57 protein-coding genes and 2 tRNA genes (2 of these 59 cut by a window edge) are annotated in these 56,018 nt (G+C 72.1%); 23 read left to right on the top strand and 36 right to left on the bottom strand.

Annotated features, from left to right (window positions below; translation table 11 throughout):
- A protein-coding gene (locus ACYVP9_RS11505) for a TldD/PmbA family protein (RefSeq protein ID WP_460604942.1) crosses the window boundary here: on the bottom strand, positions 1 to 499 show its beginning. Its footprint begins 1,022 nt before the window's first position; only the first 499 of its 1,521 coding nucleotides appear in the window; the start codon lies at positions 497 to 499; the stop codon falls past the left edge of the window.
- A gap of 77 nt (positions 500 to 576) precedes the next feature.
- Here ACYVP9_RS11505 and ACYVP9_RS11500 point away from each other — a divergent pair, with 77 nt between their 5' ends.
- Complete coding sequence (locus ACYVP9_RS11500; RefSeq protein WP_460604941.1) at positions 577 to 1,080, top strand: low molecular weight protein-tyrosine-phosphatase; 504 nt, start codon at positions 577 to 579, stop codon at positions 1,078 to 1,080.
- 6 nt (positions 1,081 to 1,086) lie between these two features.
- Here the strand turns inward: ACYVP9_RS11500 and ACYVP9_RS11495 are convergent, their stop codons facing one another.
- Positions 1,087 to 2,568: a neutral zinc metallopeptidase gene (locus ACYVP9_RS11495; protein WP_460604940.1), complete on the bottom strand. Its 1,482-nt coding sequence runs from the start codon at positions 2,566 to 2,568 to the stop codon at positions 1,087 to 1,089.
- Positions 2,569 to 2,673: 105 nt separating this feature from the next.
- Here ACYVP9_RS11495 and ACYVP9_RS11490 point away from each other — a divergent pair, with 105 nt between their 5' ends.
- A complete protein-coding gene (locus ACYVP9_RS11490) occupies positions 2,674 to 3,690 on the top strand; it encodes a hypothetical protein (RefSeq protein ID WP_460604939.1) in 1,017 nt (338 codons plus the stop codon).
- Between the two features lie 6 nt (positions 3,691 to 3,696).
- Here ACYVP9_RS11490 and ACYVP9_RS11485 read toward each other — a convergent pair whose 3' ends face one another.
- A complete protein-coding gene (locus ACYVP9_RS11485) occupies positions 3,697 to 4,641 on the bottom strand; it encodes a carbohydrate kinase family protein (protein WP_460604937.1) in 945 nt (314 codons plus the stop codon).
- Positions 4,642 to 4,716: 75 nt separating this feature from the next.
- On the opposite strand from ACYVP9_RS11485, the gene ACYVP9_RS11480 reads away from it, so the two are divergent.
- Positions 4,717 to 5,184: a hotdog family protein gene (locus ACYVP9_RS11480; protein ID WP_460604936.1), complete on the top strand. Its 468-nt coding sequence runs from the start codon at positions 4,717 to 4,719 to the stop codon at positions 5,182 to 5,184.
- Here ACYVP9_RS11480 and ACYVP9_RS11475 read toward each other — a convergent pair.
- The 8 genes from ACYVP9_RS11475 to ACYVP9_RS11440 all read right to left on the bottom strand — a co-directional run bounded on the left by ACYVP9_RS11475 (position 5,178) and on the right by ACYVP9_RS11440 (position 14,156).
- On the bottom strand, positions 5,178 to 7,145 hold the full coding sequence (locus tag ACYVP9_RS11475) for a DUF3556 domain-containing protein (RefSeq protein ID WP_460604935.1): 1,968 nt from the start codon (positions 7,143 to 7,145) through the stop codon (positions 5,178 to 5,180). The genes ACYVP9_RS11480 and ACYVP9_RS11475 overlap by 7 nt on opposite strands.
- Before the next feature lie 103 nt (positions 7,146 to 7,248).
- Complete coding sequence (locus tag ACYVP9_RS11470) at positions 7,249 to 8,187, bottom strand: hydroxymethylglutaryl-CoA lyase (protein ID WP_460604934.1); 939 nt, start codon at positions 8,185 to 8,187, stop codon at positions 7,249 to 7,251.
- A 17-nt stretch (positions 8,188 to 8,204) separates the two neighbouring features.
- Complete coding sequence (locus tag ACYVP9_RS11465; RefSeq protein WP_460604933.1) at positions 8,205 to 9,077, bottom strand: LamG domain-containing protein; 873 nt, start codon at positions 9,075 to 9,077, stop codon at positions 8,205 to 8,207.
- Positions 9,074 to 9,976 carry a S26 family signal peptidase gene (locus tag ACYVP9_RS11460; protein WP_460604932.1) on the bottom strand — a complete coding sequence of 301 codons (903 nt, stop codon included), beginning with the start codon at positions 9,974 to 9,976 and terminating at the stop codon, positions 9,074 to 9,076. The genes ACYVP9_RS11465 and ACYVP9_RS11460 overlap by 4 nt, the downstream gene beginning before the upstream one ends.
- A 53-nt stretch (positions 9,977 to 10,029) precedes the next feature.
- Positions 10,030 to 10,737: a hypothetical protein gene (locus ACYVP9_RS11455; RefSeq protein ID WP_460604931.1), complete on the bottom strand. Its 708-nt coding sequence runs from the start codon at positions 10,735 to 10,737 to the stop codon at positions 10,030 to 10,032.
- A gap of 234 nt (positions 10,738 to 10,971) precedes the next feature.
- A complete protein-coding gene (locus tag ACYVP9_RS11450) occupies positions 10,972 to 12,180 on the bottom strand; it encodes an MFS transporter (RefSeq protein ID WP_460604930.1) in 1,209 nt (402 codons plus the stop codon).
- A gap of 109 nt (positions 12,181 to 12,289) precedes the next feature.
- Positions 12,290 to 13,249: a hypothetical protein gene (locus ACYVP9_RS11445; protein WP_460604929.1), complete on the bottom strand. Its 960-nt coding sequence runs from the start codon at positions 13,247 to 13,249 to the stop codon at positions 12,290 to 12,292.
- A 76-nt stretch (positions 13,250 to 13,325) separates the two neighbouring features.
- Positions 13,326 to 14,156 carry a putative RNA methyltransferase gene (locus ACYVP9_RS11440; RefSeq protein ID WP_460604928.1) on the bottom strand — a complete coding sequence of 277 codons (831 nt, stop codon included), beginning with the start codon at positions 14,154 to 14,156 and terminating at the stop codon, positions 13,326 to 13,328.
- A 132-nt stretch (positions 14,157 to 14,288) separates the two neighbouring features.
- Here ACYVP9_RS11440 and ACYVP9_RS11435 point away from each other — a divergent pair, with 132 nt between their 5' ends.
- Positions 14,289 to 15,068, top strand: a complete 780-nt coding sequence (locus ACYVP9_RS11435; RefSeq protein WP_460604927.1) for a pentapeptide repeat-containing protein — start codon at positions 14,289 to 14,291, stop codon at positions 15,066 to 15,068.
- A 1-nt stretch (position 15,069) separates the two neighbouring features.
- On the opposite strand, the gene ACYVP9_RS11430 is transcribed toward ACYVP9_RS11435, so the two are convergent.
- The 3 genes from ACYVP9_RS11430 to ACYVP9_RS11420 all read right to left on the bottom strand — a co-directional run bounded on the left by ACYVP9_RS11430 (position 15,070) and on the right by ACYVP9_RS11420 (position 17,151).
- Positions 15,070 to 15,669, bottom strand: a complete 600-nt coding sequence (locus ACYVP9_RS11430; protein ID WP_460604926.1) for a hypothetical protein — start codon at positions 15,667 to 15,669, stop codon at positions 15,070 to 15,072.
- Positions 15,670 to 15,742: 73 nt separating this feature from the next.
- Positions 15,743 to 16,762: a YgfZ/GcvT domain-containing protein gene (gene ygfZ / locus ACYVP9_RS11425; RefSeq protein ID WP_460604924.1), complete on the bottom strand. Its 1,020-nt coding sequence runs from the start codon at positions 16,760 to 16,762 to the stop codon at positions 15,743 to 15,745.
- Positions 16,763 to 16,770: 8 nt separating this feature from the next.
- Positions 16,771 to 17,151, bottom strand: coding sequence for a Fur family transcriptional regulator (locus ACYVP9_RS11420; RefSeq protein ID WP_460605070.1), 381 nt, complete (start codon positions 17,149 to 17,151; stop codon positions 16,771 to 16,773).
- A gap of 147 nt (positions 17,152 to 17,298) precedes the next feature.
- Here ACYVP9_RS11420 and ACYVP9_RS11415 point away from each other — a divergent pair, with 147 nt between their 5' ends.
- Complete coding sequence (locus ACYVP9_RS11415; RefSeq protein WP_460604923.1) at positions 17,299 to 18,162, top strand: aminotransferase class IV; 864 nt, start codon at positions 17,299 to 17,301, stop codon at positions 18,160 to 18,162.
- A 278-nt stretch (positions 18,163 to 18,440) separates the two neighbouring features.
- Here ACYVP9_RS11415 and ACYVP9_RS11410 read toward each other — a convergent pair whose 3' ends face one another.
- Positions 18,441 to 19,376: an AurF N-oxygenase family protein gene (locus ACYVP9_RS11410; RefSeq protein WP_460604922.1), complete on the bottom strand. Its 936-nt coding sequence runs from the start codon at positions 19,374 to 19,376 to the stop codon at positions 18,441 to 18,443.
- Positions 19,377 to 19,517: 141 nt separating this feature from the next.
- Here ACYVP9_RS11410 and ACYVP9_RS11405 point away from each other — a divergent pair, with 141 nt between their 5' ends.
- On the top strand, positions 19,518 to 20,222 hold the full coding sequence (locus ACYVP9_RS11405) for a TetR/AcrR family transcriptional regulator (protein WP_460604921.1): 705 nt from the start codon (positions 19,518 to 19,520) through the stop codon (positions 20,220 to 20,222).
- Here ACYVP9_RS11405 and ACYVP9_RS11400 read toward each other — a convergent pair.
- Complete coding sequence (locus ACYVP9_RS11400; RefSeq protein WP_460604920.1) at positions 20,219 to 20,743, bottom strand: heme-binding beta-barrel domain-containing protein; 525 nt, start codon at positions 20,741 to 20,743, stop codon at positions 20,219 to 20,221. The two genes, ACYVP9_RS11405 and ACYVP9_RS11400, sit on opposite strands and share 4 nt — an antisense overlap.
- Positions 20,744 to 20,870: 127 nt before the next feature.
- Here ACYVP9_RS11400 and ACYVP9_RS11395 point away from each other — a divergent pair, with 127 nt between their 5' ends.
- On the top strand, positions 20,871 to 21,239 hold the full coding sequence (locus tag ACYVP9_RS11395) for a DsrE family protein (RefSeq protein ID WP_460604919.1): 369 nt from the start codon (positions 20,871 to 20,873) through the stop codon (positions 21,237 to 21,239).
- Between the two features lie 305 nt (positions 21,240 to 21,544).
- Here ACYVP9_RS11395 and ACYVP9_RS11390 read toward each other — a convergent pair whose 3' ends face one another.
- The 5 genes from ACYVP9_RS11390 to ACYVP9_RS11370 all read right to left on the bottom strand — a co-directional run bounded on the left by ACYVP9_RS11390 (position 21,545) and on the right by ACYVP9_RS11370 (position 25,382).
- On the bottom strand, positions 21,545 to 21,856 hold the full coding sequence (locus ACYVP9_RS11390; RefSeq protein ID WP_460604918.1) for a DUF1416 domain-containing protein: 312 nt from the start codon (positions 21,854 to 21,856) through the stop codon (positions 21,545 to 21,547).
- 2 nt (positions 21,857 to 21,858) lie between these two features.
- Entirely contained in the window at positions 21,859 to 22,692 is an 834-nt protein-coding gene (locus ACYVP9_RS11385; protein WP_460604917.1) for a sulfurtransferase, read from the bottom strand.
- A gap of 218 nt (positions 22,693 to 22,910) precedes the next feature.
- Entirely contained in the window at positions 22,911 to 23,684 is a 774-nt protein-coding gene (locus ACYVP9_RS11380; RefSeq protein WP_460604916.1) for an LmeA family phospholipid-binding protein, read from the bottom strand.
- Positions 23,685 to 23,688: 4 nt separating this feature from the next.
- Positions 23,689 to 24,606, bottom strand: coding sequence for a hypothetical protein (locus ACYVP9_RS11375; protein WP_460604915.1), 918 nt, complete (start codon positions 24,604 to 24,606; stop codon positions 23,689 to 23,691).
- 5 nt (positions 24,607 to 24,611) lie between these two features.
- The gene (locus ACYVP9_RS11370) at positions 24,612 to 25,382 is read right to left on the bottom strand and encodes an alpha/beta hydrolase family protein (protein ID WP_460604914.1); all 771 of its coding nucleotides are present in this window, start codon (positions 25,380 to 25,382) and stop codon (positions 24,612 to 24,614) included.
- A 204-nt stretch (positions 25,383 to 25,586) separates the two neighbouring features.
- Here ACYVP9_RS11370 and ACYVP9_RS11365 point away from each other — a divergent pair, with 204 nt between their 5' ends.
- The 11 genes from ACYVP9_RS11365 (at position 25,587) to ACYVP9_RS11315 (ending at position 36,923) form a co-directional block, all read left to right on the top strand.
- Positions 25,587 to 26,345, top strand: coding sequence for a response regulator transcription factor (locus tag ACYVP9_RS11365; RefSeq protein ID WP_460604913.1), 759 nt, complete (start codon positions 25,587 to 25,589; stop codon positions 26,343 to 26,345).
- Between the two features lie 24 nt (positions 26,346 to 26,369).
- Complete coding sequence (gene mshD / locus ACYVP9_RS11360) at positions 26,370 to 27,227, top strand: GNAT family N-acetyltransferase (protein ID WP_460604912.1); 858 nt, start codon at positions 26,370 to 26,372, stop codon at positions 27,225 to 27,227.
- A gap of 179 nt (positions 27,228 to 27,406) precedes the next feature.
- A complete protein-coding gene (pstS, locus tag ACYVP9_RS11355; RefSeq protein ID WP_460604911.1) occupies positions 27,407 to 28,546 on the top strand; it encodes a type 2 periplasmic-binding domain-containing protein in 1,140 nt (379 codons plus the stop codon).
- A 410-nt stretch (positions 28,547 to 28,956) separates the two neighbouring features.
- Complete coding sequence (gene pstC, locus ACYVP9_RS11350; RefSeq protein ID WP_460605069.1) at positions 28,957 to 29,859, top strand: phosphate ABC transporter permease subunit PstC; 903 nt, start codon at positions 28,957 to 28,959, stop codon at positions 29,857 to 29,859.
- Positions 29,859 to 30,827: a PstA family ABC transporter permease gene (pstA, locus tag ACYVP9_RS11345; protein WP_460604910.1), complete on the top strand. Its 969-nt coding sequence runs from the start codon at positions 29,859 to 29,861 to the stop codon at positions 30,825 to 30,827. The genes pstC and pstA overlap by 1 nt, the downstream gene beginning before the upstream one ends.
- 12 nt (positions 30,828 to 30,839) lie before the next feature.
- Entirely contained in the window at positions 30,840 to 31,619 is a 780-nt protein-coding gene (gene pstB / locus ACYVP9_RS11340) for a phosphate ABC transporter ATP-binding protein (protein WP_460604909.1), read from the top strand.
- A 100-nt stretch (positions 31,620 to 31,719) separates the two neighbouring features.
- Entirely contained in the window at positions 31,720 to 33,441 is a 1,722-nt protein-coding gene (locus ACYVP9_RS11335; RefSeq protein WP_460604908.1) for a GMC family oxidoreductase, read from the top strand.
- A gap of 131 nt (positions 33,442 to 33,572) precedes the next feature.
- Positions 33,573 to 35,357 carry a choice-of-anchor G family protein gene (locus ACYVP9_RS11330; RefSeq protein ID WP_460604907.1) on the top strand — a complete coding sequence of 595 codons (1,785 nt, stop codon included), beginning with the start codon at positions 33,573 to 33,575 and terminating at the stop codon, positions 35,355 to 35,357.
- 141 nt (positions 35,358 to 35,498) lie between these two features.
- Entirely contained in the window at positions 35,499 to 36,035 is a 537-nt protein-coding gene (locus ACYVP9_RS11325) for a hypothetical protein (RefSeq protein WP_460604906.1), read from the top strand.
- The gene (locus ACYVP9_RS11320; protein ID WP_460604905.1) at positions 36,036 to 36,419 is read left to right on the top strand and encodes a pyridoxamine 5'-phosphate oxidase family protein; all 384 of its coding nucleotides are present in this window, start codon (positions 36,036 to 36,038) and stop codon (positions 36,417 to 36,419) included. It abuts the gene before it with no gap.
- 45 nt (positions 36,420 to 36,464) lie between these two features.
- On the top strand, positions 36,465 to 36,923 hold the full coding sequence (locus tag ACYVP9_RS11315) for an SRPBCC family protein (RefSeq protein ID WP_460604904.1): 459 nt from the start codon (positions 36,465 to 36,467) through the stop codon (positions 36,921 to 36,923).
- A gap of 23 nt (positions 36,924 to 36,946) precedes the next feature.
- Here ACYVP9_RS11315 and ACYVP9_RS11310 read toward each other — a convergent pair whose 3' ends face one another.
- Positions 36,947 to 37,351, bottom strand: coding sequence for a PLD nuclease N-terminal domain-containing protein (locus tag ACYVP9_RS11310; protein ID WP_460604903.1), 405 nt, complete (start codon positions 37,349 to 37,351; stop codon positions 36,947 to 36,949).
- Positions 37,352 to 37,460: 109 nt separating this feature from the next.
- Here ACYVP9_RS11310 and ACYVP9_RS11305 point away from each other — a divergent pair, with 109 nt between their 5' ends.
- Positions 37,461 to 38,489, top strand: a complete 1,029-nt coding sequence (locus ACYVP9_RS11305; RefSeq protein WP_460604902.1) for a hypothetical protein — start codon at positions 37,461 to 37,463, stop codon at positions 38,487 to 38,489.
- Between the two features lie 54 nt (positions 38,490 to 38,543).
- Here the strand turns inward: ACYVP9_RS11305 and ACYVP9_RS11300 are convergent.
- From ACYVP9_RS11300 to ACYVP9_RS11285, 4 genes are all read right to left on the bottom strand, one after another.
- Positions 38,544 to 38,616 (bottom strand) — tRNA-Arg (locus tag ACYVP9_RS11300).
- Positions 38,617 to 38,656: 40 nt separating this feature from the next.
- A tRNA-Ser gene (locus tag ACYVP9_RS11295) sits at positions 38,657 to 38,746 on the bottom strand.
- 99 nt (positions 38,747 to 38,845) lie between these two features.
- Entirely contained in the window at positions 38,846 to 40,699 is a 1,854-nt protein-coding gene (locus ACYVP9_RS11290) for a bifunctional metallophosphatase/5'-nucleotidase (protein ID WP_460604901.1), read from the bottom strand.
- Between the two features lie 72 nt (positions 40,700 to 40,771).
- Entirely contained in the window at positions 40,772 to 41,380 is a 609-nt protein-coding gene (locus ACYVP9_RS11285) for a TetR/AcrR family transcriptional regulator (protein WP_460604900.1), read from the bottom strand.
- Positions 41,381 to 41,494: 114 nt separating this feature from the next.
- On the opposite strand from ACYVP9_RS11285, the gene ACYVP9_RS11280 reads away from it, so the two are divergent.
- Entirely contained in the window at positions 41,495 to 43,183 is a 1,689-nt protein-coding gene (locus tag ACYVP9_RS11280) for an MFS transporter (RefSeq protein WP_460604899.1), read from the top strand.
- A 69-nt stretch (positions 43,184 to 43,252) separates the two neighbouring features.
- Here ACYVP9_RS11280 and ACYVP9_RS11275 read toward each other — a convergent pair whose 3' ends face one another.
- On the bottom strand, positions 43,253 to 44,623 hold the full coding sequence (locus ACYVP9_RS11275) for an L-serine ammonia-lyase (protein WP_460604898.1): 1,371 nt from the start codon (positions 44,621 to 44,623) through the stop codon (positions 43,253 to 43,255).
- Positions 44,624 to 44,677: 54 nt separating this feature from the next.
- On the opposite strand from ACYVP9_RS11275, the gene ACYVP9_RS11270 reads away from it, so the two are divergent.
- Positions 44,678 to 45,382 carry a siderophore-interacting protein gene (locus ACYVP9_RS11270; RefSeq protein ID WP_460604897.1) on the top strand — a complete coding sequence of 235 codons (705 nt, stop codon included), beginning with the start codon at positions 44,678 to 44,680 and terminating at the stop codon, positions 45,380 to 45,382.
- 473 nt (positions 45,383 to 45,855) lie between these two features.
- Here the strand turns inward: ACYVP9_RS11270 and ACYVP9_RS11265 are convergent, their stop codons facing one another.
- The 7 genes from ACYVP9_RS11265 to ACYVP9_RS11235 form a co-directional block, all read right to left on the bottom strand.
- Entirely contained in the window at positions 45,856 to 46,104 is a 249-nt protein-coding gene (locus tag ACYVP9_RS11265; protein WP_460604896.1) for a hypothetical protein, read from the bottom strand.
- Between the two features lie 10 nt (positions 46,105 to 46,114).
- Positions 46,115 to 47,563, bottom strand: coding sequence for a lyase family protein (gene purB, locus ACYVP9_RS11260; RefSeq protein ID WP_460604895.1), 1,449 nt, complete (start codon positions 47,561 to 47,563; stop codon positions 46,115 to 46,117).
- Between the two features lie 16 nt (positions 47,564 to 47,579).
- Positions 47,580 to 48,203, bottom strand: a complete 624-nt coding sequence (locus tag ACYVP9_RS11255) for a hypothetical protein (RefSeq protein ID WP_460604894.1) — start codon at positions 48,201 to 48,203, stop codon at positions 47,580 to 47,582.
- Positions 48,203 to 48,913, bottom strand: coding sequence for a hypothetical protein (locus ACYVP9_RS11250; protein ID WP_460604892.1), 711 nt, complete (start codon positions 48,911 to 48,913; stop codon positions 48,203 to 48,205). The genes ACYVP9_RS11255 and ACYVP9_RS11250 overlap by 1 nt, the downstream gene beginning before the upstream one ends.
- A 78-nt stretch (positions 48,914 to 48,991) precedes the next feature.
- Positions 48,992 to 50,239, bottom strand: a complete 1,248-nt coding sequence (purD, locus tag ACYVP9_RS11245; RefSeq protein ID WP_460604891.1) for a phosphoribosylamine--glycine ligase — start codon at positions 50,237 to 50,239, stop codon at positions 48,992 to 48,994.
- 107 nt (positions 50,240 to 50,346) lie between these two features.
- Positions 50,347 to 50,982 (bottom strand): hypothetical protein, encoded by a 636-nt coding sequence (locus ACYVP9_RS11240; protein WP_460604890.1) that lies wholly within the window; start codon positions 50,980 to 50,982, stop codon positions 50,347 to 50,349.
- A 56-nt stretch (positions 50,983 to 51,038) separates the two neighbouring features.
- Positions 51,039 to 52,334: an adenylosuccinate synthetase gene (locus tag ACYVP9_RS11235; protein WP_460604889.1), complete on the bottom strand. Its 1,296-nt coding sequence runs from the start codon at positions 52,332 to 52,334 to the stop codon at positions 51,039 to 51,041.
- A gap of 113 nt (positions 52,335 to 52,447) precedes the next feature.
- On the opposite strand from ACYVP9_RS11235, the gene ACYVP9_RS11230 reads away from it, so the two are divergent.
- Complete coding sequence (locus tag ACYVP9_RS11230; RefSeq protein ID WP_460604888.1) at positions 52,448 to 53,803, top strand: AMP-binding protein; 1,356 nt, start codon at positions 52,448 to 52,450, stop codon at positions 53,801 to 53,803.
- A gap of 272 nt (positions 53,804 to 54,075) precedes the next feature.
- On the opposite strand, the gene ACYVP9_RS11225 is transcribed toward ACYVP9_RS11230, so the two are convergent.
- Positions 54,076 to 54,480 (bottom strand): DUF3151 domain-containing protein, encoded by a 405-nt coding sequence (locus ACYVP9_RS11225; RefSeq protein WP_460604887.1) that lies wholly within the window; start codon positions 54,478 to 54,480, stop codon positions 54,076 to 54,078.
- Complete coding sequence (gene fbaA / locus ACYVP9_RS11220; RefSeq protein ID WP_460604886.1) at positions 54,477 to 55,505, bottom strand: class II fructose-bisphosphate aldolase; 1,029 nt, start codon at positions 55,503 to 55,505, stop codon at positions 54,477 to 54,479. The genes ACYVP9_RS11225 and fbaA overlap by 4 nt, the downstream gene beginning before the upstream one ends.
- A gap of 146 nt (positions 55,506 to 55,651) precedes the next feature.
- Between fbaA and ACYVP9_RS11215 the strand changes: the two genes are divergently transcribed.
- On the top strand, positions 55,652 to 56,018 hold the beginning of the coding sequence (locus tag ACYVP9_RS11215) for a class I SAM-dependent methyltransferase (protein WP_460604885.1). The gene runs 368 nt beyond the window's last position; 367 of the gene's 735 nt are visible here — the first part of the coding sequence; it begins with the start codon at positions 55,652 to 55,654; its stop codon lies off the right edge, out of view.

Below are 56,018 nucleotides of genomic sequence, written 5' to 3'. Positions count from 1 at the left end.
TGTTCTCGAGCACGTAGCTGACGCTCGCGTCGACGTGGTCGACGCCGTCGCCGGCGAGCAGCCGCTCGGACAGGTCGCGCAACCGCTCGACGCGCTCGCGCTCGGGGACGGCGAACGGGTCCTGCTCGTACGCCGACACCCACGTGACGTCGTCGTAGACGGGTTCGGGAGCGAGCCGCACCGGCTCGCCGCGCAGCGGGCGACTGACCCGCGCCGTCGCGACCGCCTGCTCGACCAGCTCGCGGACGCCGGCGGCGGTGCGGGCCACGCCCGCGGCGAACCCCCACGTGCCGTCGTGCACGACGCGGACGGACAGGCCGACGTCCTCGCTGTCACCGACGCCGTCGAGCTTGCCGTCACGCAGCCGCACCGAACCCTGCCGGGCGCGCTCGAGGCGGAAGTCGGCGTGCTCGGCGCCCAGCTCGTCGGCCCGCGCGAGGGCGACGGCCGCCAGCCCGCGCGTCGGCAGCGCCTCGAAGGACGGGTCGATGCTCGGCATGCTGCGAACCTACCCGCGGTGCCCGACGGCACGGCCCGACAGCACGGCCCGACGGCACGACCGGCGATCATGGCGCGGTGACCGAACCCGTGCGCGTGTGCTTCGTCTGCTCCGGCAACATCTGCCGCTCCCCCACCGCCGAGGTGGTGTTCACCCGCCTCACCGAGCGGCGTGGGCTCGACGGCCGGGTGGTCGCGTCCAGCGCGGGGACGGGCGGCTGGCACGTCGGCGACGACATGGACGAGCGCTCCCGCGCGACGCTCGAGGCGGCGGGATACCGGTGGCCGCGGCACACGGCGAGGCAGTTCACCGCGGACGACTTCGACGAACTCGACGTCGTCATCGCCCTCGACGCCGGCCACCTCGCCGAGCTGCGCGAGCTGGCCGCCGGCACCGACGATCCGGCCGCCGCCCGCGCGAAGATCGCGATGCTGCGGCAGTGGGACCCGGCGGCCGACCCGTCCGATCTCGACGTCGCCGACCCGTACTACGGCGGCCGCCGCGGGTTCACCGACGTGCTCGAGCAGGTCGAGCGCAGCTGCGCCGGCCTGCTCGACGAGCTCGCCGCACGGACCGGCTGACGTCCGTCAGCAGACCGAGAGCGTGCCGCCGTATCCCTTGAAGAACGCCTGGATGCGTTCGAGGCCGGTCGTGCCGCGGGCGCCGAACGCGGAGTCCTGCGGCACCTCGTCCAGCAGCGCCGCGACGCTCTCGTCGAGGTCCTCCGGCGAGAGGAAGAACCGCTTGCCGGCGTCGGCGGCCACGTTGATGTCCTTCGCGTAGGCGCCGGTGTAGCAGATGCCGGCCTGCAGCGCGTCCGCGCCGGCGAGGCTGCGCTTGAACAGCTGGTGGCGCACTGCGAGCCCCCACCCGATCGAGTACATCGTGCCGAGCGCGAAGTCGGCGGGCTGGTTGAACAGCAACTCGACGTTGCGTTCCTTGCCGTCCTGCAGCTTCAGACCGGGCAGGCTGTTGTAGGCCTGCTCGGCGAACTTCTTGCTGAAGTAGACGGTGTTGTCGTCGGGGCAGTAGCCGAACTCGACCGTGCCGTCCGCATCGCACTTCGGGTGGTCGGCCTCGGCGATCTTCACGGGCTGGAACTGCTTGCCGATGCTGCGCGCCTTCTCGGTCCAGAACCGGTTGAGGTCCGTGACGATCGCGTTCGTCGAGGAGTTGGTGTCGATCACCTCGTCGAACGGCAGGTTGCCGCCGGACGCCTTGTCGTCGTCGCTCGAGTACGGCCGCTCGGTGAAGGTGCGCGACTGGAAGTACCCCGGGCTGTAGCAGTACTTGACGCCCTTGTCGTACCCGTCCGCCACGGCCGAGAGGCGGTCGAAGCCGTTGCCGTGGGAGATCTCGTCGATGTTCTCGGGGGTGCTGTCGCGGACGTTGAGGTAGCCCTCGAGCGCGGCGTCGATCTTGGCCGGGGTGACGTCGCGGAAGTGCGGCGCGCGCTGGTCGACGGCCGACTTCGCCCACGCGCCCGCGGCGCAGTCGGCCTGCGACTCGGTGTAGATCGTCTTCGGGTCGTTGTCGAAGACGCGCAGCCGCTGCTGGATGGCGTGGCCCATCTCGTGGGCGAAGACGAAGGCGAGGGTGAACTCGCCGTACTTCTTCGCGATGGCGCCGACGAGGTGGTCGGGCGAGCGGTCCCAGACGATGGTGTCGTCGAGGCGGCAGTAGGCAGCGTTGTTGACGAGGAACGAGACCGAGCGCTGCGCGCACGCCTCCTTCTCGACCGGCTGGCCGTCGGCACTGCCGCTCTCGGCGACCTTCACGCCGTCGACGGAGTAGTAGCCGCCCTTGATGTCGGGGAACGCCTTGCCACCGGACACCGACGGGAACTCCTGCTTCCAGAAGGACTCGATGTCGGCGAGCGAGTTCTGCGCGACGCGGTCGAAGTTGCTCGACGGGTCGACGCCCTTGACGCTCAGATCGGCGTTCGGCGCGTTCTCGATCGTGGCGGTTCCGTCGACGACGGCGGAACACGCCGACAGGGCGACCGCGGCCGCGGCCGCGACCGCGAGGGACCTGCTGAACCTGCCGAATCTGCCGAACCTCGCGCGCATGGGGTCTCCTTCACGGCGGCCCCGCATCCCGGCGCCGTCGGCGGCAGTGTAAACGGATCAGCGCGGCGTCAGCCCCGTGAATCGGCTATTTGAAACACTGTCCACGTGGGACGCCACTCGGCACCGGACGAAGACGACGAATCCTCCGTCGACTTCGCCGTCGACCGTGCCCTCGCGCCCTTGCAGCGATCACGTCCCAGACCCGCGCGCCACGGCGGTGCCGATGACGGTGCTGCCGACGGTGCTGCCGAGGATGCGTCCGGGCGCGCGACCGCCGAACCGTCCGCGGCACCGGCCGGCACGCGCACGGACGTCGCCGACGAATCGCCTCGGGCGGCTCGTCCCCGCGACCTGCAGGCCGCCGCCGAGGCCGAGGCGCTCGCCGAGGCGCGCGCCCGCGCCGCCGCCGAGCGCGGTGACGACGCGACGCCCGCTGCCGCCGAACGCGGCGCCGGTCGCGTCTACGAGGACGTCGACCCCGCCGGCGACGACGGACCCGTCACCGGCCCCATCGGCATCATCCAGGCCGCGCTCGCGCGCAGCCGTCCCCGGCCGGACCCCGACGAGCCCCCGACGGACGCCCCGACGGACGCCCCGGCGGCGACTGTGTCGGTCAGCCCCCCGGAGGCGGACGGCCACGGCGACCGCACCGAGCAGATCGCGGCGGTGCCCGACCCGGTGCTCGACCGGCCGCGCCCCGAGGCGGTCACCACCGAGCTGCGGGCGGTCGTGGCCGACGCGCCCTACCCGGCCACGGACGAGGACGAGGCGGGCACCGCGGCTGGCACCGCGGCTGGCACCGCGGCGGACGGCAGGACGCCGGATGCCCCCGTCGAGCTGCCGGTCGCACCCGATCGCGAGGCGCCGGCCGGCCAGGGCTCCCCGTCCGACTGGGCGTTGCTGAAGGCGCAGCCGGCCCTGCGGGCCCGGGTGGCGGCGGCCCTGGTCGTGCCGTTCGTGCTCTACGTCGTGGTGCTGCTGACCCTCGACGCGTGGGACGTGCGCACCGGGCTGATCTGGATCTGGATCCCGCTGGTCAGCGCCGGCGTCGTCGCCGGACTGCTGCTCGACCTGGCGCACCGCACCGCCGAACGCCGGTCCCGGGCGGCCGGCACCGACTGACGCCCGTCAGCGCCAGGCGTCGAGCTCGGCCCGCCGCGGCGGGTTCGCACCCGCCCGCGAGCAGGTGACGGCGGCGACGAGCGCGGCATGCTCGAGCACGCCGCCGAGCTCGTCCTCCCCCGCAGCCGCGAGCGCGGCCGGCTCCAGCAGGCCGGTGCCGGCGAGCGCGTCGAGCAACCCGCTCATGAAGGCGTCGCCGGCGCCGACCGTGTCGACGACCTCGACCGCGCGGGTCGGCCGGTGCACGGTGTGCCGGGCGGTCTGTGCGACGGCCCCGTCGCCGCCGCGGGTGAGCACGACCAGGGTGGGTCCGAGCTCGAGCCAGCCGCGGGCGATCGCGACCGGGTCGGCGCCCGGGTGCAGCCAGGCGATGTCCTCCTCGCTGGTCTTCACCACGTGGGCGAGGGCGATGCCCGCCTCGACCTTCGTGCGGGCCGCGTCCCGGTCGGACTGCAGCTGCGGACGGACGTTCGGGTCGTAGCTGACGAGCATGTGGTCGCGCAGTGCCCCGACGCGCGCGAGGACGGCGGCGTCGCCGGGCGCGGTCCACGCGGCGAGGGAGCCGAAGTGCAGCGCGGCCAGGTCGGTCGGCAGCGTCGCCAACTCGGTGTGCGTCCAGAGGAAGTTCGCCGTGCCCTCGACGCCGAAGCGGTACTCGGCGATGCCGTCCGACAGCTCGACGAGGGCGACGGTCGTCGTCTCGTGCGCGTCGACGGCGAGCGACAGGTCGACGTCCGAGCGTTCGGCGTGCCGACGCAGGATCGTGCCCAGCGGGTCGTGCGCGAGGCGACCGACGAACGCCGCGCGGCGACCGAGCCGGGCCAGACCGAGCGCGACGTTGTACGGCGCCCCGCCCGGACGGGCCTGGCGCGGGTCGTCGTCGCCCGTCTCGACCACGTCGATGAGCGCCTCACCCAGGGACGCGATCACGCCTTCGGACTGTGCTGCCACGTCGCGACCCTAACGACACGGCGGCGCCCCTCGACAGCTGCGGACGGCACGGCTGTCGCCGCTACCCTGACCGCCGTGACCGGAGCCGACACGTCCCCGTCCGCCGCCGACGAGCTGAACGCCGCGCTCGGCACGCTGATCCCGGTGGTGAAGGGCATCGGACTCGAGTTCGTCGACTGCCGTCCCGGGCACGTCGGCGCGAGGGTGCCGTTCGAGGGCAACGGCAACCACTTCGGCGCCGTCTACGCCGGAGTGATCTTCACGGTCGCCGAGGTGCTCGGCGGTGCCATCCACTACTCGACCTTCGACCCGGCCACGCACTTCCCGATCGTGCGCCGCCTCGAGGTCGATTTCCTCAGCCCCGGCACCGGGCCGCTGACAGCCGTCGCGGAACTCAGCGACGACGAGATTGCGCGCATCCGCGCAGAATCAGCGGGCGGCAACAAGAGCCGCTACGAGCTGACCGCGCAGGTGCTCGGCGAGGACGGCACCGTCGTGGCCACCACGCGCGGCGACTACCGGTTGCACCCCTTCGCTCAGTGAGTGACCGGCCGACCCGGTGACGGCGTGACGGTGGGCGTCCCCGTCGCGACGACGTCGATCGGCGGCGCCGGCGGTCGCGGCGTCGAGCGCTCGGGCGTGGGACGCGGCCTCGGCCTCGCCGCCGGCCCGGGCGTCGGGCGGTGGCCGGTGACGGCCGAGGTCACGGCGGCGCCCATCCCCGTCGGGACGGGTCGCATCGCCGCGCCTGTCGAGGCTCGCGCGGCCCGGGCGCCGTGCAGGAAGTCGAACTCCGCCGGCGAGTGGTAGCCGACGTCGCCCACCGCGCTGAACGACACCTCGACCGGGATCGCCGGCGCGTGCGGGTCGCGCCACGGCACCCGGTCGACGGCGTCGTCGACGTCGATCACGCCGGCCTCGAGCAGGCCGTCCGCGGCGTCGAGGATGCGGTAGCGCTGCTCGTGACGTCCGAGCGGACGCGCGTCGATACTCACCACCCGCAGCTCGCCGGGCGCGAAGCCGCAGCGCTCCTGGACGGCCGCGAGCAGCAGCCGGTCGGCGGACGGGCCCGTGCCGGGCGCCCAGCCGACGGCGGCACCGGCCACGAACTCGGCCGAGCGCACCCGGAACCGGGTGAGATCGTCGACCGCGCGCACGAGCAATCCGTCGAGGGCGCGCCCGTTCGGATGCAGCAGGCGGTGGGCATGGTCCCGGTGGTGCAGCACCTCGCCGGCCGTGGGCGCGACGTCGTGCACGGGCACGTCGAAGCGGGCGGCGACGTCGGCGCGGAACAGCCACGTCGACGTGGGTCCGTCGCCGGCGCGATGCCGCAGCGCCGACAGCAGCGAGGTGCGACGGGGTGCGATCGCCGAGGCCACCACGAGGGCGAGCGTGGCCGCCGCCATGACCGCCACGGGCCCGTCGAGGGCGTCGGCGGACGGGGGTGCCCACCGTCCGAACACGACGACGGTCGCGAACAGCAGGAAGGCGGTCGCCTCGGGCCGGCTGCCGCGAGCCAGGGCCGACGTGGGCAGCGCCAGCACGACGGCCGCGACGGCCAGCGCGACGGTCGTGACCACACCACCACGGCCGAGCACGAGAGCGACCGGCACGGCGCCGCCCGCGACCACGAGCGTTCGCGCGAGCACGCGCGGCAGGTCGCCCGGCACCACGTCCCGCTCGTCGCGCTGCCACGCGCGCGGTCGCAGCCGCAGCGCGCCCGACCAGGGGGCGTCCGTCAGCGCGGTCGCGACCGCGAACGGGAAGTGCCGCCCGGCGCGGACGGCCGCTGTGGTCCACCAGGTGCCGACGAGCGCCACCGTCACCGCGGCGGCGAGACGGGCGGGGTCGTCCGCCCCGATCGCGAAGGCGACCAGCAGCGGCAGGGTCAGCTCCGGGCACAGGGCGTGCAGCGGGGTGCGGTCGCGCAGGCCGAGCACCGCGAGGGCGGCGAGCAGCAGCACCACCCCGGCGCGGGGCAGCGTCGCGCGGTCGGCGTGCGGCACACCCAGCAGCCCGGCCGTGAGGGCCAGGACCGCGGCGTACAGCGCGACGTCGGCGACCGTGCGGCGAGTGCCGCCGGTGAGGGGCAGCCGTGGGAACGCGGGCAGTCGCATCGTGCCCGGGGTCAGCCAGTAGCTCAGGCCGGCGACGGGAGGCAGGGCCCCGATGCCGTGCGGGGCCAGGCCCCGTCCGAGCCCGAGCAGCTGCCACAGCAGCGTCCACACCGCGAGCTTCTGCAGCGTGACCGGCTCGTCCCACCAGGTGCCGAGGCGGGCTGCTGCGTCGAGTCCGCCGCCGAGCGAGACGACGACCAGCCCGCCGGCCGCGAACGCGGTCAGCCGGCCCAGCTGCGAGCGGACGGTGCCCGGCGGCCGCACCGCGCCCTCCCGCAGCCGCCGCTCGACGCTCGCGGCGAGGCGTGCGTGATGTCCGAGCGCGGACCAGTCGTCGCACGGTGGGGTCGTGTCGGGCCGGCTGACGGTGTGGTCGGTGGGCGACACGACGTCCATCTCGAGCCTCTCCTGTCGCGCGGCCCCCGTCTGCCACACAGGAGCTTAACGCGCTGACGCCCCCGAGCGCACCCCTTCGAACGGCGCCGTGCGGTCAGTCGGCGCGACGGTACGGGCCGAGCGGCACCGACCGTCCGCCGGCGCGGGCGAGCGAGCTGGGCAGGTCGTGGCCCAGGGCGCGCTCGGTGACCTTCGCGGCGGCGACGACGGCGTCGAGGTCGAGGCCGGTCGCCACGCCGGACGCCTCGGCCCAGTAGACGAGCTCCTCGGTGGCGATGTTGCCGCTGGCGCCGGGCGCGAACGGGCACCCGCCGAGGCCGCCGACGCTCGCGTCCAGCTGCCGCACGCCCGCGGCGAGCACGACGGCGAGCGCGTTGGCCTGCCCGGTGCCGCGGGTGTCGTGGAAGTGTGCGCCCACGTCGAGTCCCGGGGCGGCGGCGCGCACCTGCTCGACGAGCTCGACCGCGCGGCGGGGGGTGACGGTGCCGATGGTGTCGCCGAGGCAGAGCTGGTCGGCGCCCCCGGCGACGGCGGCGCGGACGACGTCGAGGGTGCGGGCGGGGTCGGTGGGGCCGTCGAACGGACAGTCCCAGGCGGTCGCGACGATGACCTCGAGCGAACCGCCCGCGTCGTGCGCGAGCGAGGCGATCTCGGCGACGGCGGCCGCGGCGTCGGCGGTGGGACGTCCGGCGTTGGCGAGGCTGTGCGAGTCGGCGGCCGACACGACGTACTCGAGGTCGGCGATGCCGGCGTCGATCGCCCGGACGGCGCCGCGGGTGTTCGCCACCAGCGCGGAGAAGTGGACGTCCGGCCACTGGTCCAGGTGCTTCGCGAGCTCGTCGGCGTCGGCGAGCGCGGGTACCGCCTTCGGCGACACGAAGCTGGTGACCTCGACGCGCCGCACGCCGGTCGCGACGATCGCCTCGAGCATGCGCAGCTTGTCGTCGAGCGGCAGGGGCTGCTCGAGCTGCAGGCCGTCACGCATGCCGACCTCGCGGACGTCGATGCTGTCGGGCAGCGCGAGCGGGCTCATCCGCCCATTCTGCGCGCTCAGTCGCCGGCGACGAAGTGGGTCTGCACCTGGGCGGCGGTCAGGGCGTACCCGTAGACCGCGGCGTACGCGAGGCTGCCGCGGAAGTACCCGGAGCCACCGCCGGGCCAGTTGGCGAGCGAGTCGTAGCCGACCCGCCAGTACCCGGAGAAGCTCTGGACGCCGGTGTTCGGGCTGGACGCGACCTGCTTGCCGTCGAGGTAGAGGAACATGCCCGCTCCCGACACCGTCCCCACGGCGTGGTGCCACGCGCCGTCGGTGACCTGGCCGGGGCTGGCGACCGTGACGACCGCGTTGGGGTACACGCCGAACACGAGGTTGCCGCTGGTGTTGACGTACAGGTGCCGGTCGTAGTTGCTCGACGTGCCGGTGCGGGAGCCGCTGAAGCCGATCAGCCGGCCCTGCGCGGACGTCGTCCGGAACCACACCTCGACGCTGAAGGCGGTCGGGCCGGCGGCCGCGGTGGCCGAGGTCGGGTACACGTAGCCGGTGCTGCCGTCGAAGGTGGCGACGGTGCGGTTGTCGCGGGGACACACCGCCGAGCTGCCGGTGTTCGCGACGCCGCGCGTCACGCCGAGCAGCGTGTAGGTGCCGCCGTAGTTGTTGCCGGAGACGTCCGCGGCCGTCAGGGCGAGCGCGCCGTCCGAGAACGGCCAGGCGAACTGCGCCTTCGTGCCCGACTCGCCCTGCGCCGCTGCGGTGCAGGTGAAGTAGGGCGCGGTCGCGGCATTGACGGTGTCGTTGGTGACCCTCGCGATGTACCCGCCGTAGGCCCCCGGCACGAGGACGGCGAGGGCCGCCGCCACCAGTCCGAGGACGAGGACGCGCACCGCTCCGGCGCGGGAGCGGTGCCGGGCGCGGTACCGGCTCATGCCGGCACCGGCTCGCGGCGGGCGCCGGCGGCGTGCGAGGCGCGGTGCGAGGTGCCGCGCTTCGGTGCCGGCGGGGCGAAGCCGATGAGCAGCGTCCAGAGCAGGGGCGACAGCGCGACGCCGATGGCGGCGACCCACTGCAGCGGTGAGAGGTGCAGGGAGGCCTGCAGGTGGTACTGCTTGCCCGGCTCGCCGTCGCGCAGCACGCTCACCCCGGCGGCGCCGGCGTGGTCGAGGTCGACGGGGGCGGCCTTGCCGGTGCCCTCGGACGGTTCGAGGCGGACGGGCAGCAGCCCGGTCGACACGACGTGGATGCGGCTGACGCCGTCGGGGTCGCTGACCGCCGACAGCTGGGCGACGCCGACGAACGGCTTGAGCATCAGCGCGGTGAGCAGGAAGACGACGGCGAGCCCGAACTGGCGGGCGGGTCCGCGCCGCCCGGCCGAGACGAACGAGCGGGTGAGCGCCCAGACGAGCAGGCCGCCGCCGATCAGGTAGGGCAGCGCGCGCACCAGCCAGCCGACCCCGGGCAGGACGACCGCGGCGCGTCCGACCAGGTCCTTCGAGGTGACCGTCCACGGGTCGGTCGCGCCGTTGATGTCGCCGCGGGTCTTCAGGCCTGCGGGCGTGACGGCGACGACGCGGTGCGTGTAGGTCTCGTCCGGCGTGGTCGGCGGATGGAAGGCGATGACGTCGCCCGTGCGGATCTCGTCGAACGCCACGGGACGCGTGGCGACGAACGTGCCGACGGGGGCGTAGCTGCCCATCGACGGGGTGCGGACGACGAAACCCCGACCTCCCAGGGCGTACCAGCCCGCGGCGAGCACGACCAGCACTCCGCTGGCGGCGACCGCGACGAGGATCAGCGGTCGGGGCCGGCGGAGCTGCCGATCGGCCATGGCGGGAGCCTCCGGGAGGTCGGGGTTCGGACGTCAGGGGTGAAGCGGCTCGGTCAGGAGGAGAACTGCCACACGAGCGGCTGGCTGGCCTTCAGGCCCTGGTAGGCGTTGTCGGCGGTCGGGGCCTGCGCGGTGTTCTGCGTCGGCAGGGTGACGGTGAAGACGAACGTCGAGCTCGCACCGGCGGCGACGGGGGCGAGGGTGACCGTCTTGCCCCCGATGCTCGTCAGCGTGCCGCTGGCGCCGGCGACGGCGGTGCCGTCCTGGGTGAGGGCGACGGTCATCTTGCTGCAGAGGTCGGTCGCGTTGCCGTTGGCCGCACCGTTGTTGCTCTGCGTGCAGGTGCCGGGGGCGATGGTGAAGGTGTTGGCGGCGACGGTGCCCGTGTTGGTGATCTTGACGGTGGTCGAGACCGGGGTGCCCGGGATCATCGCGGTGCTGCCGCCGTACTTGTTGATCGTCGAGCAGACGGCGACGTTGTTGCTGACGCCGCCGGTGCCGCCGTTGCTGGTGCAGGTCGTGGTCGCGGTGCCGTTCACGATCTGCTGCTCCTGCATGGACAGCGAGCCGGTGGCGGCGGTGTTGGTGTCGTTCGTGATCTGGGCGACGAAGCCGGCCAGCGCGCCGCTGGTCGACAGGGCGATGGCGGCCGAGGCGGCGACGCCGGTCGCGATGGCCAGCGGGGCGAAACGGACGCGCGAGGCGCCGTGCTTGGCCTTGGACGCGCGGTGGCGGCGGGACGGGTTCTGGGTGTCGGACATGTCGTTCGGCTCCTCGTCGGGCTGCGCGGCACCTCCGCGCGATGGATAAAGCATGTGTGAGGTAGAACGACGTGGTCAAAATTCGGTAACCCGTTTCGGAAAGGTTTTCGGCCCTGGTTTTCCGGGACTTTTTCCGCCGTCACCAAGCTTGCGGACGATCGTTACGTGTGAAACTCGCGTGATGCCTGGCCTGTCGCGATGTTTGGCGGAGGTGAAGCCGCGGCGGCCTCGGTGTCATCGCTCCGAATGCGACACCGGTGTCCGCGATGCGCGCACGACCTGCAGGAGGGTCAGTACAGAAAGCGAAGCCGCTCCGAGCAGCAGAACGGGGTAGCCGACCCACCGGTGCAGCGCGGCGAGGAGGAGCGGCGCCGCAAAACCCACGTAAGTGAGCGCGTAGTACACCGCGGTGAGGGCGGCGAGCTGGTCCGGAGGGGCGATGCGCTGCGTCTCGAGCAGGCCGCCGACGAGGCAGCAGCCGTACCCGCAGCCGAGCAGCAGCGCGGCGGCCAGCACGAGCGGGGCGAGTTCGGCCGCGGCGGCGAGCGCCTCGACCGCGAAACCGAGGGCACAGGCCGCGAGCCCGACCATCGCGGTGGCGGGACCCCCCGCACCGGCCCGTCCGTCGAGGCGTCGGGCCAGCGGTTGCACGGCGACCCCGGTGCCGAGGGTGAGGCCGGCGACGAGTCCCGCGAACGCGATCGGCAGCGACGCGACGTGGTCGGAGACCAGGGCCGGTCCGACCGCGAGCGACACCGACGCCGCGGTGAACACCCACGGCGCGAGCGGCGCCACGACGGCGACGAAGCGGCGCGAGCGGGCGGCCGGCACGGCCATCCGGCGCAGCACGTCCCCGCGCCGTTCGGTGACGGTCTCCGGGGTGCGCCACACCGCGACTCCCGCCGCGACGACGACCACGAGGTGGGCGAGGTACGGCACCACCAGCGGGTTCGGCGCCCATTGCGCGAGCACGCCGGCCACGAGCGGGCCGAGCCCGAAGCCGGCCGACAGCGCGATCGCGGCCCGGCGCGCCCCCGCGTCGGCGACCTCGGAGGTTCCGTACGGCGGCCCGGACAGTTCCTTGACCCACGCGCTCCCGGGCGCGAACACCGCGCCGGACGCGATGCCGGCGAGCAGCCGTCCGGCATAGAGCCACCCGACCCCCGTCGTGCCCGCGACGAGCACGAGCGTGGCGACGAGCGAGAGCACGACCGCGGCCCGGGCCATGGCCCGCCGCCCGACGCGGTCCGAGAGCGGCCCGCCGACCAGCAGGGTGGGGACGAGTCCGAGGGCGTACGCGCCGAACAGGGCGTCCGCGGTCGCGCCGGACAAGCCCTGCTCGTCGCGGTACGCGAGCAGCAGCGCGGCGAACTGGTTGGCGCCCCACCCGACGGCGAACATCGCCACCGCGGCGCGGGCCCAGCTGGTCGGGCGCCCCTGCACGTGGTCAGCCAACCGCACGGTCAGGGGCGGAGGTGTCCGCGGGTCGTCCGGACGTGACGACGCCCCGGCCGCGTGGGCGGCCGGGGCGTCGCAGCTGTCGCCGTGCCCGTCAGCGGCGCGGGTCGACCGGGGGCTGGTACGGCTGGCCCTGGACGGGCTGCTGGACCGGCTGGCCCTGGACCGGCTGGCCCTGGACGGGCTGCTGGACCGGCTGGCCCTGGACCGGCTGGCCCTGGACCGGCTGGCCCTGGACGGGCTGCTGGTAGGGCTGGCCCTGGACCGGCTCGGCCGGGACGTTGCCGTGACGACCCCGCTCGTCCTCGTGCCGGCCGTGGTCGCGGTGCCCGTGATCGTGGGTGCCGGCGTGGCCCTGCTCGGCGGCGGTCACGCGGTCCCGGCCCCGCTCGTGGTCGTCGGGAACCCCGTCGCCGTCCCGGTCCCGGGTCGTCTCACGATCGGCGTGCTGGCGGCGGCGCTCCTCCTCGGCGGCGGCCGCGGCGGTGGCCGCGCGGCGCTCGTCCTCGACGCGCTGCCGCTCGGCGGCGGCCTCGGTCTCGGCGCGCCGCTCGGCGGCCTTGACGTCGCGGACGCTGTGCACGCTGAGCCGACCCAGGGCCGTGCCGGCCACGAACAGGATGGCCCCGCCGATGGCCCAGTACTGCAGCAGCTCGACCGCGGCGCGTCCCTTCTCGCCGAGCGACGGGTCGGGCCCGCCGAGCGAGACGTTCAGCACCGGCGCGATCGACGGCGCGATGACGATCCACGCGCCGGCCGCGGCCGCGATCCACGAGAAGGTCACGGTCATCATGCGGCTGGCGCTCAGCAGCAGGATCAGCCCGGCGAGCGCGGCGACCGCACCCGGCAGCAGCTGGAACAGCCCGCGGCCGCTCGTCCAGTTCCAGGCGTCGTTCGGGGACGGGTTCGTGGCGAGGTTGAGATAGGGCCCGATGAACGGGATCAGCGCTGCCCAGGCGCCCAGGACGAGCAGCAGGATGCCGCTCAGGGCCCCGCGGCTGCGGGCGACCCGGCGCCGTCCGGCGCGCAGGTCGTGTTCGGTGTCGGTGGTCATGACGAGCTCCGATCGCTTGGTTGCCGAAGGCATTCCCGGTCGGACCGGACCGCAACCGACTGGAGGTGCGGATCGCTCAGCGCGCGTACCGGTCGACCCGGACGGCGAAGCCCACGTCGGTCCGCTCGGCCAGTGCGGCGACCCGCGCGGACAGGTCGGCGACGTGTGCGGCGGACGGGCCCATGGCGGCCAGCGCGGCCGCCTCGTCCCGGGTCAGGGAACGCCGGTAGGTGACGATTTCGCGGTCGTGCCGCGTCAGCGGGGCCAGGGCCGCGTCCTGCCGCTCGTCCTTGCGGGGGTCGACGCGCACGAGGCCGAGCGGCGCGACCAGCTCGGCGAGGTGATCGGGCGCCGGCGAGGCGACGACGACGGCCGCGCCGGGCGCGAGCACCCGGGCGAGTTCTGGTCCCCGCCGCGGCCCGAAGACCGACAGCGCCAGCGCGACGACGCCGTCGCGCAGCGGCAGCGGACCCCACGCGTCCGCACCGGCCGCGAACGCCCGCGGGTGGCAGCGAGCCGCACGGCGCAGGGCAGGGACCGACGTGTCGAGCACCAGCCCGGGCACGCCGCCCGTCCGGTCGAGCACGGCGGCGAGGTACTGCCCCGAGCCGCCGGCGAGATCGAGCACCAACCCGTCCGGGACGGCCGCGGCCGCCACGGCCGCCACCACCGGATCGAGCAGACCGGCGGCGTGCACCGCGTCGCGCGCCGCCACCATCTCCGCGGTGTCGCCGGTGCCGGGACCACCGCGTCCGGTCAGCAGGTTCACGTACCCCTGCCGCGCGAGGTCGAACGCGTGCCCGTCGGTGCAGCCGAGACGTCGGGCGTCGACGTGCACCTCGGACCGGCACACGGGACACCGCAGGGCGGGCGCCACCTCGTCCCACGCACCGCCCGTCCCGCCCACGCCCGCCATCCTCCCCTCCCGCTGACTGGCACGTTCTGGGCCTCACTGGTGACATGAACCCGTCCAGTCAGGCCTGAGCCGTGCCAGTCGATCGCGGAAGCCGCCATTCATCGATGCGGCACCATCGACGACGTGCGGACGGAACTCACGGCGGACTGCACGCGCTGCGCCGCACTGTGCTGTGTCGGACTGGCCTTCGCCTCGCCCGCCGAGTTCGCCGTCGCGAAGCCGGCGGGGGTGCCCTGCCCGAACCTGGCCCCGGACGACCGCTGCACCATCCACGACCGGTTGCCCGAGCGCGGCTTTCCCGGCTGCGCCGCGTTCGACTGCCTCGGGGCCGGCCAGCGGGTCACCGCCGCCGCCCCGATGCACTGGCGCGACGACCCCGCCGCGTCGGTGACCTTCGCGGCGTTGCCGGTGGTCGTGCGCCTGCACGAGCTGCTGTTCTTCCTCGCCGACGCCCGCGGCCGCAGCGCGTGCGCCGAACTGCACCCCGACCTGGACGCCGCCGCGCGGCGGGTCGACGACGCCGCCGCCCGCGCCGCCCGCAGCGAGCCCGGCCTGGACGACGAGGCCGTCCGCCGCGAGGTCGCCCCGCTGCTGGAGAAGTCCAGCCGCCTGGTGCGCGCGGACGACGGGGAGTGGTTGCGCCGCGCCGACCTGTCCGGACGCCGGATGCGCGGCGCCGACCTCGCCGACGCCGACCTGCGCGGGGCGTCGCTGCTCGGCACCGACCTGCGCGACGCCGACCTGTCACGCGCCGACCTCATCGGGGTCGACCTGCGCGGCGCCGACCTGCGGGGCGCCCGGCTCACGGACGCGCTGTTCGTGCTCCCCGGCCGGCTCGCCGGGGCCCGCGGTGACGGGCGGACGGCGCTACCGCCGGGTCACGTCCGCCCTCGCCACTGGTGACTCAGACGCGGACGGTCGTGCGGGCCCGGTTCCGGCGGGTGACGTAGGCGCCGAGGGCGATCAGCGCGGCCGCGACGAGCAGCAGCAGCAGCACGTTGAGACCGGTGTTCGCGGTGCCGCCGTCGCCACCGCCGGCGGGACCGCCGTTCGGGCCGGCGTTGTTGCCGTCGTCCGACCCTGCACCGAGACGCAGCCGCTGCGTCGGGTCGGCGGGACAACTCGCGTCGTTCGGCAGCCCGGAGGTCGCGTGCAGGTCGTAGGTGCCGATGGCCTCGGCGGGCATCACGATCGTGGTGCGGAACGAGCCCTGCCCGTCCGTGCGAGCCGTTCCGACGCCGTACTCGCGATCGGAGGCCGTGCCGCTGACGGGTTTGAGCACGAGGGTGACGTCGGCGTTCGCGACGAAGTCGACGCCCGAGACGGTGATGCGCTCACCCGGCTGCGGGACGGTCGTGCTGACGGCGATGGTGGCGCACACGTCCACGGGGTAACCGGGCGCGGCGCTCGCCGGCGCGGCCGACACGAGCCCCAGCAGGGTCCCGGCGACCAGCGACAGCACGGCGATCAGGGCGCTGATCGGTTTCGTCAGCGGACGACGCATGGCACCTCACCTCACGGGACGGTCACCTGCCGTCGTACGACCCAACGAGCGATCGTCGGGGAGGTTGCGCTGCCTAGTCGCCGTCGATGCGGGCGGCCTGCCCGGCGACGGTCAGCTCGGCGTCGTCGGCCACGGTCCGCTTCACCACCGCGAGCGCGATCGGCCCGAGTTCCCAGTGGTGGACGGCGGTGCCGAGGAACCCGATCGCCCGTCCGCCCGCCTCGACAGGTGTGCCGGGCGGGGGCAGCTCGTCCGACTCGCCCGCGAGGTGCACGAGCACGAGGCGACGCGGCGGACGGCCCAGGTTGTGCACCCGGGCGACCGTCTCCTGGCCGCGGTAGCAGCCCTTGTTCAGGTGCACGGCGCCGCCGATCCAGCCGACCTCGTGGGGGATGGTGCGGTGGTCGGTCTCCTGACCGGCGCGCGGCGCGCGCGCGGCGACCCGCAGCGCCTCCCAGGCCAGCAGGCCGGCCGGTTCCGCGCCTGCGGCGACGAGTGCCGCGATCACGGCGTCCTTCGACGCCCGCGGGACGACCAGGTCGACGACGCCGGGTGCGCTGCTGTGCGCGGACGGCATGCCGCGCACGAACCCGCCGGCCGGCAGGGCGACCGCGCGACCGGCGGGCGGGGCGTCGGGCAGCCCGGCGGCGGCGAGCACCGCGGCCGCGCGCGGGCCGGCCAGGGTGAGCACGGCCCAGGCGTCGGACACGTCCGCGGGCTCGACCCGCTTCATGAAGATCATCTTCTGCAGGTAGGTGAGCGAGCCGTCGCCCCCGTCGGGTTCGGTGTCGAGCCACACCGTGCCGTCGAGCTCGGTCAGCTGCCAGTGCAGCTCGACGTGCCCGTTCGGCGAGAGGATCAGCGTCTCGGTGCTGTCGCCGTCGGCGAGGTCGCTCACGTGCTGCGAGCAGATGGAGTGCAGCCAGCCCAGCCGGTCGACACCGGGGACGGCGAGCACGGCGCGGTTGCTGCGGTCGACCACCCCCGCGGACGTCTCGAGCACGCGCTGCTCGCGCAGCGGGTCGCCGTAGTGGGCGGGCACGTCGGCGTCGCGGCCGGTGCCGGGCGCGGCGCTCTGCAGGTTGGCGGTCATCGTGGGTGTCAGCGCTCCGGGGCGTCGTGTTGTTCCGTGCACTCGCGGCAGCGTCCGAAGACGGTGAAGTGACCCCGGTCGAGGGTGAAGCCGTGCTCACGTTCGAGCCGCGAGGCGAGGTCGTCGACGAGGGCGGGGTCGGTGTCGGTGACGCGGCCGCAGGTGTGGCACACGACGTGCACGTGCTCGTCCTCGGCCGGACGGTAGGTGGGCGCGCCGTGGCCGAGATGCGCGTGCGTGACGAGCCCGAGCTCCTCGAGCACCTCGAGCGCGCGGTAGACGGTGGCGGGGTCGACGTCCTCGACCGCCTCGGAGATCTCCTCCGGCGTGGCGTGTCCCAGCGACCGCACCGCCGCCAGCACCTGCCGGCGCTGCCCGGTCATGCGCATGCCGCGCGAGCGCAGCCGCGTGGCCAGCTCGCCCGTGGCGGCGTCCGGCGCGCTTCCCGGCGCCGGGTGCGTGTGCGTTCCGTGCGTCCGGGACATGCGTCCATGCTGCCACCGGGGGCGGATGTCCGGCGTCGCTAACCTGGCGCGGTGCGCGACGTCCCCACCCCCGTTCTCGCCGTCCTCGGTCGCGGGGTGGTCGATCCCGACGAGCCGATCGCCCGCGCCGACGACGAGGGACTGGTGCGCGGAGACGGGTGCTTCGAGGGGTGCCGGCTGCGCCGCCGGGGCGACGCGGCGGGCGTCGACAAGCTCGACGCGCACCTGGCCCGCTTCGCCCGCTCGGCCGCCGCGCTCGACATCCCCTTCGACGCGGACGACTGGCGCACCCTCGTCGGCGAGCTCGCCCAGGCCTGGCCGCACGAGGGCGAGGCCGCGCTGAAGCTGGTGCTCACCCGCGGTACCGGGGGCGACCCGACCGGCTTCGGCCGGCTGACCCCGATGACGCCGGCGACGCTCGCGCAGCGGCGCGACGGGGTGCGGGTGGTCACCCTCGACCGCGGCGTCGCGTCCGACGCGTTCGCCGGTCGTCCGTGGTTGCTCGGCGGCGTGAAGACGCTCTCCTACGCGGTCAACATGGCCGCGCAGCGCGAGGCGCAGGTGCGCGGCGCCGACGACGTCGTGTTCGTCAGCTCGGACGGGTTCGTGCTCGAGGCGCCGACGGCGTCGGTCGTGTGGGCGGACGGCCGGACGCTGCACACCACGCCGCCGGGGTCGACGGGCATCCTCGCCGGCACCACCCAGGACCTGCTCTGGCATCGCGCTCCCGCAGCGGGTTGGACGACCCAACTCACTCTGGGAACGGTGGCCGACCTGCACGCCGCGGACGCCGTGTGGTTGGTCAGCAGCGTGCGGGGGCCGGTCGACGTGGTGGCGATCGACGGACGTCCGCTCGTGCGCAACCCCGGTCTCGACGCCGAGGTGCGGCGTCTCTGCGACTTCCCGTCCGCCTGACGCGCGTCGCGAAAAACGACGTGGCGCGCAGCCGCCTCACGGTCGTACCGTGGTCGTACACGAGAGAGGGGGTGGTCCAACGTTGAATACGTACCGGACACGTGAGGTGGCTTTCCGCTGACCGCCTGATCCATCGGACGAGCGCGGGACTGGTTCCTGCTGCCGCGACTGATCGCGGCGGTGAGCAATACCAGGATCGCCACCCGAATCCCGAGCCGCCGGCCCGTCCAGCCGGCCCTGACACCAGGTCAGGAAGCGGCTCGGGATTCGTTATGCCGTCAGATGAGGCGGACAGCGCGGTAGAACGGCGCCGAGTACCAGGTCACCATTCCTTGTTCCTGCAGGAAGCTCATGATCTTCTCGCCCATCCAGCGCCGCGACTCGGCGTAGTACGGGTTGGTGCGGGCGGCCTTGACGGCTTCCTTCTTGTCGAGGCCGACGGCCGCGTACACGTCCGGGTTGATGACCGACGACGTGACGAACGCGGCGACCAGACCCGACACCAGATTGCTGACGACCTTGCCGATCGGCCCGAGGGTCGCCATCTGCCGGGCGACCTCCTCGCGGGCGAAGCGCACGTGCCGCGCCTCTTCCACCACGTGGATGCGGTTGACCATGCGCACCAGCGGGTGGATCTCGTCGTCGTTCATCGTTTCGCGCTGCAGCCGGTCGAGGATCTCCTCGGCGACCAGCACCGGCGCGAAGATCGTCGGGCCCTTGGCGAGCGCCTTGTAGACCCGGGCCAGGTGGTGCACGAACGGCGCCGGCTTGTACGTGGGCGTCCCCATGGTGGTCAGCGACTTGGCGAACATCATCACGTGCCGCGTCTCGTCGCCGATCTCGGTGAGCGCGTACTGCGTGCGGGGGTCCTGCGGGTCCTGGTGGTAGGCCCACCGCGACAGCATCTGGATCAGGATGATCTCGAACCACAGCCCGGTGGAGGCGACGCTCGCGAGCTCCTGGCGCGACAGCTCGCGCTTCTGCTCGTCGGTCATGCGCTCCCAGAGCTCGGTGCCGTACAGAGACACCCGCTCGTACGGCATGAACTTCTTGTCGGCGTTGGGCCCCTCGACGGGGGCGTCCCAGTCGACGTCCAGTTCGGGGTCGTAGCTGTTCTTGGAGCTCGAGCGCAGCAGTCGTGTCGCGGTCTTGCGGACGCTGTCGACCGGGCTCAGGGCGGCCTGGAGGGGGGCGGACGGAAGCGGACTGGCCATGACGGTCTCCGATCTTCGTGACGCCGGGTTCGGGGCTCGCCGACGTTTACTGTTACAGGTTGTACTACTAACAATGTGCCTTTGACAACCTGTCACGTCTACTTACCCGCGGGTAGCCGCCGCCGAACTAAACTCGGGCCCATGACGGGTTCCGCGCACGCGCTGGCCGACGACGACGCCGCCCGCGACGGACGGTCGACCCGCTGGGATCCGCACCGCCGGGAGCGGCGACAGACGATCATCGACGCGGCGGTCGCCGCGATCGAGCAGCACGGACCCGACGTCCTGACCGGACAGATCGCCGAATTGGCCGGCGTGCCGCGCACCCACGTGTACCGGCACTTCGACGGCAAGCACGCCCTCGATCTCGCGGTGTCGGCGGCCATCGGCAACGACCTCGGCAGCCGCATCCGCAGCGGCCTCTCGCGGCGAGGGTCGGCACGCGAACTGATCCGCGGCGCCGTGGGTGAGCACCTCGGCTGGGTCGAGGAGCATCCGAACCTCTACCGCTTCGTGGCGCAGCACGCGTACGCCGTCCGCTCGAAGACCGAGGACGGCGAGGACGCCGCGGCCGACGCCAAGGCCGCCTTCGCCGCCGAGCTCACGACCCTCGTCGAGCGGTACCTGCGGCTGCTGGGTGTCGACGCCGCCCCGACCGAGCGCACCATCGTGGGCGTGGTCGGGCTCGTCGACGCCACCGCCGCCTGGTGGCTCGAGAACGGCGGCCCGGCCCGCGACGAGCTGACCGACGAGCTCACCGAGCGCACCTGGCTGCTCATCGACCAGGCGGCGCGCCGGCTCGGCCTCGAACTCGACCCCGACCAGGCGCTGCCGGAACTGACCTAGACGCGGGTCAGCACGCCGTTGAGGTGCGGGGCGAACGGCTGCCCGCCCGGCGCCAGCTCGGTCGCGTACATCAGCTGCTCGCCGACGACCGCGTACAGGCGCTTCTCGCCGTCGACGTCCTTGGCGCTGGCCGCGTGCTCGGCCGACGCGGTGACGAGGTCCCACCGCTGGTCGCCCGCGGTGCCGGTGAACACCAGCGCCTGGCCGGTGTTGGACGCGACCACCAGCTCGACGTCGTCCTGCCCCGGGCCCGGACGCCAGAACCCGCTCTCGCGCCAGGCCTGCCTGATCACCGCGCCGTCGGCGTCGACGAGCCACGACCGTGATTCGTAGGCGAGGAACGGCCGTCCGTCGTGGGAGATCGTCACCTGCTGCCCGTAGCGGAACTGCTCGGCGGACGAGGCGACGACCCCCTCGCCGGCGCCCCGCCACACGCCCACCAGCGGCAGCAGCGCGAGCAGCGCGTCGTGGATCGGCGTGCCCTCGCGCAGGTCGGTGGTGTCGGGAGCGGGCCCGCTCACCGGGACCCGAACTGCCGGCGGACGACGAGCGCGCACACCCCGGCGATGGCCACGAAGCTCAGCACCAGCAGGGCGAGGAAGACGGTCTCCACGCCGCCCGACGCTACCGCCGCGGCAGGATGGCGCCATGCCGACGCCCCGCCCGCTCGTCATCAAGTGCACGTCCGGACAGGAGGCCCCCGAGCGCTGCGCCCAGGCCTTCACCGTCGCCGCCACCGCCCTGGCTGCCGGCGCGTCCGTCTCCCTCTGGCTCACCGGCGACGCCGTCTGGTTCGCCGTCCCCGGTCGCGCCGAGGCCTTCGAGCTGCCGCACTCGGCCCCGCTCGCCGACCTGCGCGACGCCGTGCTCGCCGGCGGCACCCTCACCGTCTGCACCCAGTGCGCCGCCCGCCGCGACCTCACCGCGGCAGACCTGCTCCCGGGCGCCGAGATCAGGGGCAGCGCCAGCTTCGCCGACGAGATCCTGCAACCCGAGGTCCAGGCCCTCGTCTACTGACCCTCCGGCCCGTCCGACTTTGCACCCGCCGAAGTCGCCATCGGCGTGTGTCGGCCCGCGTTGACGACCTCGGCAGATGCAAACCCCGGCCCGTGCCCGACTGTGCACCCGCCGAAGTCGCCAACGGTGCGTGTCCGCGCGTGTTCACGACCTCGGCAGGTGCAAACCCGTGGGGGTCGTCACCCAGCGCGAGCTGTGAGCGGAGGAGTGAGGGGCCGTCCGTGAGCGTGGATGGGACTGGCCCCCGAGGGAGCGCAGCGACCGAGGGCGGTTGCGAACGGACGGCCCCTCACTCCGTAGCGGACCTACTGCAGCGAGAGCGACGCCTCGACGAGGCCCGGCTCCAGCGCGTGGACGTCCCGCCGCGCCTTGCCGTCCTTGTGCAGCACGGACAGCGTCCACTGCCCGGGTGCGGCGAAGAACCGGAAGTCACCGGTGGCGGACGTGACCACCTCGGCGGTGAACTCGCCGGTGCCGTCGAGCAGCCGGACGTATGCGCCCGGCACGGCGGCGGCGTCGTCACCGGATCCGGAGGAGACGACGCCGTAGATGACGGTCTCCTTCTCGAGATCGATGCCGGCCGGGAGGGACGGGGTCTGGGCGGGGGCTCCGCACATGATCAGTTGCCCTTCTCGATCGGGACGCCGACGAGCGAGCCGTACTCGGTCCAGGAACCGTCGTAGTTCTTGACGTTCTGGTGGCCGAGCAGCTCGTGCAGCGCGAACCAGGTGTGGGACGAGCGCTCACCGATGCGGCAGTACGCGATGGTGTCGCGGCCGTCGTCGAGGCCCTCCGCCTCGTAGAGCTTGCGCAGCTCGTCGTCGGACTTGAAGGTGCCGTCCTCGTTCGCGGCCTTCGACCACGGCACGCTGATCGCGGTCGGGATGTGGCCGCCGCGCTGCGACTGCTCCTGCGGCAGGTGCGCCGGGGCGAGCAGCTTGCCGCTGAACTCGTCGGGCGAGCGGACGTCGACGAGGTTCTGCTGGCCGATGGCGGCGATGACCTCGTCGCGGAACGCGCGGATGGAGGTGTCCTGCTCCTGCGCGGTGTACGAGGTCTTCTCGCGGGTGACGGCGTCGCGGGACAGCTCGCGTCCGTCGAGCTCCCACTTCTTGCGGCCGCCGTCGAGCAGCTTCACGTCGCCGTGGCCGTAGAGCTTGAAGTACCAGTAGGCGTAGGCGGCGAACCAGTTGTTGTTGCCGCCGTAGAGCACGACGGTGTCGTCGTTGCCGATGCCCTTCTCGCTCAGCAGGGCCTCGAACTGCTCCTTGCTGACGAAGTCGCGGCGCACCTGGTCCTGCAGCTCGGTCTTCCAGTCGAGCTTGACGGCGCCGGGGATGTGGCCGCCGTCGTAGGCGGAGGTGTCCTCGTCGACCTCGACGAACACGACGCCGTCGGTGGTCAGGTTCTGCTCGGCCCAGTCGGCCGGGACGAGCACGTCTTCACGGCTCATGGTTTCTCCTCGAAGTAAGGGGTCGCGGGCAGCACAGGAGGGCCCGCGTGGGGTGGAAAGAGGGAGGGGTCCGTCAGGCCGGACGACACAGGCAGCTGCCCACACGGCACAGGTCGACCGTGCGGCGGGTGGTGAGCAGGAGTCTCACCGGGCTGGCCATGGACGCGAGCCTAATCGCCCGGCCGCGCCGTCCGCCAGCCGGACGGGGACGTCGTTGGTCACCCTGCGGGACTGGCGTCCCATTCCTCGGGACGAACTCCGACGGACGGCCGCAGCGGACGGAACACGACGGCATCGGCCGATCCGATCGCCACGAGCCCGTGCGGCTGGGGGTCGAGCTGCTCGATGCGCAGTCCCCAGGGCAGGGCGGGCAGCGGGATCGGCACCTCGAGGGCGGGCAGCAGCTGGTTGAGCACGAGCGACGGCACCTGGATGCCGGCCACCGACAGCCCGCGCACCCGCAGCCACACGTCGCCCGAGTCGTGGGTGAGCGCGGCCCGTCCGGTGACGCGGGCGAGCTGGCCGATGCCGGGCAGCGGCAGCACCGCGGTGGCGAGCACCCGGTCGCGGGACGGCCGCAGCTCGAGCCCGGGCACCCCAGCGACCCGGGCGAGCTCGCCGTAGGGAAGCGTCACCCGTCCCTCGACCCGCTCGCAGGCGATCTCGGCCACGCGCCTGCGCAGGAGGTGACGCAGCGGCAGGTGGACGCTGCGCAACCGGGCGTCGAGGGCGACGCCGGTGAGGTCGCCGAGCCGCAGCCCGCCACCCTCGACGTGCACGTGGCGGTAGCGCCCCCGCAGCAACTGGGTCGCGAACGGACGGTCGCGCACGGTCACCGTGGCGGGCCGCCCGAACGCGGGGACGAGCGCGAGCCCGGCCCGGCGTTCGGCCTCGGCGGCGACGAGCCGGTCGAGCAGCACCGCGGCCAGCGCGAGGGTCACGAGCAGCACGACGGCGATGGCGACGAGCAGCACCACCTCGCCCGCGCTCACCGGCTCAGGTCCGGATCGCGAGGCACAGCAGGAAGGCGGCCGGCGCGACCACGGCCACCGGCAGCACGGCGGTGACGACCGGACGTCCCCATCGCGCCGGCCACGACCGTCCGGGCGGCGTCGTGTGGTGCACGAACGCGGCGGCGACGGCGACGAGCGCGGCGAGCCCGCCGACAGCGCCGCCGAAGAAGAGCGCGCGTCCGTCGGCGAACGCGCGGACGTCCTTCAGCACCAGGTGCGCGACCGCGGCGCCGACAGCGGCGGACGCCAGCAGCCCGAGCATCCCGCGGGGCACGTCCGGATCGAAGCGGGGCACGGGTGCGACGACGTCGGCGAGGCAGCCGACGAGCACGGCGGCCAGCGCCGCCCCGGCGACGGCGGCGGCGACCTTGCCGCCGGTCTCGTCGCCCAGGCCGCGGCGGGCGATGTCGTTGCCGGCGAACTCGTGACGGATCTGCAGCAGCGCGGCCAGCGACACCTGCCCGAGCACGAGCACCGCCACCGCCGACAGCGACGACACGAGCTGCACCCGCGCCGCGCCACGCATGAGCTGGTGCACGAACATCACCGGCACCGCGAGGCCCACGACGGCCAGCAGCGGCCCGAGCCGGTCGCGGGGCCAGACCGACAGCGCCGCGTCGGCGCCGCCGGCCGCCATCGCGGCGAGCACCAGCGCGCCCTTGCGCCCCGGCATGCTCGTGCCCATCACCCAGCCGACGCCGAACGCGGCCTGCAGGACGGCGATCGCGATCAGCAGGGCGAGCGCCGAGACGCGGGCCGTCGCGACGAGCCCGGCGCCGGCCACGAGGGCCACCAGCGCCGCGGCGAGCAGGGCCACGCCGCCCGAGTGACGGTCGACCGGAAGCTCGTCCGTCGCCGTCGGGGCGCTGCTCGCGGGCGCGTCCCGGCCGGCGTCGGTCATGCCGGTCATGGTCGCAGATCGGTGGGCGCGGGGGTGCCGAGCGAGGTGCGCAGCCAGCTCGCGATGCGGGCGACCAGGTCGGCGGTCGTGGCCGCCTCGGCGTGCGCCATGCCGGCCTCGCGCCACACGGTGGCACCGGGCGCGGCCTGGGCGATCGCGTCGACGTGACGGGCGGGGAAGTAGTGGTCGTCGTCGCCGTGCACCACCAGCAGCGGGCTGGTGATCGACCCGGCGACGTCCGCCGGGGCCTCGGGCGCCTCGGGCCAGCCGCGGGGATCCATGCGGGTGTTGCGCAGCAGACGCAGCACCACCCGTCCGCCGCGGTGCTCGATCAGGCGGTGCACGACGCGCATCGAACGGGTGCCCTTCTCGTACCAGGTGCCGGGCGAGCTCACGCTGACCACGGCGTCGGCGTCGCCGCCGAGGCCGGCGTAGCGCAGCACCGCGGACCCGCCCATCGACCAGCCCAGCACGGCGACCTGCCCGTACCCGGCGCCGCGCAGCCAGGCGACCGCGGCAGCGACGTCCTCGATCTCGTCGCGGCCCGCCGTGCCGTGCCCGTCCGAGCGCCCGTGGCCGCGGAAATCGAGCGCCAGCACCCCGAAGCCGGCCCGGGTGAGCCCGTCCGTGATGCGCAGGACGTCCGCATTGCGTGCCCACCCGGTGAAACCGTGGGCGACGACACATCCGATGCGCCGATCGGCGGACGGGTGGTGGTCGGCGATCAGCCGGGTGCCGTCGGCCGCACGCAGCGCGACGGCGGAGGGGGCGGGCACGCGTCCATCCTCGCCCACGCGCCGCGGACGCCGGCGGCGGGTCCGCAGCTCGTGTTTCGGGCATGTAACGCCCGTATTTCCTGGGCTCCACGGGGTTCGGTGGGCTCGGACGACAGCGCGACGTCTTGTAATCTGACAGCGCTTACGCGGGCAGCGCCGCCCGCTCCGACCAGGCACCGACCCGCCCGAGACCCGGAGGCGCGCGTGGAACTCGTCCTGTTGACCGGAGCCGTCCAGCCCACTGCCGAGGTGCTGCCCGCCCTCGGGCTGCTGCCCCACCAGGTGACCGTGCTGCCGCAGGACGCGTCCGCGCTCGTCGACCGCCACCTCGGCGACGCCGTGCTCGTCGACGCCCGCCGCGACCTCGTCGCCGCGCGCTCGTTCGTCCGCCTGCTGACCGCGATGGGCACCGCGGTCCCGGTCATCGCCGTGCTCACCGAGGGCGGGCTCATCGCGATGTCCGGCGAGTGGGCCGTCGACGACTTCGTGCTCGACACCTCCGGTCCCGCCGAGCTGGACGCGCGCCTGCGCCTGGCCGTCGAGCGGCGTGCCTCGAGCGTCGAGGCCACCGGCGGCCGCCTCGAGATCGGCGAGCTGACCATCGACGAGGCCACCTACACCGCCCGGCTCGCGGGCGTCGCGCTCGATCTCACCTACAAGGAGTTCGAGCTGCTGAAGTTCCTGGCCCAGCACCCCGGACGGGTGTTCACCCGCTCGCACCTGGTGCAGGAGGTGTGGGGCTACGACTACTTCGGTGGCACCCGCACCGTCGACGTCCACGTGCGCCGGCTGCGCGCCAAGCTCGGCGGCGAGCACGAGGCGATGATCGGCACCGTCCGCAACGTCGGCTACAAGTTCGTGCGCCCGACCGAGCCGGGCGCCCGCCGCCCGGTCGACACGTCCGACGACACCGCTGACACCGTCGACGAGTTCGCCGCCGACCGCACGTCCGTCCGCCACTGACGCACTGCCGCTAGCGTCGGGCGGATGCCGATCCGTCTCGCCGACGTCCCGCCGGACCCCGACACCGCGGCCGCCGTCCGCGCGCTCGCTCGCGAGGTCGAGGAGGCGGACGGCGCACCGCCGCTGTCCGACGCCGCGCTCGCGCGGCTGCGGTCCGCCGACGCGCGGCACCTGGTCGCCCGCGACGGCGACACCCTGGCGGGTTACCTGCAGCGCACGGCGGACGAGTTCGAACTCGTCGCCCGCCCCGACGCGGTCGACCCGTTGCTCGACGCCGTGACGGCCGGCGCGGAGGCGCTTCTCGTCTGGTCGCACGGCCACCACAGCAGGCTCGTCGCGCCGTTCGAGGCCCGCGGTTACGAGCGCGCCCGCGAGCTGTTCCAGCTGCGCCGCCCCGCGGACGTGCCACTGCCCGAGGACCCGCCGTTGGCCGAGGGCGTGACCGTGCGGGCGTTCAGCCCCGGGCACGACGAGGACGCCTGGTTGGCGGTCAATCGCGAGGCCTTCGCGCACCACCCCGAGCAGGCGGCCGTCGACCACGCCGCGCTCGCCGCGCTCATGGCCGAGAACTGGTTCGACCCGGACGGATTCCTGCTGGCCGAACGCGACGGCGAGCTGCTCGGCTTCCACTGGACCAAGCGGCATGCCGACGCCGCCGGCGAGGTGTACGTCCTGGGGGTCTCACCGCGGGCGCAGGGCCTGGGCCTGGGCAACGCCCTGCTCGTGCGGGGGTTGCGCCGCTTGCACGACGGCGGTGCGCCCTACGTCCTGCTCTACGTCGACGGCGACAACCCGGGGGCCGTGCGGCTGTACGAACGCCAACAGTTCACCCGCCACGACGTGGACAGCCAGTGGCGAACCGCCCCGAACCCACCCAGCTGACGTGAGTTCGACGTGAGCTAGTTCACCGGCCGGTCATATGGGGGGTCCGGTGGCGTCACCGACCCGGGGCGCTGCATTCACTCCTCGTTCACCCAACGCGCCCCGGCGCGTCGCTCTGCGCTCCTACCGTCCGCTGCGGAAACGACATCTCTCCGTAGTGAAACGAAGGAGTTCGCAACGTGAAGCTGAACCGTGCGGGAATCGCCGCCGGCCTCCTGGCCGCCACCGTGGCCCTGGCCGCGTGCGGGAGTGACTCGTCCGACCCGGACAGCACCAGCCCGAACGCCGGTGGCCCCGCGACCACCAGCTCCGACGGCAGCGGCGGCGGCAAGCCGACCTGCTCCAGCGGCACCCTGAACGCCGAGGGCTCGACCGCGCAGACCAACGCCATCAACCAGTGGATCAAGGACTACCAGGCTGCGTGCTCCGGCGCGACGATCAACTACAACCCGACCGGTTCAGGTGACGGCGTCTCGAAGTTCATCCAGGACCAGGTCGACTTCGCCGGCTCCGACTCGGCGCTCAAGGCCGACGAGGGCGAGGTGTCCGACGCGCAGAAGCGGTGCGGCAGCAAGCCCCTGGACCTGCCGATGGTGGTCGGCCCGATCGCCGCGGCCTACAACCTGAAGTCGGTCAGCGACCCGATCACCCTCACCGGTGAGGTGCTGGCGAAGATCTTCAAGGGCGACATCAAGACCTGGGACGACGCCGCGATCAAGAAGCTCAACAGCGGCGTCAGCCTGCCGTCCACGAAGATCACCGTCTTCTACCGCTCCGACTCCTCGGGCACGACCGAGAACTTCCAGAAGTTCCTCAAGGCCACCGCGCCGTCGGTCTTCACCGGTGACCCGGACAAGGACTCCTCGAAGGCGGGCTGGACCGGTCAGGGCAAGGCCAAGTCGCAGGGCGTCGCCGACGCCGTCAGCCAGACCGACGGCGCCATCGGCTACATGGAGTACTCGTTCGCGGTGAGCTCGCAGCTGAAGTCGGCGCAGATCGACAACGGCGGCGGCGCGGTCGCGCTGACCCCGGCCAACGCGAGCAAGGCGGCCGAGACCGCCGAGGTCACCGGCTCCGGCGACGACCTGAGCCTAAAGATCGACTACGCCAACAAGACCGCGGGCGCGTACCCGCTGATCCTCGTGACGTACGAGATCGTCTGCTCGAAGTACAAGGACGCCGCCAAGGGCACGTTCGTGAAGAACTTCCTCACCTACACCTCCGGCGCCGGCCAGTCCTCGCTGCTGCAGCTCGGCTACGCCCCGCTGCCGGACTCGCTGAAGTCCAAGGTCCAGGCCTCGATCGCGAAGATCAGCTGACCTGACCACGCTCACCGCCCCGCCGGGCTCGTCCACGACGAGCCCGGCGCGGCCGTGCGGAGGCCACCCGACACCGGCGGCCCTCACCACCGGCACCACCTGATGTTCAGCACCGAACCGAGGAGCGAGCCACCGCGATGGCCGACGCAGACACGCGGACGGGAACGGCGCGACGCGCTGCGCCGTCCGCCCACCGCGCCCCCGATCCCACAGACCTCGAACGGGACCTCGCCGTGACCACCCCCGCCGACGAGACCGCGGACGGCGCTGCCGCGGCGCCGTCGGCGCCGGCACCCGTCGAGCTGCCGCCGGCCGACGTCATCACCTCGTCCGACCCGCTGGCGATGAGCGGTGCCGACACCTCGCCCGTGCCCGGCGCGGGGGCTCCCGAGAAGGGCGCCAACGGCCGGATGCGCCGCGGCGACCGCGTCTTCCAGCTGCTGACGACCGGCGCGTCCGCCTTCGTCGTGCTGATCGTCGTGCTGATCGCGGTCTTCCTGCTCAGCAAGTCGGTGCCGTCGATCATGGACGACAAGGTCAACTTCCTGACCTCGACCGAGTGGCAGACGACCGCGGGCGACCTGCGCTTCGGCGTCGCCGCGCTGCTGTACACGACCGTCGCCATCTCGATCGTGGCGTTGATCATCGCGGTGCCGATCGCCATGGGCATCGCGCTGTTCATCACGCAGTACGCGCCGCGGCGGCTCGCCAAGCCGGTGGCCTACACGATCGACCTGCTCGCCGCGATCCCGTCGATCATCTACGGCATCTGGGGTGCGCGGGAGTTCGCGCCCAAGGTCACCGGCGTGCAGGACGTCCTCGGCAAGGTCGGCCTCGGCCTGTTCACCGACAAGGGCATCAGCACAGGCACGGTCCTCGTCGCGGGCATCGTGCTGGCGATCATGATCCTGCCGATCATCACGGCCATCAGCCGCGACGTCTTCGAACGCACCCCCCGCGCCAACATCGAGGCGGCGTACGCCCTCGGCGCCACGCGGTGGGAGATGATCCGCATGGCCGTGCTGCCCTACGGCCGCGCCGGCGTGACCAGCGGCGCGATGCTCGGTCTCGGCCGGGCCCTCGGCGAGACCATCGCCGTCGCCTACATCCTGTCGAAGGTCGGCCAGTTCTCGCCGTCGATCCTCGACGGCGGCGAGACCATCGCCTCGAAGATCGCGAACAACGCCGCCGAGTTCAGCAACCCGTCGCAGACCGGCGCCTACATCGCCATCGGCCTCGTGCTGTTCCTGCTGACCTTCGTCGTCAACGCGGCCGCCCGCGCCGTCGTGAACCGCAAGAAGGAGTTCAGCTGATGACGACGATGACGACCCGTCCGCCGGCGGACGTCGGCCTGCAGATGTCCACCAGCCGCAAGGTGAAGAACCAGGCGGCGACGGTGTTCGTGACGCTGGCCTTCCTGCTCGCGCTGGTGCCGCTCGTCTGGCTGCTGTGGACGGTGGTCGGCAACGGCCTGAGCACCATCCTGTCGTCCGAGTGGTGGACGGAGACGCAGCGCGGCATCACCTACCAGGACGAGGGCGGCGGCGCGCTGCACGCGATCGTCGGCACCCTGGAGCAGGTCGCGATCTGCTCGGTCATCTCGGTGCCGATCGCCGTGCTCGTCGGCATCTACCTCGTCGAGTACGGCCGCGGCCGCTTCGCCCGCGTCGTCACCTTCATGGTCGACATCATGACCGGCGTCCCGTCGATCGTGGCCGCGCTGTTCGTCTACGCGCTGTTCATCTCGACCGTCGGCCTCGACCGCGCGGGGTTCCTGGTGTCGTTCGCGCTGGTGATCCTCATGATCCCGGTGATCGTGCGGGCGACCGAGGAGATGCTCAAGCTCGTCCCGAACGAGCTGCGCGAGGCGTCGTACGCCCTCGGCATCCCGAAGTGGAAGACGATCGTCAGCGTCGTGCTGCCGACGGCGTTCACCGGTCTGATCACCGGTGTCGTGCTGGGCATCGCCCGTGTCGCCGGTGAGACGGCACCGCTGCTCATCCTGGTCGGCTACGCCGGCGGCATGAACGCCAACGCGTTCGACACCGGCCAGTTCCAGGGCTCGCTGCCCGGCATGATCAACGACCTGTTCCCCAACGCCGTCAAGAACAGCGGTGGCACCGGCTTCGTCCTCGACGCGAACGGCAACCAGGTGCAGGGGACCATCCAGAACTTCGCCGCCGACCGCATGTGGGGCACCGCCCTCACGCTGATCCTGCTGGTCGTGCTCCTCAACGTCATCGCCCGGGTCATCGGGCGCTTCAACAAAGTCGCGCAGTAAAGGAATCCCGTCATGGCCAAGCGCATCGACGCCAAGGACCTGAACATCTACTACGGCAAGTTCCTCGCCGTGAGCGACGTGAACTTCACGATCGCGCCGCGCTCGGTGACGGCGTTCATCGGCCCGTCCGGCTGCGGCAAGTCGACCGTGCTGCGCACGCTCAACCGCATGCACGAGGTCATCGCCGGCGCCAAGGTCGAGGGCAAGGTGCTGCTCGACGGCGACGACATCTACGAGCACGGCATCGACCCGGTGAACGTCCGCCGCACCATCGGCATGGTGTTCCAGCGGCCCAACCCGTTCCCGACGATGTCCATCTACGACAACGTCATCGCGGGCATCAAGCTCAACAGCAAGCGGATGAAGAAGTCCGACGCCGACACCGTCGTCGAGAAGTCGCTGCGCGGCGCGAACCTCTGGGACGAGGTCAAGGACCGGCTCGACAAGCCCGGTGCCGGTCTCTCGGGCGGTCAGCAGCAGCGCCTCTGCATCGCCCGCGCCATCGCCGTCGAGCCGCAGGTGCTGCTCATGGACGAGCCCTGCTCCGCGCTCGACCCGATCTCGACCCTTGCCATCGAGGACCTCATCCAGGAGCTCAAGGAGCGGTTCACGATCGTCATCGTCACGCACAACATGCAGCAGGCCGCCCGCGTGTCGGACCGCACCGCGTTCTTCAACCTCGCGGCGGTCGGCAAGCCCGGCCAGCTGGTCGAGATGGACGACACCGAGAAGATCTTCGCCAACCCGTCCGACAGCCGTACCGAGGACTACATCTCCGGCCGCTTCGGCTGATCGGCCCGGGCTCCCGCGGCCGGGCCGGCGCGGGACCGTCCTGTGCGACGGGTCACCCACGACCTGTCCGTGACGCAGTGACACGCCTACACTCCGCCACGTGAGTGGCTCTCATTACGACGTCCTCGTCATCGGGTCGGGGTTCGGGGGCAGCGTCGCGGCGCTGCGCCTGACCGAGAAGGGGTACCGGGTCGGGGTGCTCGAGGCGGGTCGCCGCTTCACCCCCGAGACCACACCGAAGACGTCGTGGCGCATCCGCGACTACCTGTGGGCGCCCAAGCTGGGGTGCACCGGCCTGCAGCGCATCCACGTGCTCAAGGACTGCCTGATCATGGCGGGCGCCGGCGTCGGCGGCGGGTCGCTGAACTACGCCAACACCCTCTACGAACCGCTGCAGCCGTTCTACGACGACCCGCAGTGGGCGCACATCACCGACTGGCGCGACGAGCTCGCACCGCACTACGACCAGGCCAAGCGCATGCTCGGCGTCGTCACGAACCCGACGCACACCCCGCTGGACGCCGAGATGAAGCGGCTGGCCGAGCAGTTCGGGCGCGGCGACACGTTCACCCCCACGCCGGTCGGCGTGTTCTTCGGCCGGGACGGGAAGAAGGAGCCGGGCGCGACCGTCCCCGACCCGTTCTTCGGCGGCGCGGGACCGGAGCGCACCGGGTGCATCGAGTGCGGCGAGTGCATGACCGGCTGCCGGCACGGCGCGAAGAACACGCTGACCACCAACTACCTGTACCTCGCCGAGAAGCACGGCGCCGAGATCCATCCGCTGACGACGGTGACGGACGTCCGTCCGCGCCGGGCCGGTGGGTACGACGTCGTGACCCGGCGGACGACCGGGTGGCGGGCTCCCCGCACGACGTTCACCGCCGACCAGGTGATCTTCGCGGCGGGGTCGTACAACACCCAGAAGCTGCTGCACCGGCTGCGCGAGACCAGCCTGCCGAACGTGTCCGGCCGCGTCGGCCACCTGACGCGGACGAACTCCGAGGCGATCCTCGGCGTGCGCGTGCCGAAGCCGGAGCACGACTACACGCAGGGCGTCGCCATCACGTCGTCGTGGCACCCGGACGAGACGACCCACATCGAACCGTGCCGCTACGGCAAGGGCAGCAACGCGATGGGGCTGCTCAACACGGTGCTGACCGAGGGCGGCACGCGCCGCTCGCGGTGGCTGCAGATGCTGGCGGCGTTCGCGAAGCACCCGAAGCAGCTGCGCCTGCTGATCCCTCGCAAGTGGTCCGAGCGGGTGATCATCCTGCTGGTCATGCAGGCGGTGAACAACTCCATCACCACCAAGCGGGTGCGGTCCCGGTTCGGGTTCTCCCGGCTGACGAGCGAGCAGGGCCAGGGCGAGCCGAACCCGACCTGGATCCCCGTCGCCAACCGGGCGGCCGAGCAGGTCGCGCGCAACACCGACGGCATGGCCGGCGGCACGTGGAGCGACCTGATGAACATCCCGATGACCGCGCACTTCATCGGCGGCTGCGTCATCGGCGACTCCCCGGCGACGGGTGTCGTCGACCCGTACCACCGCGTGTACGGCTACGAGGGGCTGCACATCACCGACGGGTCCGCGCTGTCGGCCAACCTCGGCGTGAACCCGTCGCTGTCCATCACCGCGCAGGCCGAACGCGCGATGTCGATGTGGCCGAACGCCGGCGAGGCGGACGAGCGACCCCCGCTGGGCGCACCGTACGAACGGGTCGGCCCGATTGCGCCGTCTGCGCCCGCCGTGCCCTTCAACGCACCGGGGGCGTTAGGTTACCGTAAGGCGATTCTCGGAATGCCCACGTTACGAACTCACTGACCGATGTGTCCCCATTTGACGGTCACGTGACGTTAGTGATGCCCGTCTGCCGTCACCCGTTGGGTTTGCGCTCGTTGGTGGGTAACGACAGGATGCCGGTCCATCTGTACTCGCGAGTAGGAGCTGCCCGCATGCACGTTTCGGTCCACACCGGGGCCACGCGTCGGCGTCGTATCCGTGCCACGGCGGCCGTCGCCGTCGTCACGGTCGGCGCCGCGGCCATCGTCGGATCCGGGGGCGGCCCCGCCGCCGCGGCCGACCTGCCCCGTGCCCAGTCCGTCGGACGTTTCCTCGACGGCGCCGTCGGCGGCAACGCCGTGCAGCGCCTGGCGGACCTGAAGGACGCTCGCGCCGAGGCCGCACCGAACTCGCAGCAGCGCAACCCGCTCGAGGCCGAGCTGCTGAACACCATCGACGTGCCGCTGGGCAACGCGCTCAAGCTGCCCGGCGGTGGCGCGCTCAACCTGGGTGCCGCGAACCAGATCGCCGTCGCCAACACGAACGGGTCGTCCTACGGCGCGTCGGGCGCGGTGCTGAACACCGGCGGCGTCAGCCTCAACGACAACCAGAAGCAGTTCCCGGCGAACGCCACCGTGAACCTCACCGCCGACGCACTCGGCTCGGCCAAGATCCCCGGCCTGCCGGCGGTTCCCGGCCTGCCGACCAGCGGCATCCCCGGTGCCGGCAACTTCGCGGCCCTCGGTGGACTGAAGGCCCAGCTCGGCGCCGTCGCCGCGCTCGTGCAGACGGGTCAGGGTGGCAAGGTCACCGCCGTCCGCACCGGCATCACCGACGTGACCCTGTCGCTCGGCTCGCCGGCGCTCGGCGCGCTGCTGCAGCAGTTGGCCGGCCTGCTCGGCACCGGGCCGCTCGGCGGCGCGCTGCCGGACCTGGGGCCGCTCGCGACCCTGATCAAGGCGCTTCCCGCGTCTGACCGGGTCAACCTCAGCACGTGCCGTCTGACGAACCCCGGGATCAAGAAGAGCCTCAGCCTCGCCGGGGGCGGGGTGACGGTCAACACCGCCGCGGCGACCGTCTCGATCGACCTGAACAAGCTCGTGAAGAGGTTCCTCGGCAAGGACATCTCGAATCTGTCGACGTCCAACTTCGACCTGATCGACTTCCTGGTCACGAACCTGCCGCGCATCCTGTCCTCGGGTCTCACCGACCTCGTCACGGGCATCACCACGCCGCTGACGAACGAGTTCAAAGGTTGCCTCAAGACCCTCGACTCGGTGCCGCTGATCGGTGGCATCACCAGCACGATCGTCGACCCGCTCGTCACCGCGCTCGAGAACGGCCAGAAGACACTGGTGGGCGCCATCAAGGGCCTGAGCACCCAGTTCTCGACCGCCTCGGCAGGCCCGCTGGGTCAGCTCGCCGACGTGCTCAAGAACGTCGTCGACATCGGTCTGAACGTGCAGTCCGGCCCGGGCATCCAGCCGCGTGACCGGCAGTACCCGTTCGAGTCGAACCTGCGCGCGACGCCGGCGCAGAACACCGCCGTGGTCGACGGCCAGACCCTGGCCCGCGCGATCGAGATCCAGCTGCTCGACACCTCGTCGCTGCCCGTCGGTTCGCTGCCCGCGGGTGGTCTCGGCCAGCTGCCGGGGCTGAACCGGGTCGCCGCCGCGGCACCGACGAACGGTGTCGCCACCCTGGCACTCGCCAACGCCGCGGCCGGCCCGAGCACGGCCGCTCCGGCGCCGCCGACCAGCAGCGCGCCGCCGACGACGAGCGTGCCGCCGGCGACCAACACCAACATCCCGACGGGCATCCCCGCCGGCGCCGCCGGTGAGCAGGGCGAGGGCGGAATGCCCGTCCTGCCGCTGGTCGCGATCATCGCGCTGCTGAGCGTGGCCGGCGCCGCGTTCTGGCAGTACCGCGCGACTACTGGTGGCTTGCACCGGCACTGATCGACCCGACACCACGCACCGGCCCGCCGTGTCCGATTGGACACGGCGGGCCGCTGTGGTTGTACTGGACGCAGGGCGCGTGGGGACGTGCCCGTGGCCGCGGTGTGTGGGGCAGCGTGGCGCATCCGTGGGGGCTGCACCGTGAACGAACACGCTTTGCCGTGGCGCGCACGCGCGACCGAGATCGTCGGGCACCATGCGCTGCGCCTGTTGATCGTCTCGATCCTGGCCGTCGTCGCCGTCGGCCTCTACCCGCCGCCGGGGCTGTTCGCCCTGACCGTGCCGGCGGGGCTCTTCGCCTTCGTCATCGTCACCTTCCTGCTCATGCGCGCCCACGACCGGGCGCTGTGCGAGCAGTGCGTCCGTGACATCCCGCTCGACGCCGCCGGTCGCGCCGCCGCGCTGCGCAACCGCTTCTGGATGGCGCACACCGGCTCCGAGCCGCGCTTCCTGTTCCCGTACCTGCTCGTGCTGGTCGGGTCGAACTTCTTCGTCACCAACACGGTCGGACGCGTCGCGTGGGCGCTCGTGCAGCTGTCGATGATCTACCTGCTGCTGTCGCAGTCGACCCACCGCAAGCTGCAACCCTGGTGCCCGTGGTGCCGCGACGGCGGCGGCGGGTCGGACGTCGACGAGACGCCGCCGGTGCTGCCGAACGACGACCGCGAGCGCGTCTAGGTGCTCACCGCCGAGGGCCTGGAGTTCGTCACCGTCCGCCAGCTGGCGACCCTGACGACGTTGCGCCGCGAGGGCACGGCGCACGTGACCCCCGTCGGGTTCACCTGGGACGGCGACGCCGGGCTCGTCCGCGTCATCTGTTCCGGCGGCAGCCAGAAGGCGCGCAACGCCGCACGCGACCCGCGGGTGGCCGTGTGCCAGGTCGACGGGCGCTTCTGGCTGACCTTCGAGGGGCACGCGACGGTGTCGGACGAGCCCGACCGCGTCGCCGCGGCCGTCGAGCGCTACGCCGCCCGCTACCGGCAACCCCGGGAGAATCCGCAGCGGGTCGTCATCGAGGTCGAGGTCGGTCGGCTGTTGGGTACCACCTCGTTCCGGACGTGACCCGTCCGACTACCTGGAACCTGGTGTACCGGATAAGGTGACTGCATGGCCGACATCCACCACGAAGGCATCGCCGACGCCCCGATCTCCGTCGCGTTCGCCTATGTCGACGACTACCGCACGACGTCCATGTGGATGTTCGGGCTGAAGAAGTTCAAGGCCGTCGACCCCGGCCGCGTCCGCGGTCTGGGAGCGGCCTACGACGCGTCCTTCTCGGTGAAGCCGGTGAACATCACGTCCCGGGTCGAGATCACCGACTGGAAGGAGAACGAGCTCATCGAGCTCACCTCCGTCAGCGGGTTCAGCAACCGGTCGACGTGGCGCTTCTCCGAGGAGGGCCCGAACCGCACCCGCATCTCGGTCGACTTCCACTACGACCTGCCCGGCGGCCTCGCCGGCAAGGCGCTGGGCAAGGCGCTGGTGCCGATCGCCGCCATGAGCGTGCGGCAGAGCGACGCGAACCTGCGCAAGCTGATCGCCGACACGCACACCGCCACCGGCTGACGGCCGGCCGGCGGCCGGCTACCTCAGCGCGGGTCGTCGGGCTCCGGACGCTCGCGCAACGCCTGCCGCTCGGCCTCCAGCTCGCGCTTGCGGCGCTCCTGGTACTGCTTGCGCTGCAGGTCGGCGCGCGCCTTCACCTGGGCCAGGAACTCGTCGTCGTCCGCGTTCTGCGGCACGTGCCGTCCCGGACGGTCGTACTCGGGGTACTTGCGCCCCATGGCCGACGACGGCCGGGGCCCGCGGTTCCACTCCCGTCCGGCGATCAGCCAGGCGAGGGCGCCGATGTCGACGAGCAGCAGCACGATCATCAGCCAGACAAGCTTGGGCAGGTTGCGGATCTGCGACTCGTCCGACGTGATCACGTCGATGAGGCAGAACAGCCACAGACCCAACAGGAACAGTCCCAGCGCTCCGTCCGCGAAAAGCACAGCCGGATCGTGGCACACGCACAGCCGGCTCGCACCCGGATCGCGAGCGGACGGGACCAACGGCCACTGCCACCGCCGACCGGAGTGGCGTTGACTTCGGTCACACACCGTGACCGAGGAGTTCTGCATGGGCGAGCTGCGCAATGCCATCACCGAGTTGACGAAGCTGGTCGGCGGCGCCGCCCAGCTCGGGGACAAGCTGGGCCAGGAGTTGGACTCGATCACGAGCCGCTCGTTCGCCCACGTCCAGCGCCTGGAGGGCGGCGTCGACGTCCTCTGGACGTACGTCGTCGCCAAGTTCGAGAAGGACAACCGGGTTGTCCGCGACTTCGCCAACGACACCCTGGCGCAGCACTCCGACACCGAGATCGTGCAACTGCTCAAGGGCATCGACGCGGCGATCAAGGAGGTCGAGGGGACGATCAAGGAACACGCCGCGGTGAAGTCGATGCTGCCGGCGGAGTACAAGCGCATCGACGCGCTCGCCGCCGCGATCGCGGCCAACATCCAGAAGAAGCGCAGCAAGCTGCTGCAGTCGAAGGCGTACAAGACGAAGATCGCCGGCTACGAGGCGACCCTGACGACGCTGACGACCGCCGTCAACGACCGCCGCGACGCGCTCAAGGACTTCGAGGGTCTCCGCATGTCGGTGCTCGATCCGTTGCGCATCAGCGGCCAGACGAAGCTCGGCGAGCTCGAGAAGCAGTGCACCCTCACCGTGAAGAACAGCATCAAGAACATGAAGTCGGACGTCGAGAAGGGTCGCTACGTCTCGCGCAGGTTCCGCGAGAACGGCGACATGAAGCAGGTCTTCGAGCAGATGAAGCGCTTCGCGGCCGAGGCCGACGCGATGGACCAGGAGGTCATCAACCTCGACCCCAACGCGGTCAAGCCGATCAAGGACATCAAGATCTTCTCGGGCACGCGGCTCGTCGGGACGGCGACGAAGGCCACCTACCAGGGCAAGCGGCCGATGGAGGTCCCCGCCGTCACGTGGGTGAAGGGGGTCGACACGCTCAAGCTGCTGCAGACCAAGATCACGCTCAAGGGGCAGTACGAGAACGGTGGCGGCGACTTCGCCAACGACATGAAGGTGGCCGGCATCCAGGGCGGCACCACTCTCAAACTGCAGGTCTGAGCGACCCGAGCACGACGAAGGCCCCGCACCGTTCGGTGCGGGGCCTTCGCGTTGCGCGCCCGGCAGGACTCGAACCTGCAACCTCTTGATCCGTAGTCAAGTGCTCTATCCGTTGAGCTACGGGCGCTCGGTCGTGCTGTCGGAATCGACTGGGAGAGTCTATCCGGCGGAGGCTCCGGGATTCGAACCCGGGATGGGCGGTTAGCCCAAACCGCATTAGCAGTGCGGCGCCATAGACCAGACTAGGCGAAGCCTCCAAGCGGCCGAGGCCACCAGCAGGTGAGCCTACAAGGTGCCCCGAACGCCGACCACAACCGTCCTCCCGTCCGCCCGCTCCGGGCGGACGGGAGGGGTTGTCAGGCGGAGATCTCGATCGGGGTGTTGCCCGAGACCAGTCGCCAGTCGGTGGACGAGAACGTCGACGGGTCGACGACCTTCTCGTCGGTCACCCACTGGATGAGCAGCTGGGTGATGGCCACCTGCGCGTTGTAGAGCACAGGCGCGGTCGTGACGCCGGGGAAGTTGCCACCGCCGGACGCGCGATAGTTGTTGATCGCGATGACGTACTGGTCGCCGTCGGCGACGGGCTTGCCGCCGTACGCCAGGTTGCGGATGCGGTCGCCCGGGGCGGCGCTGACGTCGATGTCGTAGGTCAGCCTGGCGTCGAGGCCGGCCATGATGTCGTAGTTGTAGTCGGGCGTGCCGTTCGGCGCGGTGGCCGTCACGGCGTTGGTGAGATCGTCCGGCGCGAAGGGCCCGGTGCCCGACACCTGCTTGAAGTACCGCGCCGAGAACTCGAGGTACGCCTTCACCTGGGCGCCGGTGAACTGAATGGCCTCGAGCGTGTTGTCGTAGATGTAGAGCCCGGCGACGTCCTTGACGGTGATCTCGCCCTTCGGGATCGCCGCCAGCTTGTTGAACGGCGCGGCGATCGACAGCACCGGCAGCGTCGTCCCCGTCGCCTTCTTCACCGCGTCCGCCTGCACGTAGTTGATGAAGTCGATGGCCGCGGTGTCCTCGTAGCGCGAGGTCGCGGCGCTCATGGCCTCGGTGGCGGTGCCGATGACGCTGCGGACGTACGTCAGCGTCTTCTCGTGCGCGGTCCGGCTGACCGCGAGCACGTCGGCGTCACCGTCGACCGTGTTCGAGTTGAGCAGGAACGACGACGAGCCGGTGACCTGCCACTTCGTGCTCGGGGTGTACGACAGCTTCAGGTCCATGACGGCCAGCCGCATGCCCCAGTAGTAGGGCTCGCACAGCAGCACCTGCTTGCCCGTCGCCTGGTTCGTCACGTAGCGCTGCGGGATCTCGACGTGCGCGTGCCCGACGAGGATCGCGTCGATGCCGGGCACCTGCTCGGCCAGCTGCTGCGAGGCGTTCTCCGGCCACGGCAGGGCGTCGCCGTAGGACGACGACGGCGTCGCGCCCGAGTGGCACGAGACGATGACGACGTCCGCGCCGGCCTTCTTGACCTTGGGGATGATCTTCTTCGCCTGCTCGACGATGCCGTTGAAGGTGATCTTGCCGTCGAGGTTGGCCTTGTCCCAGATCGCGCAGCCCGGGGTCACCAGGCCGACGATGCCGACGTTGACGAACGTGTTGGGGCGGCCGCGACCGGGCACCGGCGAGACATTGACCCGCTTGATCACGTACTCGGGGAACGCCGGCGCGCGGGTCTTCCAGTCGAGGGCGTTCGCGCACAGCAGCGGGTGGTGCAGCTGCGACTGGAACTTGCGCAGCAGCGGCACGCCGTAGTTGAACTCGTGGTTGCCGATGGCGGCGGCGTCGTAGCCGATCGCGTTCATCGCCGCGGCCATCGGGTGCGTCGGCGCCTTCGGTCCGGTGATGGGGTCGATCGCCGCGTAGTAGTAGGTCAGTGGCGTGCCCTGGATGGTGTCGCCCGCGTCGAGCGTGAGCGAGTACGGGCGCTCCTGCCGCATCGCCTTGATGAGGGTGGCGACCTTCGCGACGCCGACGTCGTTGTGCCCGGTGTCGTCGTACTCGGCGTCCTTGTAGTAGTCCCAGTTGTAGATGTGGCCGTGCAGGTCCGTCGTGCCGAGCACGCTGATGGTGGCGGTGGACGTGCCGGCCGCGTCGGCCGTGCCCGTCCCCTTGGTCACGCCCCACAGTGCGGCACCCGCGCCGCCGACGAGGGCGCCGGCCAGCATGCTGCGGCGGGAGACGGTGCGGGACTCTGACAGTTCGGTCATGTGGGGTTTCGTCCGTTCCGGGAGGCCTGTGCGCTTTGTGAGCGGACGCACCATACCTCCGGAGAGTGACCCTCAGGCGGACACGAGCGGAATCATCACCTGCTCGATGATGGCCTCGATGACGTGCTCGTCGACCGGCTCCTGCTGCAGCAGCATGCGGTGCGTGATGACGGCCGGCAGCACGTCGGCGATCAGCGCCGTGGCCGCCTCGGGCCGCACCTCGCCGCGGGCGACGCCGCGCTCGAGCAGCGCGATCAGCCCGGCGCGTCGCGGGGCCTGGAACTGGGTGTCGACCAGCTCCGCGAGCTCGGGGTCGGTCGCTGCCTCGAGCTTGACCGCGCGCAGCGCGCGTCCGGACGGGCTGTGCATCGTGCGCACGATCGCCTTGCCGACCTCGCGCAGCGCGTCCGCGGTGGTCATGTCCTCGCAGCAGAACTCGCGGACGATGCTGGCCGGATCCTTCGGCCCGGGCAGGCAGGCGCCGAGGGAGTCGAGCACGAGCGCCTGCTTGGTGGGCCAGCGCCGGTAGATGCTCGCCTTGCCGGTGCGGGCCCGGGCGGCCACGTTCTCGACCGAGAAGGCGCCGTAGCCCACGTCGGTCAGTTCGTCGTAGGCGGCGTCGAGGATGGCGTCCTCGAGGGCCGCACCTCGACGTCTACGGGGAGTTTCCGTCGTCGACACGCCGATCTCTCCGAGTTCATTAGTGCACGGTTGCGTTCACTAAGACGCATCCCTAGTCTACCGACCTAGAGAACGTCTGCGTCTACTAACAGTCCGATCAGAAAGGGCCTGCTCGTGACCGAGACCAGGGCCGAGTCCAACGCCGAGTCCAACGCCAAGTCCACAGCCAAGTCCACTTCGACCTCCAAGGCCCCGCCCGTCGGCGGTGCCCGGCGTTCGGCGAGCTCCGCGCTCGTGCTGCTCATCATCGCCGGGGCCCAGCTCATGGTCGTGCTCGACGCGACGATCGTGAACATCGCGCTGCCCTCGATGGGCGAGTACTTCGACAAGAACCAGACCGACATGACGTGGGCGCTGAACGCGTACACGCTCGCGTTCGGTGGCCTGCTGCTCATCGGCGGACGGTCGGGTGACCTGTTCGGCCGCCGCCGCATGTTCATCGTCGGCCTCGGGCTGTTCACCCTCGGCAGCTTCCTCGGCGGCATCGCCCCGACGTACGAGCTCATGCTGCTGGGGCGCGTCGTCCAGGGCATCGGCGGCGCGATCTCGTCGCCGACCGCGCTCTCGCTCGTGACCACGGAGTTCGAGGAAGGTCCCGAGCGCACGCGCGCGTTCGCCGTCTACGCCGCCGTCTCGGGCGCCGGCGCGGCGCTCGGGCTGCTGCTCGGCGGCATCCTCACCGAGTTCCTCGACTGGCGCTGGGTGCTGTTCGTCAACGTGCCGATCGGCCTCGTGCTCATCGCGGGCGCGTACTTCTACCTGCACGAGGGCGAGCGGTTCAAGGGACGCATCGACGTCCTCGGCGCACTGCTCTCCGTCGCCGGCATGGTCGGCGTGGTCTACGGGTTCATCAACGCCGCGAACCACGGCTGGTCCGACGGCGTGACGATCGGGGTGTTCTCCGGCGCGGTCGTCATGCTCGCCGCCTTCTTCGCCTGGGAGATGCACACCGACGACCCGATGCTGCCGCTTCCGGTCATCCTCGACCGCAACCGCGGCGGCGGGTACCTCGTCATGCTCATCGTCGGCGCCGCCATGTTCGGCATGTTCTACTTCGTGACCTTCTTCGTGCAGGAGGTCATGCGCTTCAGCGCTCTCAAGGCGGGGTTCGCGTTCCTGCCCGTCGCGTTCGTCATCGGCATCACCTCGCAGCTGATGACCAAGCTGATGCCGCGCTTCGGTCCCAAGCCGCTCATCCTCACCGGCGCGATCCTGATGACGGTGTCGATGTTCTGGTACTCCACGGTCGACGCCGACTCGGGATACCTGAACCTGTTCCTGCCGGGTCTCATCGTCCAGGCCATCGGCATGGGTTTCCTGTTCGTGCCGCTCACGACCGTCGCGGTGTCGCGGGTGAAGAACACCGAGGCGGGTGTCGCGTCCGCGATGCTCAACGTCGGTCAGCAGGTCGGCGGCGCCATCGGGCTGTCGGTCCTCGCCACCGTCGCGGCCACCGCCGGACGCAACTACGCCGACGACCACGGCCAGGAGATCGCACGCGGGCTCGCGTCCGCCCCGGCGGGCGTCCGAGGCCAGATCGCGCAGTTCCTGCAGGGGTCGGGGCAGCAGGGTCCGCAACGCGACCAGATCGCCGACTTCGTCCGCGAGCACCCGGGTGCGGGGGCGTTCTTCGACGGCCCGTACCGGGACTTCGCGAACGACCTGCAGGCCCACGCGTCCGGAAACGGGTTCTTCGCCGCCATGTTCTTCGGCGTCGTCGCGGTCGTGGTCTCGGCCGTTCTGATCAACGTCAAGAAGGACGAGGTCCCGGACGAGCTGCCCCTCGGCGCCGGCGCCGCTTGACCGCCTCCCCGGCCGAATTGGCTGCTGACACGCCGGCGTGTCACGACCGGTTCGGCCGGGAAGCGGGTCTCAGCACTCGATGACGTTGACGGCGAGGCCGCCGCGGGCGGTCTCCTTGTACTTCACCTTCATGTCGCGGCCGGTCTCGCGCATGGTGCGGATGACCTTGTCGAGGCTGACGATGTGCGTGCCGTCGCCGCGCAGCGCGATGCGCGAGGCGTTGATGGCCTTCACCGCGGCCATGGCGTTGCGTTCGATGCAGGGCACCTGCACGAGCCCGCCGACCGGGTCGCACGTCAGGCCCAGGTTGTGCTCCATGCCGATCTCGGCGGCGTTCTCGACCTGACCGGGGGTTCCACCCAGCGCCTCGCACAGCGCGCCCGCGGCCATCGAGCACGCCGAGCCGACCTCGCCCTGGCAGCCGACCTCGGCCCCCGAGATCGACGCGTTCTCCTTGTAGAGCACGCCGATCGCGCCGGCGCAGAGCAGGAAACGGACGATGCCTTCGTCCGTCGCGCCCGGGCAGAAGCGCACGTAGTAGTGCAGCACCGCCGGCAGCACCCCCGCGGCACCGTTGGTGGGGGCGGTGACGATGCGTCCGCCGGCCGCGTTCTCCTCGTTCACGGCGAGGGCGAACAGGTTGACCCAGTCCATGACACGCAGCGGATCGGTGGCGTACGGATCGGCCGTCAGGCAGCGGTACAACTCCGGCGCGCGTCGCGGCACCTTCAGCCCTCCGGGCAGGACGCCGGTGTGCGTCCACCCGCTCTGCACGCAGGCGGCCATCACCTGCCAGATGTGCAACAACCCCGCCCGGACCTCGTCCGCCGAGCGCCACGCCGTCTCGTTGGCGAGCATGACGCTGCTGATCGACAGCCCGGACTTCTCGCACTGCGCGAGCAGCTCGTCCGCGGTCGTGAAGGGGAACGGTTGCTCGGTCTCGTCGAGCACGATGCGGTCCGCGCCGGCGGCGTCCTCGTCGACGACGAAGCCCCCGCCGACCGAGTAGTAGGTGCGCTCGCGCTGCACCTCGCCCACCGGGCCGAACGCGGTGAACCGCATGCCGTTCGGGTGGTACGGCAGCGACTTGCGGCGGTGCATGACGAGGTCGTCCGCGCCGAACACGACCGAGTGCCGACCCAGCAGCGGCAGCCTGCCGGTGCTGCGGATCGCCGCGCAGCGTCCGGGGCTCGCGTCGGTGTCGACGGTCTCCGGGCGTTCGCCGAGCAGGCCGAGCACCACCGCGTTCTCGCTGCCGTGCCCGTGACCCGTCGCGCCGAGGGAACCGAACAGCTCGACCTTCACGCGGGAGGTCAGCGGCAGCAGGCCGTCCGCCTCGAGCCCCTGGGCGAAGGTGAGCGCCGCCCGCATCGGCCCCACCGTGTGGGACGACGACGGGCCGATGCCGACCGTGAAGAGGTCGAACACGCTGATGGCCACGCGGGCAGGCTACGTCCCGCACGGGCCCCGAGGCGACTGTCGATACTGGATGTCGTGACTGCTGCGCCGATCCGCCGTTCGCCCACCCACACGGGGACGGTGCTCGCGTCCGTGCCGCTGACCCCGCGCATGCGCCGGGTGACCGTGCGGGCCGACTCGATGCGCGAGGTCGAGGTGCGTCCAGCCCAGGACGTCGAGCTGCACCTGCGCGAGACGTCCGGACGGCGCGTGAAGCGCCGCTACACGATCCGGCACGCCCGCCCGGCCGGCGGTGAGCTCGACCTGGACGTCGTGCTCCACGGCGACGCGCCCGGCTCGGCGTGGGGGGCGAACGCGGCGGCGGGCGACGAGGTGTCGTTCCAGGGCCCCCGCGGCAAGCTCGAACTGCGCCCGGCACGGCACCATCTGCTGATCGGCGACGAGTCGGCGCTGCCCGCGATCGCCAGCGTGTGCGAGGCGCTGCCCGACGGCGAGACCGCGGTCGCGGTCATCGAGATCGCCGACACCGACGAGGAGCAGGACGTCCGTGCGGACGTGCGCTGGGTGCATCGCGAGGGCGCCGACCCCGGCACGCCCGACCTGTTGCGCGACGCGCTCGCCGAGATCACGGTCCCGTCGGGCACGCACGCCTACCTCATGGGCGAGAGCCGGGCGATGATCGGACTGCGCGCCGACGTCGAGGCGCTCGGCGTCGCCCACGACGACATGTTCGTCAAGGGCTACTGGAACGTCGCCCGCCACGGACGGACCACGCCGTGACCGTCCCCGACTTTCGCCGCGCTGGTTCGTTCGTGCGCACACGCTCGGCATCGAGGTCGGCGCAGCAGCTCCTGACGAGCTGATCGCCCGTGCCGACCCCGCAGATGCGCCGCGCTTGCCGGACGCGGCGGCTGCGGCGGCGGTGGTGACGGCGGGGTCGGCCGCGGTCGGTGGCGCCCGCAACCGGGTCTTTCGAAAACAATTGAGAGGGCTTCACGAGTGGGCTTCACGAGTGGGCCGCCGACGTTGAGGGCCTGGCGTCGCTGTGCCGCCGCCGGGCCATGAAGATCGCGTCCGGAGCCGGCCGCTCGCGCCGAGGCCAGCCCTGAAGGGGTCTCGTGAAGTCCTCTCATGAAGCCCTCTCATGAAGCCCTCTCATGAAGCCCTCTCATGAAGCCCTCTCGTGAAGGGGTCTCGTGAAGGGGTCTCAATTGTTTTCGAGAGAGGGGTGCCCGGCGCTCCGTGCGGACGGGTCAGCGCAGCGGGCGTCCGAGCAGCGGCTGGTACTGCGGTCCGGGGTCGTAGCTGCCGACCCCGGGCACGGCGGCTTGCGGGCGCAGGGCGAACGACCCGGCCACGACCAGCACCAGCCCCAGCAGGGCGAGGCACAGCGCGACGATCGCTGTCGGCGGGGCGAACCGTCGGGTCGGTCGGGCCCGACGGGTCCGGCGGGGCCGGCGGACGGGCTCCCGAGCCCCCGCGACCAGCAGTTCGACGCTCACGGGACCAGGGTCAGAGGATCGGCTCGGGAGCGTAGTCGGCCGCGCCCGGTTCGGACGCGAGCACCGCGTCGACCGCCGCGACGACGGCTGCGATCTGGTCGCGGGCCGCTCCGGTGAACGACAGCGGGTCGGCGAGCAGCGGCTTGAGGGTGTCGGCGTCGAGGCCGAGCCTCGGGTCGGCGGCGAGCCGGTCGAACAGGTCGTTGCGGTCGGCTCCCCGCTCCCGCATCTCGAGCGCGACGGCGACGGCGTTCTCCTTGATGGCCTCGTGTGCGCTCTCGCGCCCGACGCCCGCGCGCACCGCCGCCATCAACACCTTCGTGGTGGCCAGGAACGGCAAGTACCGATCGAGCTCGCGCTCGATGACGGCGGGGTAGGCGCCGAACTCGTCCAGCACCGTCAGCGTGGTCTCGAGCAGGCCGTCGAGGGCGAAGAACGCGTCCGGCAGCGCCACACGACGCACGACCGAGCACGAGACGTCGCCCTCGTTCCACTGGTCGCCGGCCAGCTCGCCCGCCATCGAGGCGAACCCGCGCAGGATCACCGCGAACCCGTTGATGCGCTCGGCCGAGCGGGTGTTCATCTTGTGGGGCATGGCCGACGAGCCGACCTGACCGGCCTTGAAGCCCTCGGTCACCAGCTCGTGCCCCGCCATCAGCCGGATGGTCTTGGCCAGCGACGAGGGCGCGGCCGCGAGCTGGACCAGCGTCGACAGCACGTCCCAGTCGAGCGAGCGCGGGTACACCTGGCCGACGCTCGTCAGCGTCCGCGCGAAACCGAGGTGCTCGGCCACCCGTGACTCGAGCGTCGCCAGCCGGGACGTGTCGCCGTCGAGCAGGTCGAGCATGTCCTGCGCGGTGCCGACCGGACCCTTGATGCCGCGCAGCGGGTAGCGCGCGATCAGCTCGTCCAGCCGTTGGACGGCCACCAGCACCTCGTCCGCCGCGGTCGCGAACCGCTTGCCGAGCGTCGTCGCCTGGGCCGCCACGTTGTGCGAGCGTCCGGCCATCACCAGCGCGTCGTACTCCGCCGCCCGCCGGGCGAGGCGGGCCAGCACGGCCAGGGTCTTCGTCCGCACGAGGGCGAGCGACGAGCGCACCTGCAGCTGCTCGACGTTCTCGGTCAGGTCGCGGCTGGTCATGCCCTTGTGGATCTGTTCGTGACCGGCGAGCGCGGCGAACTCCTCGATGCGCGCCTTGACGTCGTGCCGCGTGACCCGCTCGCGCGCGGCGATGGAGGCGAGGTCGACCGCGTCGACGCCCCGGTCGACGATCTGCTGGTAGGCCTCGATCGCGCCGTCGGGAACGGACACGCCCAGCTCGGCCTGCGCCCGAAGCACCGCGACCCACAGCTGTCGCTCGAGCACGACCTTGTGCGCCGGCGACCACAGTGTGGCCATGGCCGGCGAGGCGTAGCGGCCGGCGAGGACGTCGGGGATGACGGGTTTGGAGGCGGTCACCCGGTCATTGTCCCGGTCAGGCGCCGCGCAGCAGCCGCGTGTCCCGCACGAGCGCGACCGCGGCCTCGTAGTCACGGGCGGACGTCGGGCCGTCCGGCCGCGTGACGGTCACGTCGACACGTCGGTCGAGCACGCGCTGCGCGATGCGGATGGACCGCTGCGTCCGATCGATCGTGTCGGGACGGGTCACGTCGCGGTCGACGACGATGAGCACCCGCCGCTGCCCCACGGTGGCCACGTAGGACACCTGCGTGCCGGCGACGTACGACGGCATCATCTGCACCGTCGCCAGACCGAAAGCCTGGCTGATCGCCGTCTGGACGACCGCCAGGTTCTCCTGCAGCGCGAGCGCCCGGTCGGGCGGCGGGATGCGTACCAGGGACCGGGACGGCGACGCGGTGGGCGACGTCGAGGCCGACGGCGGCGCCGCGCTGCCGCGGGGGTCGTCGAACTCGTGCACCACGCGCACTCCCGCGACGCCGATCACCGGGACGAGGACGAGCGCGGCGACGGCCGCGAGGGCGGTGCGGGTGGTCGGGGACATCCGGTCCCGCAGGCGGGGGCGTTCGTGCTGGCCGGCGAGGGTCTCGTCGGGTCCTGTCGCGCTGCCCGCGGGGTCGTCCCACTCGACGTCGGGCATCAACCGAGCGTAATGAGTCGCCGATCGGCGGCGAGCCGTGAGGGGCCGGATCCCGGCGCCACCCGGGCTCCTGCACCCGCGACGGTGACCCGCACCCCCAGCGTGCCGCTGCGACCCTCGACGACCGCCAGCGTCGCCCCGCCGCTGCCGACGACGCTGCGGGATGCCGCGAGCGGGTCGGACAGCACCTGGACGGTGATGTCGAAACGCGCCGTGGTGGCGTGCAGGTAGCGGCCCACCAGCGCTGGGGCTCCGTCGGTCGTGCTCACGGAGCGCACCTCCCCGACCATGGCGCCGGGGAACGCCGCCCGCAGCGCCCGGGCGACGGCTGACGGGACGGCCGTGCTCGTGCGGCACGACAAGTCCGGCGGGCACGACGTGGCGGTGTCGTCGCTGATGAGCGACCCGCCGGTGCGTTGCATCGGGGTCGAACCCGTGATGACGACACCGGGCGCCTGCGATCCGTCGACGGGGACGGCACCGTCCGCCCGGGACGAGGTGTGACCCCCGGGGCCGGTCGTGGCGCGCACTGTCACGACGGCCGCGATCGCCGCGACGGCCAGGTACGCCGCCGGGCGCAGCACCCGGCGCGTCCACGCGTCGTCCTGTTGCTGCGGGGTGGGGAGGTCCTCGTCGGTGTCGGGCTCGAGCTCCAGCGCGAAGTCGGCGTCCCACACGGGATCGCTGACCGTCACCGCGCCGCGGCTCATCGCCTCAGGGTAGGAGCGTTCGCGCCGGTGTGCACCGGAAAGTTGCGCAACCGAGAGGCGGAGGTCGCGGCGGCTCGCTCAGGCCGGGGGGACGACGCCGCCCGCGACGGCCCGCGCGGCGATGTCGGTGCGGTACTGCGCGCCCTCGAGCTCGATGCGACCGACCAGGTCGTAGGCGGCGTCGCGGGCCGCGGCCAGGTCGGGACCGATCGCGGTCGCCGACAACACGCGCCCCCCGGAGGAGACGACGGCGCCGTCCTCGCGCCGCCGGGTCCCGGCGTGGATGACGCCGGGCTGCTCGGCGCCGCCGATCACGTCGCCGGTACGGGGGGTGCCGGGGTAGCCGGCGGCGGCTACGACCACGGTCACCGCAGCCCCGTCGTGCCAAGCAGGTGCGGGGACCTCGGCCAGCGTGCCGGTGGCGGCGGCGTGCAGCAGCCGTCCGAGTGGCGCGTCGAGCAGTGCGAGCACGACCTGCGTCTCGGGGTCGCCGAAGCGGGCGTTGAACTCGACCACCCGCGGACCTCGGCCGGTGATCGCGAGCCCGATGTAGAGCAGGCCGGCGAAGGGCGTGCCGCGCTCGCGCATCGTGCGGACGGTGGGCTCGGCGACCGTCGCCACGATCGACTCGGTGAACCCGTCCGGCAACCAGTCCAGGGGGGCGTACGCGCCCATGCCGCCGGTGTTCGGGCCGGTGTCGCCGTCGCCGATGCGCTTGAAGTCCTGCGCCGGCAGCAGCGGGACCACCGTGTCGCCGTCGGTCACGCAGAACAGCGAGACCTCGGGACCGTCCAGGTACTCCTCGACCACGACCCGTCCGCAGGCGGCGGCGTGAGCGAGGGCGGCGTCGCGGTCCTCGGTGACGACGACGCCCTTGCCGGCGGCCAGGCCGTCGTCCTTGACGACGTAGGGCGGGCCGAACTCGTCCAGGGCGGACGCGGTCTCGTCCGCGGTCGTGCACACCCGCGCGGCGGCGGTGGGCACACCGGCGGACGACATGACGTCCTTCGCGAACGCCTTGCTGCCCTCGAGCCGGGCCGCCTCGGCGGAGGGTCCGAAGCAGGCGATGCCCGCCGCGCGGACGGCGTCCGCGGCGCCGGCGACGAGCGGTGCTTCAGGCCCCACGACGACGAGGTCGGACGCGAGCTCCCGCGCCAGGGCGGCCACGGCGGACGGGTCGCCCGCGTCGAGCGGACGCTGCCCGGCCACCGCGGCCGTGCCCGCGTTGCCGGGGGCGCAGACCAGGTCGGTGACGTCCGGGTCGGCCGCGAGGGCCAGGCACAGGGCGTGCTCGCGGGCACCGGATCCGACGACGAGGACGCGCACCCCGGGACCCTATCGGCCCGTCCGGTCCGTCGAGTGGCGCGGTTCGGCGTCGAGTGGCGCGAATACTCGCGCCACTCGACGGCCGAACGCGCCACTCGACGAAGGGGTCAGAGGTGGGTGCGCTCCATGTACCCCCACCGCTTGGCGTTGGGCACGTACACCTTGACCCAGTGGGAGTCACCGGACCGGGTCACGTCCACGTGCCACCCGGCCTTGACGTTGCCGACGACGAAGTCGCCGGGGTGGTCGCGCAACGTGCCGAAGCTCTTCACCTTGACCCGCTTCACCTTCGGTGAGGCGGATGGCGGGAAGTCGACGTGACGGTAATGGCTCTTCGTGATCGCGCTGCGGCCGGAGAGAATGCGCGAAGGTGCGCGAACTCCCTTCGGGTAGGAGCTGGTCGGGGTCGGGAAGTGTTCGCCTCCGCGCGACGTGCCGATGCAGGACCGGCGGGTGAAGCCCCACCAGAAGTGCTTGGTGTTGCGGTACTTCTTGTCGCTGACCACGGACCAGGTCTTGTTGACGTTGTAGCGCCAACCGACCGTGTCACCGGGTTGGATGGTCCAACCGATCTTGTTGCCGATCACGCCGGACTTCGGGTAGTTCGGGTACACGGTGCACTTCTTGGCGACCGTGTAGTCGAGGATCAGGGCGATCTTGCGCTTCGCCGCCGCCTGCGAGGGCGTGGCCAGTACTCCGGCGGCGAGCAGCAGGGCGAGGGTCGTTGCGAGTAGTCGCTTCATGCCTCGGACGTTAGGTGCCCGCTGTGCGCGGTGCACTGGGAAAGGTTCCCCAGCGCTCAGGCCAGGTCGCGCAAGGCGATGATCTCGTCGCGGCCCGGGCCGACGCCGATGGCGGAGATCGGCGACTTGATCATCGATTCGAGCGCGTCGACGTAGGCCCGGCAATTGGCGGGCAGGTCGTCGAGCGTGCGCGCGCCGGAGATGTCCTCCGTCCACCCGGGGAACGTCTCGTAGATCGGCACGGCGCGCGCGAACTCGGCCTGGTTGGTGGGCAGCTCGTCGTGGCGCACGCCGTCCACCTCGTAGGCGACGCACACGGGCACCTCGTCGAGGCCGGTGAGCACGTCGAGCTTGGTCAGCACGAAGTCGGTGACGCCGTTGACGCGGGTGGCGTAACGGCCGATGACGGCGTCGAACCAGCCGCAGCGGCGCGGACGTCCGGTGGTGGTGCCGAACTCCGCACCCTGCTCGCGCAGGAAGTCGCCGGACTCGTCGAGCAGCTCGGTGGGGAACGGTCCCTCGCCGACGCGGGTGGTGTACGCCTTCACGACGGCGATCACCTTGCTGATGCGCGTCGGTGGGATGCCGCTGCCGGTGCAGGCACCGCCGGCCGTCGCACTGGACGACGTGACGAACGGATAGGTGCCGTGGTCGACGTCGAGCAGCGTGGCCTGGCCCGCTTCGAGCACGACGGTCTCGCCGCGGTCGAGCATCTGCTCGAGCAGCAGCGCCGTGTCGGTGACCATGGGCCGCAGGCGCTCGGCGTAGGCAGCGAGCTCGTCGACGACCGCCTCGACGTCGAACGCCCGGCGGTTGTAGACCTTGACCAGTACCTGGTTCTTCAGCCCGAGCGCGCCGGACACCTTGGCGTGCAGCACGTCGCGGTCGAAGAGGTCCTGCACGCGGATGCCGATGCGCGCCATCTTGTCGGCGTAGGTCGGACCGATGCCGCGTCCGGTGGTGCCGATCTTCGACTTGCCGAGGAAGCGCTCGGTCACCTGGTCGAGGGTGCGGTTGTAGGGCGCGATGATGTGCGCGGAGTTGCTGATGCGCAGTGCGGACGTGTCGACGCCGCGCGCCTCGAGACCCTCGATCTCCTCGAACAGCACGCCGAGGTCGACGACGACGCCGTTGCCGATGATGGGCACGCAGCCCGGCGTGAGGATGCCCGACGGCAGCAGGTGCAGCGCGTACTTCTGGCGCTGCTCACCGCTGCCGATCACGATCGTGTGGCCCGCGTTGTTGCCGCCGTTGAACTTCACGACGCCGTCGATGCGGCTGCCCATGAGGTCGGTGGCCTTGCCCTTGCCCTCGTCGCCCCACTGGGCGCCCACGAGCACGATCGCCGGCATCTCGGATCCCTTCCCTCCGGCCCGATCGGGCCGTCGGCCCAGACCAGGGCCCCGAGAAGGGTAGCCGTCCGCCGAGCGATCCCCGCGCTGTCGCGGGCCCGTACGCTCGCCGGGTGCTGCTGCCGGGGACGTTGCCGCCCGTCACGGTCGCCGGGAAACGCCTCGAGGGCGACGATCTGGCCGCGGCCGCCGCGGCCCTCGCCGTGCGGGTGCGGGGCGCGTCGGTGGTCGCGCTCGACGCGACGGCGTCACTGCAGACCGTCGTCGGGGTGGTCGGGTGCCTGCTGGCGGGCGTGCCGGTCGTCCCGGTGCCGCCGGATTCCGGACCGCGCGAGCGCGCGCACCTGCTGCGCGACTCGCAGGCGGCGGTCTGGCTCGGCGACCCGCGTCCGGACGTGACCCTGCCGACCCTCCCCGTCGACCTCGCGGCCCGCTCGTCGACGCCCGTCGCCGAACCGGCGGACGGACCTGCGCTGATCATGTACACGTCGGGGACGACCGGTGCGCCGAAGGGTGCGGTCATCGGACGCGACGCCGTGGCCGCCTGCCTGGACGGGCTCGCCGACGCCTGGCGCTGGACGCCGGACGACACCCTCGTGCACGGGCTGCCGCTGTTCCACGTGCACGGCCTCGTGCTGGGAGTGCTCGGTGCCCTGCGGACGGGCTCGCCGCTCGTGCACACCGGACGCCCGAGCCCGGAGTCGTACGCCGCCGCGCGCGGCACCCTCTACTTCGGCGTCCCGACGGTGTGGGGACGGGTCGCCGCCGACCCGGCGTCCGCCCGCGCCCTGGCGTCCGCGCGGTTGCTGGTGTCGGGCAGCGCGGGCCTGCCGCCGAGCACGTTCCGGGCGTTGCAGGAGCTGGCCGGGCAGGGGCCGGTCGAGCGCTACGGCATGACCGAGACGCTCATCACGCTCGCCGCCCGGGCGGACGGGCCCCGCGTCCCCGGTCGTGTCGGCGTCCCGGTCGCCGGCGTCGAGGCGCGGTTGGTGAACGAGGTGGACGGTGTCGGCGAGCTGCACGTGCGCGGCGCCACCTTGTTCGACGGCTATCTCGGTCGCTCGTCGCCGTTCACGGCGGACGGGTGGTTCGACACCGGCGACGCGGCCGCCGTCGACGAGCTCGGGTTCCGCATCGTCGGACGCGTCCGGGACGACCTGATCAAGTCCGGCGGCTACCGCATCGGCGCGGGTGAGATCGAGGCCGTGCTGCTCGAGCACCCGGACGTCGCCGAGTGCGCCGTCGTGGGTGAACCCGACGACGACCTCGGCCAGCGCATCGTCGCCTACGTCGTGGGCGCGGGCGGGCCCGACGAGCTCATCGCCCTCGTCGCCTCCCAGCTGAGCGTGCACAAGCGGCCGCGCGAGGTGCGCTTCGTCGACGCGCTGCCGCGCAACGCCATGGGCAAGGTGCAGAAGGCGCGCCTCGCCGAGGGACCGGGTCGCGCACCCTCTCACGAAAACAATTGAGGCCCTTTCACGAGAGGGCTTCACGAGACCACTTCACGAGTGCCTCTCGTGAAGCCGTCTCGTGAAGCCGTCTCGTGAAGCCGCCTCGTGAAGCCGTCTCGTGAAGCCGCCTCGTGAAGCCGCCTCGTGAAGCCGCCTCGTGAAGCCGCCTCGTGAAGCCGTCTCGTGAAGCCGTCTCGTGAAGCGGTCTCGTGAAGCCGTCTCAATTGTTTTCGGCACGGGTGGTGCGCCGTCGCCGAAGGGCCGGCCCCACCCGACCGTGCGCGCGAACCTCAGGACAGCGCGGCGGCTGCCTCGGGGTCGCTGTCGGCCAGCAGGTGGTTCAGCCGCTCGACCTCGTCCGTCTCGCCGATCTCGCCGGCGGCGCGGGCGAGCAACCAGAACGCGGTGAGCACGCCGCGGTTGGGCTCGTGCGCCCACGGCACGCGTCCCTGGCCGCGCCAGCCCGCCTTGCGCAGCGAGTCGAGGCCGCGGTGGTAGCCCGTCCGGGCGTACGCGTACCCCTCGATCGCACGTCCGTTGTCGAGCGCCGCCCGGGCCAGCGCGGCCCACGCGGCGGACGACGTCGGGAACGCCGCCGCGACGGACGCGGGGTCGTCGCCGGCGTCGAGCCGCGCGACGGCCGGGTCCTCGGGCAGGCGGACGGGCGGGTTCAGCAGGTCGCCGTGGTGGGTCATGATGCGGACCGTCCCGCCGACTGCAGCGCCTCGCAGGCCTCGACGACCCGCTGTGCCATGCCCGCCTCGGCGAGCTTCATGTAGCTGCGCGGGTCGTAGGCCTTCTTGTTGCCGACCTCGCCGTCGACCTTGAGCACGCCGTCGTAGTTCGTGAAGAAGTGGCCGGCGATCTCGCGGCTGAACGCGTACTGCGTGTCGGTGTCGACGTTCATCTTCACGACGCCGTACGACACCGCCTCGCGGATCTCGTCGAGCTCCGACCCGGACCCGCCGTGGAACACCAGGTCGAACGGTTTGTCCTTGCCGACCTTGCCGCCCACCTCGTCCTGAATCTCCTTCAGGATCGAAGGCCGCAGCGTCACCGACCCCGGCTTGTACGACCCGTGCACGTTGCCGAACGTCGCCGCCAGGATGTAGCGGCCGTTCTCGCCCGTGCCCAGCTTCTCGGCCGTTAGCATGGCGTCTCCCGGCGTGGTGTAGAGCTTCTCGTTGTTCGCGCCGCCGCCGTGGACGCCGTCCTCCTCACCGCCGACGACGCCGATCTCGAGTTCGAGGATCAGCTTCGCCCGCGCGGACTTCTCGAGGAGCTCCTGCGCGAGGTCGAGGTTCTCGTCCAGCTCGATCGCCGACCCGTCCCACATGTGCGACTGGAACAACGGGTTCTCGCCGCGGTCGACCCGCTCCTGCGAGATCGCGATCAGCGGACGGACGTAGCTGTCCAGCTTCTCCTTCTGGCAGTGGTCGGTGTGCAGCGCGACGGTCACGTCGTACTTCGCCGCGACCACGTGCGCGAACTCGGCGAGCGCGACCGCGCCGGTGACCATGTCCTTCACCGCGAGTCCCGATCCGAATTCCGCCCCGCCGGTGGAGAACTGGATGATGCCGTCGCTGCCGGCGTCGGCGAAGCCCTTCAGCGCTGCGTTGACCGTCTCGGACGACGTGCAGTTGATCGCGGGGTAGGCGAAACCTCCCGCCTTGGCGCGGTCGAGCATGTCGGCGTAGGCCTCGGGCGTGGCGATGGGCATGCAGGCTCCTGTCGGTCGGCGGTGCGAACGGCGCGGCTCGATGCGGGTTGTCGGCTGCCTCGGTCAGTAAATCGCACCGGTCCCGGACGCCCGCGGGGCGCGGGTTAGGGTCGCCCGCGGACCCGTGCGACGGCTGGAGGAACTCGATGGGCAAGGCCGGATCGGGCCCCAACCCGTCCCGTGTGCACCTGCGTCGCTACGTACGGCAGTTCGCGGACCGGACGGAGCCCGGGATGCTGGTGCTCGACGCCGGCGCCGGGGAGGCGCCGTACCGCCGGCTCTTCGACCACGCGCGGTACGAGACGGCCGACTTCGCGCAGGTCGGCCACAAGAACTACCAGCAACTCGACTACGTGTGCGATCTCACCGCCATCCCGGTCGAGGACGGCCGGTTCGACCGGGTGATCTTCAACCAGGTGCTCGAGCACCTGCCGGAGCCGGAGAAGGCGTTGGCCGAGCTGTTCCGCGTCCTCAAGCCGGGCGGACGGATCCTGTGCACGGTGCCGCTGTTCT

The organism is Jatrophihabitans fulvus, assembly GCF_054781375.1.
This window is presented reverse-complemented; position numbering and strand designations above follow the sequence as displayed.

Excerpts from the sequence above, each read along its gene's own strand:
- ACYVP9_RS11495 (WP_460604940.1), bottom strand. The coding sequence starts at position 2,568 with ATGCGCGCGAGGTTCGGCAGATTCGGCAGGTTCAGCAGGTCCCTCGCG.
- ACYVP9_RS11470 (WP_460604934.1), bottom strand. The coding sequence starts at position 8,187 with ATGAGCCCGCTCGCGCTGCCCGACAGCATCGACGTCCGCGAGGTCGGC.
- ACYVP9_RS11465 (WP_460604933.1), bottom strand. The coding sequence starts at position 9,077 with ATGAGCCGGTACCGCGCCCGGCACCGCTCCCGCGCCGGAGCGGTGCGC.
- ACYVP9_RS11460 (WP_460604932.1), bottom strand. The coding sequence starts at position 9,976 with ATGGCCGATCGGCAGCTCCGCCGGCCCCGACCGCTGATCCTCGTCGCG.
- ACYVP9_RS11455 (WP_460604931.1), bottom strand. The coding sequence starts at position 10,737 with ATGTCCGACACCCAGAACCCGTCCCGCCGCCACCGCGCGTCCAAGGCC.
- ACYVP9_RS11445 (WP_460604929.1), bottom strand. The coding sequence starts at position 13,249 with ATGACCACCGACACCGAACACGACCTGCGCGCCGGACGGCGCCGGGTC.
- ACYVP9_RS11430 (WP_460604926.1), bottom strand. The coding sequence starts at position 15,669 with ATGCGTCGTCCGCTGACGAAACCGATCAGCGCCCTGATCGCCGTGCTG.
- ygfZ (WP_460604924.1), bottom strand. The coding sequence starts at position 16,762 with ATGACCGCCAACCTGCAGAGCGCCGCGCCCGGCACCGGCCGCGACGCC.
- ACYVP9_RS11420 (WP_460605070.1), bottom strand. The coding sequence starts at position 17,151 with ATGCGCATGACCGGGCAGCGCCGGCAGGTGCTGGCGGCGGTGCGGTCG.
- ACYVP9_RS11410 (WP_460604922.1), bottom strand. The coding sequence starts at position 19,376 with ATGGCCAGTCCGCTTCCGTCCGCCCCCCTCCAGGCCGCCCTGAGCCCG.
- ACYVP9_RS11405 (WP_460604921.1), top strand. The coding sequence starts at position 19,518 with ATGACGGGTTCCGCGCACGCGCTGGCCGACGACGACGCCGCCCGCGAC.
- ACYVP9_RS11395 (WP_460604919.1), top strand. The coding sequence starts at position 20,871 with ATGCCGACGCCCCGCCCGCTCGTCATCAAGTGCACGTCCGGACAGGAG.
- ACYVP9_RS11390 (WP_460604918.1), bottom strand. The coding sequence starts at position 21,856 with ATGTGCGGAGCCCCCGCCCAGACCCCGTCCCTCCCGGCCGGCATCGAT.
- ACYVP9_RS11385 (WP_460604917.1), bottom strand. The coding sequence starts at position 22,692 with ATGAGCCGTGAAGACGTGCTCGTCCCGGCCGACTGGGCCGAGCAGAAC.
- ACYVP9_RS11375 (WP_460604915.1), bottom strand. The coding sequence starts at position 24,606 with ATGACCGACGCCGGCCGGGACGCGCCCGCGAGCAGCGCCCCGACGGCG.
- mshD (WP_460604912.1), top strand. The coding sequence starts at position 26,370 with ATGCCGATCCGTCTCGCCGACGTCCCGCCGGACCCCGACACCGCGGCC.
- pstC (WP_460605069.1), top strand. The coding sequence starts at position 28,957 with ATGCGCCGCGGCGACCGCGTCTTCCAGCTGCTGACGACCGGCGCGTCC.
- pstA (WP_460604910.1), top strand. The coding sequence starts at position 29,859 with ATGACGACGATGACGACCCGTCCGCCGGCGGACGTCGGCCTGCAGATG.
- pstB (WP_460604909.1), top strand. The coding sequence starts at position 30,840 with ATGGCCAAGCGCATCGACGCCAAGGACCTGAACATCTACTACGGCAAG.
- ACYVP9_RS11330 (WP_460604907.1), top strand. The coding sequence starts at position 33,573 with ATGCACGTTTCGGTCCACACCGGGGCCACGCGTCGGCGTCGTATCCGT.
- ACYVP9_RS11315 (WP_460604904.1), top strand. The coding sequence starts at position 36,465 with ATGGCCGACATCCACCACGAAGGCATCGCCGACGCCCCGATCTCCGTC.
- ACYVP9_RS11290 (WP_460604901.1), bottom strand. The coding sequence starts at position 40,699 with ATGACCGAACTGTCAGAGTCCCGCACCGTCTCCCGCCGCAGCATGCTG.
- ACYVP9_RS11255 (WP_460604894.1), bottom strand. The coding sequence starts at position 48,203 with ATGCCCGACGTCGAGTGGGACGACCCCGCGGGCAGCGCGACAGGACCC.
- ACYVP9_RS11250 (WP_460604892.1), bottom strand. The coding sequence starts at position 48,913 with ATGAGCCGCGGCGCGGTGACGGTCAGCGATCCCGTGTGGGACGCCGAC.
- ACYVP9_RS11240 (WP_460604890.1), bottom strand. The coding sequence starts at position 50,982 with ATGAAGCGACTACTCGCAACGACCCTCGCCCTGCTGCTCGCCGCCGGA.
- ACYVP9_RS11235 (WP_460604889.1), bottom strand. The coding sequence starts at position 52,334 with ATGCCGGCGATCGTGCTCGTGGGCGCCCAGTGGGGCGACGAGGGCAAG.
- ACYVP9_RS11225 (WP_460604887.1), bottom strand. The coding sequence starts at position 54,480 with ATGACCCACCACGGCGACCTGCTGAACCCGCCCGTCCGCCTGCCCGAG.
- fbaA (WP_460604886.1), bottom strand. The coding sequence starts at position 55,505 with ATGCCCATCGCCACGCCCGAGGCCTACGCCGACATGCTCGACCGCGCC.